Consider the following 57,671-nt stretch of genomic DNA (forward strand, 5'->3'; position numbering starts at 1 on the left):
TTATCATAAGCGCCAAAACCATTTTCCACGATAAATAATGGTTTTTCATAGCGCTCATAAACCGCGTTCAGCACATAACGTAAGCCGACAGGGTCAATCTGCCAGCCCCAGTCACTTGCTTTGATGTAAGGATTTTTAGTCATTTTTGCCGCTGGAAAATCAGGAATCATTTGTCCATCAAGCTCCACAATCGTCGTCTCAGCATTTGACATATAGTAAGAAAAGCCGATATAGTCCACCGTTCCATCCTGTAAAGCCTGCAATTCATCAGCTGAATAATCAATTTGATAACCTTGCTTTTCCCAGTATTTTAAAGTATAGCGCGGAATGTGCCCACGCGCATGAATATCACTGTAAAAATAGCGTCGTTCCATGACCTTGACAGCAGCCATTGCATCTAGCGGACTGCAAGAATAAGCATAAACCGGCACATAAGCCATCATGCAGCCGATTTGAAAATCAGGATTAATCTCATGACCCAACTTCACGACCTTTGCTGAGGCAATTAATTCATTCAAAGCCGCTTGAAAGACAACCTCTTCTTTATTTTCATCATCAGCAATCTTCACCGCTGAATTTGTCCAAACATGAAGCTCCGACTGTCCATCAGCTTGGTTATTGATTTCGTTGAAGGTCATCCAATACTTGACTTTGTGCTGATAACGGCGCATCACCACATCCGCATATTTGACAAAAAAATCAATCAATTTTTTATTGCGAAAACCACCATATTCAGTATAAAGATGATAGGGAATCTCAAAATGCGACAGTGTAATCACAGGCTCAATCCCATTTGCCAACAATTCATCAAACAAATCATCATAAAACTGCAAGCCAGCTTCATTTGGAAATTCATCATCGCCATTTGGAAAAATTCGACTCCATGAAATTGACGTCCGAAACACCTTTAACCCAGCTCCTGAAAGAGTTTGATGTCCTCTTTATAATGATGATAAAAATCAATCGCCTTATGATTAGGATAATATTTGCCACTGACAACACCGTCAGTAATTTCACGCGCAACGCCATTGCTACCGGCCGTCATGACGTCCGCACAAGATAACCCGCGCCCATCCTCATCATAAGCACCCTCAATCTGGTGCGCTGCCACGGCTCCGCCCAGAGAAAATTCTTTGGAAATTCTTTTTTCATTTTACCACCTCAATCTCGCCAATAACGGCGATCAAATCATTGATATAAAACCGCACTTCCCCGTTTTCAAGCCGTTTTTCACCCTGATGCTCCACGTATGATAAGCTGTCAGTGCTGACAGAAAATTCAACCCGTTTCGCTTCGCCTTTTTTAAGTGGAATTCGCTTGAAATCAAGCAATTCGCGCACGGGGCGCACGAGGTTTGACACAGGATCTTCCATGAAAAGCAAAAGACTTTCTGCCGTGTCATACTCACTCAGATTTGTAAGCGTTAAACTCAAGGAAATCGGCTGCTCGTCAGTGATGACAGGTGACGAGACTACGATATTTTCGTACGACACCTGACCATAACGCAGCCCGTGCCCAAAACTAAACAACGGCCCAATCGGTAAATCTTGATAACGACTGCTGTAAGTGCTGTCATTGGCAGGCCTACCAGAGCGCAGCTCGTTATAGCGCAGCGGCACTTGGCTGCTAACCCGTGGAAAACTCATCGGCAAGCGACCTGTTGGACTGTCAAGACCAAGGACCAGCTCTGCAATCGCTGAGCCTGCTTCATTGCCCAAATACCAAGTCCACAAAAGCGCATCTAAATCATCAATCACAGCACCAAGTGCAAGCGGACGACCCGCAAAGCCCAGTCCAATCACTTTCTTACCCAAAGCTTTTAGGTCAAAAATCAAAGATTGCTGCGCGCTTGATAGCTCCAGATTCGCTGACGAATGTCCCTCACCAGACTGATCCCAAGCCTCACCAAGCGTGACCAACACGCTGTCAGCACTGACAAGCACATCCTCTGGCACCTCATCAAGAAATTCATACGCAAAAACCCGGTCAGCATGCTGACGGAAACCATTTTCCACAGAAATCGTCTCTGAGCGCTTGCCCTTGCAGTTCCAGTTTCCCAGCAGCGCCTGCGTTTTGGCAAAAGGTCCGATGATCAGCACTGGATCAGCCGCTGACAAAGGCAAGATTTCATTATCATTTTTTAGCAAAACACAGCTTTTCTTTGCAGCGGTTTTGGCAGCGCTGACAAGCTCGTCAGAGCGTACCACATCAGCTTCTACACTACTGTCAGCATAGGGCTGCTCAAACAAGCCTAATTCATTTTTAAGTTCAAGAATTTTCCAAACTGCATGGTCAATTTTCTCCAACAATTCAGGCGATTTCTCCGCGAGATTCGCACCATGTTTCAAAAAAGTATTTGAAACCATTTCAATCTCAATCCCAGCTTCAAGTGCCAAAAGTCCAGCTGCCGCGTCATCAGCTGCCACACCATGATTCGTCAGCTCTGACACCGCACCCCAGTCCGAAATCAGCAAATCATCAAAAGCAAAATGCCCACGTAAAATCTCTTCCAGTAGCCATTTAGATGCCGTTGCAGGCTCGCCATTGAGCGAATTAAACGATGCCATGACCATCCGCGGATTGGCTTTCAAAGCCAGCTCATAAGACTTCGCATAAAAGCCGAAAAACTCCTTCATACTCATATCCACGCTCGCATAATCTCGCCCAGCATCTGGCGCACCATAAGCCGCAAAATGCTTCAAACAAGCCACCACACCGTCAGGTGCGATTGTTCCGTTGCCAGAGCCTTGATATCCCTCAATCATCGCAGCGCCCATCAGCCCTGACAGCAGCGCATCCTCGCCAAAACTCTCCATGACACGCCCCATCTGCTATCTCGCACCACGTCTGTCATCGGCGAGAAATCCACCTGAATCCCAGAAGCACGCAGTTCTTGAGCGGTCAATCTCCCCACATCACGCAGCAAATCACGGTCAAACGAACTCGCAAGTCCCAGCGGAATCGGAAAAATCGTTCGATAACCATGAATCGCATCGTGCATAAACATCAAAGGAATCTTCAACCGACTCTTTGCCAAATAAGCGGACTGTACAGCATTAATCGCAGCAGTCCCAGAAACACCAAGCACAGAGCCAATCTGATAAATATTCTCCTGATTAAATCCCAAATCTTCCATCGAAGGTCCTGTAACTACCAATTCAGCAGCAAATTCAGCGCCCACAAAATGCTCCCCAGTCGTCTGTGTCATCTGACCCAACTTTTCAACCAAAGTCATTGACTGGAACAACTGTCGTAATCTCTTTTCATCCATCTTTACACCTCAAAACAATAAACGCTAGAACAATAACAGGAGGAAACCATTCATTCTAGCGCTTATCTTACACTTTTTTACTTTTTATCACCAGTCAGCTGAGCAGGGAGTTCTTTTCCTTGCCTCATCTCATCATAAAGAATACATCCAACCAGATGACTCGCGTCATCTCCCGAGACATCCGTTGATTTCAAATCAACCTCATACTCCCGACAACCCTCATGAACAAAAGCACAGCGATCAGCAAAAGGACAACCAGCACCCAAAGTCGCCATATCAGGTGGCGTGCCAGGAATCCCACCCAGTTCTCGTCTTGGTCCATGCAAAGGTGGAAATGAATTAATCAAACCACGCGTATAAGGATGTCTTGCGTGTGCATACAAATCCAGCGCAGGTCCATCTTCAATAATCTGACCCGCATACATAATCGCAATTCGATCCGCAATCTCAATCAGCAAAGACATATCATGCGTGATAAAAATAACCGCAAATCCTAGTTTCTTACGCAACTCCGTAATCTGCTCCACAATCTGCCTTTGCATGACCACATCAAGCGCTGTCGTCGGCTCATCCATGATCAAAACTTTAGGTTCTAGCGCCAAAGCCATCGCAATCATGACCCGTTGGCGCATCCCACCTGAAAGTTGATGAGGAAAAGATTCCAAACGGTCAGGAGAAATACCCACCATTTCCATGAGTTCGACCGCACGCTTTTGCAGTTGCGCTTTGTCCCAATCTGGACGGTGTGCCTGTATGGCATCCTTAATTTGCCGTCCCACCTTATACACAGGGTTGAGCGAATTCATTGCCCCTTGAAAAACGACCGCTTCATCAACCCAGCGTTGTTCGCGTAGCTCTTTATCCGTCATTTTCAGCAAATCGCGCCGTTCACCATTGACCCCTTTTATCCAAACTTCGCCAGTCGTAATCAATCCAGGCGGAGGTAACAAACGCGTCGCACCGTAAACCAAAGTTGATTTCCCACAGCCTGATTCACCAGCCAAGCCTAAGACTTCACCCTCATGCAAGGTCAAGCTGACCCCACGCAAAACGTGTGCCGCATCATCTGTATAACCATAATCCACACTCAAATTCTTAATTTCAAGTACAGGCTCTGCCTTTGAAAAATCTGTCATGATTTTACCTCCTGTTCTTTGATGACACGTCCTCTATCATCATGATTATGATTAGCAATTGGTGTAAAACCAACACGTGGACGAATACCACGTTTCTTCAAAATTTTCGCATTCATACCCGTATTACGCAAGCGTGGATTGACAAATTCATCAATACCAAAATTAATCAAAGCAAGACTCATACCAAGAAATGCCACACAAAGCCCAGCAGGCGCATACCACCACCATTGTCCAGAAGTAAAGGCACCATTATTTTGCGCATAATAAAGCACTGTTCCCCAAGACCAATCTGAAGGTGGTATAATCCCAATATAAGATAAAGTCACAAGTGACATAATCGCAGCCGTTACCGTTCCAATAAAAGTTGAAGCCAAAATCGCGGTCAAATTTGGCAAAATCTCAAAGATAATAATACGCCAACGTGACTCGCCAGAAGCACGCGCCGCCTCAACAAAATCTCTTGTCCGCAAAGACATCGTTTGTGAGCGCAATACCCGCGCACCCCATGCCCAACCAGTAAAGGAAATGACCAGTACAATCGCACCAAGACCCGCATTTTGCATCGTCCCCATGATAATAATAATCAAAGGTAAGCCAGGAATGACAAGAAAAATATTCGTCAGCATTGACAAACCTTCATCTCCCCAACCAGATAGAAAACCAGCTGACACACCAATAACTGCAGCCAATACCGTTGCAATCACACCCGTAGATAAACTTACAACCATGACCCCACGTGTTCCGATAACTAATTGTGAGAAAATATCTTGTCCCACATTGGTTGTTCCCAAAAAATGTTGCATCGACGGTGCAGCATTTGACAAAGGAGATGTTTTATTTGGGTCAAATGGTGCAAGTATTGGTCCAAAAATTGCGACCAAGATAAAGAAAGCAAAGATACTTAAACCGATGATTGACTTAGTGTTGCGTAAGAAAACCATATGCTGTTTTTTTGCCACTTTTGGCTCTGATGTTTGTTTTACTTCAGACATTTTACCCCTCCTTTCGCGTCCGTGGGTCAAGAAACGCATAAACCACATCTGCCACAATATTTGCCAATAAAACCGACATTGTAATCACAAGAAAAATTCCTTGCATCAACGGATAGTCGTGATTATTTGTTGCTTGAAGCAAGCGATAGCCAATCCCTTGATAATTAAAAACTTGTTCCATAACCAAAGTCCCAGAAACCACAAAACCAAGTGATAAAGCAAACCCAGAAATTTGTGGCAAAATCGCATTTCTTGAAGCATAGCGAAACATCACCACTGATTCTCTCAATCCTTTAGCATGAGCTACTGTTACGTAGTCTTCTGAAGAAACCGTGACCATCATATTACGCATTCCAAGAATCCATCCGGCCATTGAACTTAAAACAATTGTCAAAGCTGGTAAGAATCCATAATACGCTACTGAAGAAATGAATGCCCCATTCAGACCTGGAACAGCATCAATTGAGTACGAACCTCCTTGAGGGAACCATTGTAATGCTGTCGCAAAAATCGCAATCGCCATTAATCCAATCCAAAAATAAGGAACAGATGAAAAGAAAGTTGTAATAGGAATCAAAGCATCCCATTTTGTTCCACGACGCCAACCAAGAATAATACCAATTGTTGTCCCAATCACAAAAGCAATAATCGTTGCCAATCCAACCAAACCAATCGTCCAAGGTAGCGATTGAGCAATAATTGTAGAAACTTTTGTCGGGTAAGCTTGTAGTGATACACCGAGATTACCGTGAAAAAGTTTGACCCAATAATCAATATATTGTTGCCAAAGCGTTTCATGAGAATCCATTCCAAAAAGTTTACGCAATGAATTAACCGCGTCAACTGAAATTTGTCCCTGATAACGTGCGATTAATGCTTGTACAGGGTCTCCAGGCATAAGTCTAGGAATAAAGAAATTCAACGTTACTGCTGCCCATGCCGTTACGATATAAAAAACCGCACGACGAATGAAAAATTTCATGAGTTAGTCTCCTTATTTTGAGCAATTTTTTCTTTGACTTCATCAGGTAACTCCATATCATGGATTGTTTTAAGTTCACCCTTATCTCCGATATTGACCATCGCTTCAGGATTGTCCGTATAAAGCCAACACGCCACTTCTTGACCTGTGGCGGCTCTGACAGTTGGTGGTACCTCACGCGCACAAAGTTCCGTAGCAAACGGACAACGCGTCCGAAATCTGCAACCTGATGGTGGGTCAATCAAACTTGGCGCTTCACCATGTGCCTCGCCCCGCAGGGCATTTAGCGCATCAGGGTCAGGTGCCGAGTTGACCAACAAATCCGTATAAGGATGCGCTGGATGTTGTGTGACCATCTCAGATGGGCCACGCTCTATGACGCGCCCTGCGTACATGACCAAAGTCTCATCAGCAAAATATCGAGCTGAAGCCACGTCATGCGTAATATACAAAATTGCAATGCCTTCATTGTCACGCAAATCTTTAAGTAAATTAAGAATCCCTAGGCGAATCGACACATCTAGCATAGAGATTGGTTCATCAGCAAGTAACACTTTAGGGTCCGCAGCCAAAGCACGTGCAATAGAAACCCGTTGACGTTGCCCTCCTGAAAGTTCATGAGGAAATTTATCAATATATCGCTCCGCTGGTGTTAATTTTACTCTCTGGAGTAATTCAATCACGGCTTCTTCTAACTTTTTACCACGTAATCCCTTTTTGTGAATCTGTAAAGCACGTCCAAGAATATAGCGAATCGTATGTACGGCATTCAATGAACCAAAAGGGTCTTGAAAAATCATTTGTACTTGATTGGTATATTCACGAAACCCCTTTCCTGATTTTGCCTTAACTGGCTGTCCATTAAGCTCAATCGTACCACTCGTAATCGGCACAAGTTGGCTTAATAATTTTGCGATAGTAGATTTACCAGAGCCAGACTCTCCCACAAGAGCAACCACCTGACCTGCGTACAAATCAAGGCTGACATCATCTGTTGCGTGTACAACCTTATCACGTTTAATTCCACCAACTGGAAAGTGCTTGACAATATGTTTAGCACTCAAAACTGGAATTTCATTTTTATTATTTTCAGTATTTGACAATGTTTCACTCCTTTCACAAGCTAGTAAAGAAAGGGCTCAAAAGAACCCTTTTCTCTACTCCTTTTAGCCTTTAATTTGACGCTGGTTTTAGCTTAGTTAAAACTAAGGTTTCAGCAGGCGTTGTCATATTGATATCTGTATATGGATTTTCTTTCGTTGGCCATCCTGTGTAGTATCTTTCTGTATAATTTCCCCAAACTGGAACTTCAAGTACAGGAATAACTGGAACTTGTTCTACATATACCTTTTGAATCGTGGCAAGGTCTTTCGTTCTTTGTGCGTCAGAAGTTGCATTAGCATAATCTTTCAGAGCAGCCGAGGCTTCTGGATTTTGGAAACGACCAAAATTATAGGTTGCAACTTGTCCAAGTGGTTTGTAGAAAGATTGATCCATTGAATCAAGGTAGATGTTGTATGGAGTAAAGCCAGAATCTGTCCAGTGAAGCGCACCATCAAAGTTTCCCTTAGAAATTTGATCATTCCATGTATCATAAGATGGATTTTGAACTGTAACTTTTGCACCCAAAGATTCAATTTCAGAACCAATAAGTTGAAGTTCTGCATCATAGTCTGACCAACCTGCTGGGTCTGTCAACATGACTGTTACTGCATTACCTTTTGCATCCTTCAAACCATTCTTAGTCCCTACTCCTGTATAGCCAGCTTTTGTAAGAATTGTTTTTGCATCAGAAAGACTCGTCTTGAAAGTTTGTCCTGTATAATCTGACGAGATAAAATCTTTACCTGATTCTGGAAGCCCTGTAACGCTCGTAATTGGACTTGATGCACCTGTGGTTCCTTGTTGAGAAAGTTGTGCGCGGTCAATCACTGTTGATACTGCTTGACGGAAGCTAAGATTTGAGAAAGCTCCCTTAGCATCATTGGTAAATAACGTTGTGTTACCCAGTGTTGATGGATACCATGCTTTATTCGCTTTATTTTTTGCCAACCATGCTGTCTTGTAATTTGCGATATAAACAAAGCCGTGGTCAACTTGACCTGAAGTCATTGCATTTGTCAAAGATGTATTATCATTGTATTCAATATAGCGAATCGTTGGAACTTTAAGTTTTCCACCCCAATAATTTGGATTTGCAGTCAAAGTTACACCTTGAGTAGACCAAGATTTAAGGATATAAGGCCCTGTACCTACTGGCTTTTGGTCAGTCCACTTTGTTGCGTCTTGATTTTTCCAAATATGTTCTGGAATAATAAATTGTCCATAAATTGCACTTTGGTGAACATATTGATTTGAAGTAAAGTTAATCGTTACTGTATCACCAGATGTGGTAATATCTCCAAATGGGATAGATTGGCTATTCAAAGCTGGTGTTTTTTTCATAAGATTGAAAGTATAAGCGACATCTTCTGCAGTCAGTGGCTTTCCATCTGACCATTTCACACCTTTACGAATAGTAAATTTAACTTGGGTATAATCTGAGTTCCATTCCCATTTTGTGGCTAACCAACCTTGAGGTTTTTGAGTGGGGTCAACATCATTATATTGAACCAATGTTTCATAAATCGCATAACGGTAACCTTGCACTGAAGCTGCTGAGGTTCCTAAGAAGGGATTTGAGTTATTCGTTTGGGGACCATCTGGTTTACCAAATGTAAGCACATGTGAGGGTGCTGCAGTTTTGTTGCCACTAGCACTTGATGAGCCACAGGCAGCAAGTGTTGCAACGGCAAGGACAGATGCACTACCAAGTGCAACTTTTTTCCAAAGTTTCATTTTGTTTCCTCCTAATGAAAACAATTTTATTTTACAAATTAAAATACAAAGTCTAACTTCCATTTAGTATTCTCTTATCTATGATAAGAGAAAGGGCTAGCCCTTTGAATTTTGATTACGCTTACATTATATCTGTTTTTATTGTAGAGTCAATAGCTATATTACCTTTTGGGAGCGGTACCAAAAATACGGTACAATTTTATCTTAATACATACAAAAATAATAAAGATGTAAAAAATCGAGATTCATCAATCGCATTAACTAGCGATTCTGAACCTCGATTATTACAAAATCAAAATTTATTACTTACATTGTTCCGAAGGATAAATTGCTGTACCAGCTATTTTTCTTCCAAAATCATCTCAGATAATACTTCTATTATAAATATTGCTGGAATTTGGCTTGTTAAATCTCCATAAAGATTAATACGCCGTTCTTCTACTTTGTAGTTTATAGATATGTCGCTTATTCTCGCTAAAGTACTTTCATCATGTGGTGTAACGGATGCAATCAAAACCTTATCTTTATTTTTTACATGCTGCAATACCTCAAGTAGTTCCCCTGTCTCTCCCGAAATTGAAAAAACAATAATTAAACTATCTTGTGACTCTATGAGACGGGAATCTAAGGGATAGGTCATATCTGTCAATGCTGAAGCATTGAGGTTTAGTGTCGCAAACCTACGAGTTGCGTATCGGCAAATATTCCCGAAGCACCCAGACCAAAAAAAATAATACTATCAGCTTTTATCATCATTTCTGACAACTGACGACATTTTCCTATCAGCTCTGCAGGATAGTGACTTGCTGACAATAGGCGAAACATATCACTGTCAGCAGTTGATTTCATTTGCTGATTCTCAACAAACTCTTGAAAATTATAATACGAATCGTAACCTAATTTATGAATCAATCTCATGACACTAGATGAGCCAGCATGAGCCTCCAACGCGATATCTCTGACATGCATATAGGGAATTTTCTCAAAATTATCACGTAAATAATTATAGATTGATTTCTCAGTCTCCGTTAATTTTTTAAAATCTACTTTCCCTAAAAATGCCATTTTTTTATTGCTCCTTTGAAGTAATTATTTCAATTTCTAAGGGTGTTCTAAATCCATGCTAGTTTATCCATCCCACTTCACCGTTCAGCTATGCAATATAGTCGCTTAGTCAGGGCAAAACATTATTTTTGAAAGCCCTTCAATTTTTAAGGTTTAATACGATTAATCATTCGTGGGAATGGAATAGCTTCACGAATATGTTCTGTACCTGCCGCAAAAGTGACCATTCTCTCAAGACCGAGTCCAAAACCTGCGTGTGGTACTGAACCAAATTTACGAAGCTCCAAGTACCATTCGTAGTCTGCTGGATCTAGACCAAAGTCAGCAATTTTCTGAAGCAACAAATCATAATCTGTCTCACGCTCAGAACCACCGATAATCTCTCCATAACCTTCTGGTGCAAGCAAATCGGCACAGAGGACACGTTCAGGATTACCAGGTACTGGACGCATATAAAAGGCCTTGAAGCTTGCTGGATAATTAATCACAAAGGTTGGGACACCATAAAAGTTTGACAACCAAGTTTCGTGTGGAGAACCAAAATCATCACCATGCTCTACGTGCTCATAGTCTGTGTCTTCATCGTGTTCGTGTGCTTGCAGTAAATCTATCGCATCATCGTAAGATACTCTCATAAATGGCGTATCAATATATTTTTGTAAAAGACTGGTATCACGTTCTAGTGTTTCTAACGCATAAGCTGCATTATCCAAAACACCTTGTAACAAGGCTTTGACATAGGCTTCTTGAATATCCAAAGATTCATCATGTGTCACAAAAGGATACTCAGCATCCATCATCCAAAACTCTGTTAAGTGACGACGAGTCTTAGATTTTTCTGCACGGAAAACAGGACCAAAGTCAAAAACGCGACCAAGTGCCATGGCACCAGCTTCGAGATAAAGTTGTCCAGATTGGCTTAAAAATGCAGGATTGCCAAAGTAGTCTGTTTCAAAAAGTTCTGTCGTATTTTCAGCCGCATTACCTGAAAGAATCGGAGAATCAAACTTGATAAAACCATTTTTAGCAAAGAAATCATAGCTCGCATAGATGATGGCATTGCGGATTTGCATAATCGCCATTTGACGTTTTGAACGCAACCAAAGATGACGATTATCTAATAAAAACTCAACTCCATGCTCTTTTGGCGTGATTGGATAATCTTGTGAAGTTCCTATGACTTCAAGGTCAGTCACATCCAGTTCATAGCCAAATTTTGAGCGAACATCTTCTTTAACTACGCCTGTCACGTAAACAGAAGTTTCTTGGGACAAGTGTTTGATTGCATCAAACTTGGCAACTCCAATTTCTTCGCCATATTTTTCTATCATGTTTGGCTTAAATACTACTGCTTGGAAAAAAGCAGTCCCATCACGCAGCTGGAGAAATTGAAGTTTTCCTTTACCGGATTTGTCAGCAACCCAAGCACCGATTTTTACTGTTTCACCGATGTGTTTTTTCACATCAATGATTGAAATTAAGTCTTTCATAAATAAGTCCTTCTATAATTTTTGATTGATTCTAGTGTGTGATAAAAATAGTGTACTAATGCGCCCAAAGATAAAATTATCAGAATAAGCTTTGTGATAAATTGGGGAACAATCAAGGCAAATATTCCGACAATAATCGCAAATCCAAGCACAATAAGTGTTCGAAAAATACCTTGAATCCAAAATCTTTTCTTGCTTTTTCCTTGTTTTGTCGCTCCAAACAAAGTTTGAATGATAATGTCTCCAAATAAATCAGCGAACAATTCAGTCATTAGTACAATTCCTCTTCTGAGAATTTTTCTAACCAAATTTCTTTTAGGATTTTTAAATCCTCTTTAAATGCTTGAGTGCTTTGAAGTTCATCTTTTTTGAGTTCTTCTAAAACTTCGAATTCAAAAGCTGCAGTTTTTGCATCTTTTTCGATGGCATAAGGTAAGCCATTCCCCGTTTTTCTTGCAAACTCAAAACGATTTTTTGCCCCTCCTAAATCAGGTGCAATATCAATATATTTTTTACCTGTGCTTAGGTTTTTGTAGACTACAATGCCGCCAATTTTTTCTGCAAGCTTGTAGGATTTTTTTGCTTCATTTTTATCAAGCATCCATCCACTCCTTAATCCGCCTTACTGCTTCTTCTAGAGTTTCTAAATCTGTTGAATAGCTCAAACGAACATTTTCTTTGGCACCAAAACCAGCGCCTGTTACAAGTGCTACACCTGCTTCTTCAAGAATTGCTGTAGTAAACGCGGTCACATCATCATAGCCTTTAATTTTCATCGCTTCTAGCACTTTAGGAAAGAGATAGAATGCACCACTAGGTTTAACGACTTCAAAACCAGAAATTTCTGCAAGTTTTGGATAAATCACATTTAGTCGTTCTTCAAAAGCGGCGTGCATTTTCTTAAAGTCCTCATCTGCTCCAGAAAAAGCTTCGATAGCTGCATATTGCGCAACGGCTGTAGGATTAGACGTCGTTTGACTTGCGATTTTAGTCATTGCACTAATAATTTCTGAATCTCCAACAGCAACACCGATTCGCCAGCCCGTCATCGCATAGGTTTTTGATGCTCCGTTGATAACCATTGTACGCTCCCGAATTTTATCTGAAAGACTAGATATCGCTGTAAATTCCGCACCATTATAAACTAATTGATGGTAGATATCATCTGCTAAAATCAATAAATCATTTGCAACTGCCCATTCTCCAATATGTTTTAACTCTTCTTTGGAATAAACCATTCCTGTCGGATTGGACGGAGAGTTGAGTAGCAAAATTTTAGTTTTATTCGTTTTGGCAGCTTCTAGTTGCTCAACTGTGACTTTAAAATGATTCTCTTGTTGAGCCTTTACAATGACAGGCTTACCTCCCGCCATTTTAACTTGGTCTACATAGGAAACCCAATAAGGTGCAGGAATAATCACTTCATCATCAGGGTCTAGCGTTGCCATAAAGTAGGTATAGAGTGCAAATTTTGCTCCAGTAGTAATCAAAATTTCTTTTTTGTCAATCTCATAACCATAAAATCTCTGCCAATAACCTTGCACTGCAGTTTTAAGTTCAGGTAATCCTCCTGCTTGTGTATAAAAACTCGCCTTACCATTTTCTATTGCAGCAATTGCTGCTTCTCCAATTTTTTTAGGTGTTGGAAAGTCAGGCTGACCTAGTGTAAGGTCTATAATATCTCTACCTTGAGCTTTTAATTCCTTTGCACGATTTGCTGCCGCTAAGGTTACAGATTCATCCATTTTTAATACAAAATCAGAACATTTTTTCATAATTCCTCCGATAATTTAACTTTCATCTCAAAAATAAAGCACAAATAATCTAGTCTATAAGAACTTTTCCTGATTTAAAATCATACACTTTGAAGCCATTACTATTATTTACTTCCCAAGCTGGTTTATTTTTATAAAGTGCAAGCACGACAGACTTTGTATTCTTTGTTGCTAATGTTGATGGAGAAACGCCTTCGTTGAGATTTACAACGGTTATTGTACCCGCTTTCTTTGGTATTAGAACACCAATCTCTTTGTTATCTTTATCAATTCCGACAATAGAATAAGTCGTTGTATCTGTCGTTGCGATGTCAAATGCTTCGGGAGTCTTTAAATCGGTTTTTTTCTTGGCAATTGTAATAGCCTGTGCTCGCATTGAATGGTAAGGATTCATACTTTTCCAAAAGAAAAGAGCGGTGGCAAGATAAATCGCTAAGATTACTGTCAATATCCCTATAATAATCTGCGAATGACGAGTCATTTTTCGCTTTTTCATGTATTTTTTCCCTCAAAATCCAATCTGTCAGTGCTGACAGACGAATTTATCAAAGCAAGTGCCATGCTATCTCCGCCTTGCGGCTACGCTGTCGCTGCACCACGGGTATCCATTCGCTCTAAACTGCTAAAGAGCAGCAAGGCAAATGGTTCGCTAAGGCGCTACGTGCTTCGCACGCCGTTCTACGAACGGTCTCCGCAACTTCGTTGCTCCGCTGTCCATTTGCTTAACTGCTAAAGCAGCAAGAGCAAAAGGCAAAGCGCCTAGTCGCAATCGGAATCCCTCTTAACTACCTAGGTGTAACAACTAGCATATCCGTAAGTTGCTAAAGCAACAACGGCTATCCTATCTTAGATCGGAGATAAAGCAGCACTATGCTTCGAAGTTCGTCCGACTGCCCTAGGGCGTTAGTGCTTTAGCACTTAGGCTTCTGGGACAGGGTGACCTCATATCAAAGATGTGAGGTTGTACCCTAAATTCAGTGGTGAGTTGCCCTTTTATCAGTCGCTTTGCCTTTTGCTTAGCAGCGAAGATAGCGACTAGAGAAAATGGACAAATGTTTTATGAAAATCCCACTGAATAAGTCTTGACTTCATTTTTGTTCAACTATTTTTTATTATATCAAAAATTTTCTGATTTCGCTGATAGCATCGTGTAAGCCAAATTTTTTGACTGGTAGCGCTCCTGCCAAATTTTTACGCATTTTTTTTGCATAAGATTTTCCTGACAAACGCTTATCAAGAACTATAATACTCGAATATTGATTTTTTCTGCGATTGACTCTTCCCAATGCTTGTCGTAGCTTGAGTGTTGCCATCGGAACATTAAAATCATAAAAAGGATTCTCAAATTTTGCAGCATATTTTTTTGTCAAAATATCATCTGGTGTTGCGAAAGGAAGCCTTGGAATGACTAACAGCAAGCGGTTTTGTTTGTCAAAATCTACTCCCTCCCAAAATGAACCCAAGCCAAGTAAAATTTTACTTTCACCTTTATCAAATTTTTTCTTGAGTTGTGCAGGTGTACCATTGATTTCTTGAGCCAAAATATTGAAACCATCTGCAGACAGTTTTTCCGCGACAAAAGTCAATGAAATTTTGGAAGTAAAGAGTACAATAATTGGCAAATTAAGCGTTGCAAGTTCTTCAATAGTGGCTGCCGTGTAATTTGAGTAATCAACGACACTAGTATTCTTGACATTGGGACCATCAGTAAGTGCAAATAATTCTTGATTTTTCGCTTGTTCTCCCTCAATTTTGAAGAAACGATAGTCATCAAATCCTAATAAATCAGGAAAAGACGGCTTATCTTTTGACAGCGACAAGGTTGCGCCGAGCATAAATAGCTTTGTCTCTTTTGGGATAAGCTTACTGAAGTTATAAAAATCTTGTTTGCTTGCAAAAATTTTGTCATTTTCGCGCCAAATAATGCTATTTGGTACTGACAGAATTTCTGTCAGTGCTGACAGCTTTAATTCTTCCGAATCTATTTTTATTTTTTCTAAATTTAGCTCTTTTTTATTGAGTTGAAAGACTAGACTTTCTTCTAGGCGCTTAATCAACTGTGGATTTTCTGAATTTTCAATGTCTATCTTGATGAGCTCGTCAGTAATTTTGACAGACTGTTGACCTGCATTTTCCATAATCGGAAAAAGTTGCTGCGCTTCATCGACAACTAGAATGCGATCTTCAAGAAAGTTTTCCGGATAATCAGCAAGACGCTCAACAAGATAGGCATGATTGACGACTTCTACTTGGGAAACTTTTGCTTTTTCTTGCGCTCGTAGCCAGAAATCTTGCTCATAATGAAATTGCTTGGTATTAATAGATCCATCATGACTGATTGCAGCAAAATATTCAGCGTTTGTCATGACTTTTGATAGCTCGTCAAGCTCTCCTGTGGTCGTTTCAGTAAGCCAGACCAACACTTTCATTTTGAAAATCTCAAAATTTTTCCCATCTGTATTATTGAGCAAGAGTTTTGAGAATTTATGAAGTGAAATATAATTTCTTGTCCCTATAATTTTGGACATTTTTATGCCAAATGTGTGTTCCAACTTTGGTCCGACGTCTCGGAGCAACTGACTTTGTAAAACTTTTGTCGCTGTGGAAATGACCACTTTTTTATCTGCCATGAGCAGCGGAAGCAGGTAACCATAGGTTTTTCCCATTCCTGTAGGCGCTTCAATGAAAGTCGCTTGTGGAAATGCCAATTCGGCTTCCATTATTTCTGACAATTTTACTTGTTTTTCACGTACTGACAGCTCTAGTTTACTGATATTTTCTGAAAAACTTGCTGACAGATTGTTGTCAGTGCTGACAGAAATTTTGTCAGTAAATTTTTTCGTTGCAATATTGTGAACAAGTGTTATTCCATCGGGATGTAGCGCTGTCTTGGTTAATTGTTCTTGCAAGAAGAGTTTACTTTCATAAAGCAAGTTGTCTGAATGTCGAAGTAATTCTTCCAAGCTTGCTCTTGGCAATTTTTGAATTTTGTTTTCTATTTTTAATAAAAGTTCGGCTGTTGCATACGCATCAGAGAGTGCTGCATGAGGATGCTCATGAGAAAGATTTAATTTTTCGCTTAGACTTTCCAGACCATATTTTTCAAAAGTAGGATAGAAAACACGAGCTAAATCAACGGTATCAATCCGTGGCATTGGAGGAAATTCTAAACCAATGTTTAGAAAACTCTTTTCCAAAAGTCCATAATCAAACTTTGCATTGTGGGCAACAAAGATACAATCTTCTAAAACTTTTCTCACTTTTGATGCAACTTTTGAAAAATCCGGTGCCAAACTCAAACGTTCATCTGACAGCCCTGTCAGCTCACTAATCCTTGGCATAAGCAACTCATGAGGATTAACATCCGTTGCATAAGTTCCAATAATCGCACCATCTTCAACCAGCGCAATCCCAACCTGTATAATCTTATTTTCACTACTATGAGCATCGGTCGCTTCCAGATCCACCACAGCATATCGAGTCATATTTCTCACCCATTTCTTATCTTTTCTTAAAAGTCACTTTTGTCAGTACTGACAGAAGCACTTTTAGAAAATTCACTTTATCAATTATACCACAAACCGATTTTGGAACAGTTTTCTTTTTACAAATTGACAAAATTAGAGTAAAATTAAAATATAAAGAAGAAACAATTAGATTGAGTTTATCTTTCCGCCTTAAGTCCTGTTAATCCAAGATTATTTCTCTAGATTAGCTTCCTAGCTGTTATAGCTTGAGTTTTCAATACAACATTTAGTAAGAATCTAGTGACGGCGGAGATGATAAGACAGCCTGATTCAAGAATTTTGGTTCGTCCTGTCAAAGATAGCTCACATTTTGAAAAGGAGTCGCTTATGTTAGATAACTACAAAAAAATTCTCGTCGGACTTGATGGTTCAGTAGAAGCTACCAAAGCTTTTGACAAAGCTGTAGCAACTGCTCTTCGCAATGATGCCGAACTCGTCATCGCCAACATCATTGACCTTCGCGCCTTCCAATCCATCTCAGCCTATGACTCCGTAGTCGCTGATGACACGCATAAAGGGGCTGAAAACCTGATTCGTGACTTTGCTGATGATGCCCAAAAAGCAGGTGTTAAGAGTGTAAAAACTCGCGTTGAATTTGGTTCACCAAAAGTAATGCTTGGTCAAACACTTCCAAAAGAGGAAAATATTGACCTTATCGTCCTTGGTGCTACAGGTCTTTCTTACATCGAAAGAATTTTCATTGGTTCTGTTGCCGATTATATTATCAAAAATGCACCTTGCGATGTCCTTGTTGTTCGTCAATAATCTAATAAAATTTTACTCACTTACAAAAACTCTGTCAGCATACTGACAGAGTTTTTTTATTAATATCATCACTATTGAAGTGATTATTTCATTTATCCTCTTTGCTCACTGTTTTTATCCGTAATTTTTCTAGCAAAAGTTTATTAATTCCCTTAGGATTCTGAGCTTTGATAATAGCATAAGCATAGCTAAAACCGAATGGTTTAGGAGCATAAGCAATAAAACGTTCCTGCCAATCCGTCGGGGCAAATTTCTTCTTCGCCTGATAAAGTCCTTTAAAACCATATACACCATTCATATTTTCATAAATAAACTGCAAAAGTTGATTGGTCACAGAGTTGTCCTCAGAACCAATATTTGCAAGCGGACATAATCCCAAATTTCCCCATATAACACCCTCTGCACGCATTTTAGAAAAAGCTTCAAACATAATAATTTCCATTGTCCCATTTGGCGCATCAGAGAGTCTACGGGTTACATCAGCCATATAAGCTTTTCCACCTTCATAAGGGACAAAAACAACCATGGCAATCAGATTCCCCTTTGCATCTTTTGCATAAAAATATCGTCTTCTATGAGGACTATCAAGAGATAAATCTCCTAACATAAATCCAAGTTCAGCACCTTTTACTTTAAACCACTCTTTTGAAATGTGATTAAGTCCTTGCTCAATCTCCATCTCTCGTTTTACTAACGGCTGATATTCTTCCACAGTAATTCCCAACCGTCTCGCATGATTAATATTTGCTCGCGCCTTAGCTGCCTTCTTCCCCTTCATATCATAATTTGCTAGGCGAATACAAGCATCTTCTCCAATCTTAATCAATCCAAAACCAAAATCTTCGTAAGCGTGCCTCAGTTTCTCAGTAATATCAAGAAAAAGTAATTTCCAGCCATTCTTGTGTGCAAAACGAGTAATCTCGCCATAAACACAACAGCTTCTTCCTCTTTACAAATCATATCTCCACAAACAACCATCACATTATTAACAACCATGTAGGCAACCACACCGTTAATCATCTCACCAAAAAAATAATCCTTATCCTTCTCTAAAGCAAGATAAGCCATTGGATTTTGCCCATACTCATGAACTAAGTTTAAAACATGAGCGCGCTCACGCCCATTAACAATCGGATTGTAAACCAGAGGCTTCAAAATCAAAATAAAAGCAATAATTAAAGAAATCCAACTCATCGCAATCAGACTAACAGTATATAAAAAATTTTCATGCTGTATAAAATCAGCCCCATGAGTGTCCATTAAAAGTAAGAAACGCACAGAGTGTTTTAAAGCCAATAAAAAATCATCTGTCCCAGCATAATCTCTTCGCAAAAAAGTCAAACTCAAAATTGCATTGAACAAAGCCAGTCCAAAAGGAATCAAACTCAAACCAATCGCTCGCCAAGTTTCTCTCCGCTTAGGCACTCTTCTAAAGTCCTTAGCAGTAAACCCTAAAACAAAAAGTATAAATAAAGAAATTAAGGAAGATACGGAAAATAAGGTTCCAGTATAATAAAGATGCAAAGCAAACAGCATGGATTGACCAATCATCCCTAAAATCCAAGCAGAACGAACTCTACGATAAAGATTAACAGAAACTAATAACCCCAAAACTCCTACCGTAAAAGCAAGGAGACGGTGTGCCATAATCCCATAAGGAGCAATATAATTATAAAAACTTTGTGTCCTAGCTACTCCCAAAGGATGTAGATGCCAGATATAAAGTCCAGCCACACTCGTAAAACTCATTAAAACCGACAAAAAAATGGCTACATTTTGTAAAGTATTTCTCAAACGAAACATGATATTCTCTCTATTACTTAATTTATCGAAGGAAGTGCGTGCTATCTCCACCCTTCGGGCTACGCTGTCGATGCTCGCTAAGGCGCTACGTGCTTCGCACGCCGTTCTGAGAACGGTCTACGCAACTTCGTTGCGCCGCTGTCCGTTTGCTTAGCTGCTAAAGCAGCAAGAGCAAAAGGCAAAGCGCCTGGTCGCAACATCACTACCTCTTAGGTAGGAGATAAAGCAGCACTATCTTCGCTGCGTTACGCTGTCCATCCTCGCTAAGGTGCTACGTGCTTCGCACGCCGTTCTACGGACAGCGGAGCAACGAAGATAGCGACTAGAGAAAATGGACAAATGTTCTACGAAACTCCCGCTGAATAGTCTTGACTTCATTATAACTAAACCATTGTAAAAAGTACCAATGGTTTACGGTACTTCGTACCTATTCTAGCGCAAAAAGCACTTTAGCCCCTACTAATTCACTGCAAAACGACTACTAAAATGAACAAGTCTATTTTAATCTTATCAAAGCAAGCGTAAGCACCCTTTTAGCCTTGCACCAATGTATCTTTACCGAAAGTTGCAAGAGTAGCAAACGGGTTTAAAGATAAGCTTGCCTAATATAGTTTATCACGAAATAAGAAATATATAAAAACAAAAGAAGCTCGGGCCACATTACCCAAGCTTCTTCGACTTTAGCTCTCGCTAAAGTGAGGGAATTTTTACAATAAACTTGTAAACATTAGTTAAGCTACTTCACCACTATAACCCAACCGCTAGTCGCCAAGAAGTTACGACTGCATTATGGGGATGTAGATAATGGAGAAGCATTATATTTAAGTTTTATCCATTTCATAAAGGATAACTTAAATATTACTAAATTATAATACTTTTTTCTGACTATTTCAACAATTTAGTATATTCAAATAAACAAAAAAACATCCGTTAGCATTCTAACGGGTGTTTATAAGCAAATTATTTTGCAAGTGCAGCTTTAGCAGCATCAGCGAGTGCAGTAAATGCAGCGCTATCTGCGATTGCTAAGTCAGCAAGCATTTTACGGTTCACTTCAATATCAGCCAATTTCAAACCATGCATCAATTTGCTGTATGAAAGACCATTCATACGTGCAGCCGCATTGATACGTGCAATCCAAAGTTTACGGAAGTCGCGTTTCTTTTGACGGCGATCGCGGAATGCATAGTAGTAAGAGTTCATGACTTGCTCTTTAGCAGTCTTGAAGAGTTTATGTTTAGCTCCGTAATAACCTTTAGCGAGCTTCAAAATACGTTTACGGCGTTTGCGAGTTGCAACGCTACCTTTAACACGTGCCATGTGTGTTCTCCTTTAATTCTTAGTAGATTTTATATTCTGTCAGAAACGACAAATTTATTTCAAATTTTATGCTCTATGTAGTTATAGCAGATAGACCTACCTCACATAGAGTCTTTGATGAAAAGCTATGCCTTTCTTAATTTGCTTCTTATGTAGCAAATAATGCTTGCTTAACGCATAGTCGCAATCATACGTTTGATACGTTTGAAGTCTCCTTTAGAAACCATACGTGCTTTACGAAGTTGGCGACGTTGTTTTACAGTCTTACCGTGGAAACGGTGTGATGTGTAAGCACGGAAGCGTTTGAGACCGCCTGAACCTGTACGTTTGAAACGTTTAGCAGATGCACGGTGAGTTTTTTGTTTTGGCATTGTAATTCTCCTTAATTAAATATTGAAAGGCTAACCCTTCTTGATTGGTGCCAATGATATCCTTAACCCTTGTTTGAACAAGTGTTAGGAATCAGCAAATTTACTATTCTAGCAATACGAGCTATCCTATTTTTTAATAGGAGCAAGTTGTAAGAACATTTGGCGACCATCCATTTTGGCTCTTTGTTCAACTGTTGCAACTTCTTTCGTTGCTTCAGCAAACTTGTCCATAACTTGACGACCCACATCTTGGTGAGTAATCATCCGACCTTTAAATCGGATTGAAACCTTAACTTTATCCCTTTTTCAAGGAACTTAATCGCTTGGCGAAGTTTAGTATCAAAGTCGTTTTGGTCAATTACTGGCGATAAACGCACTTCTTTGACATTAACAACGGCTTGCTTTTTCTTTGCTTCTTTTTGCTTTTTCTTTTGCTCAAACATGAATTTTGTATAATCCATAATTTTTGCAACTGGCGGTTCTTGATTTGAAATCAAAACCAAGTCCATGTTAAGATTTTCGGCTTGCATAAGCGCTTCCGCAGTTGGTGTTACACCAAGCTGTTCACCCTCAGCGCCAATGAGACGAACCTCACGAGCACGGATTGCACCGTTCATCATAGGTTTTCTGTTGTCTTGTTTAGCTATGTTCGTTCTCCTTCTAAATAGTATCATTTAAGAAAAACAAAAGCGGAACGATAATCTCGCCCCGCTCATGAAAACATTCGTTTTTGAATAATTCCATTTGTTTGCCCAGTGCGATTTGCTCCTTAGGCGAGAAGCGGGTGCTTCTGCTTTTCAACTTTACTATTCTATCATATTCGTTTGGCTAGTGTCAAGTTACATTAACTTTTTTCTTGCTTTTTTGTGATATATTTCTTTTCCTTTTGGAAAATGTTATCTTCAACAAGAGATTTTTTCCCATATTTTGTATTTTTAATATCAAGTTCCATCATATAAATCGCCTCTTCGAGAAAACTTGCGTGTCGTTTTTGTAAATAACCAATTAACTGAGTGACACTATCAATTGAAAGATACTTATCAGCAATCCGTAAAGAAATAAGTGGAGGATGATTGAGTAAGTTCATTGATTTTTCATCAATTCTTGATAGCTCTTGTCTATATTCTTTTTGTCCCAAGGCAATCACTTGTGCTTCTCCAAACTTCTTCCACCAAATCATTCCTAAAATATAAACTAAGCTTTCAATTAAAAGGAGGATTATCAGTAAAATAGTCGGCACACTCCACATCCTACTAAATAGTATTGTAAATACCATAATAAGAGGAATCAAAAGCAAACTTGATAACTTACCAAAATTTGCTTTATACTTTGTTCTTTTTTGAATCATTTGATTAAGATTTTCTCTTTTTGTATGATTTTCTTCAAGCGCTTTGAGAGCATCTAATACACTATAACAGTAATTTAAATCGTCATACTTTGTGTCTTCCACTAGAATTGGCATTGCTTCCTCCTTTCTTTACAATTTTATGTTTTTTCAAACTTTAGGATTTTGGGTCTTCTTGACGAATGAGTTGAGCTAATGTTTTAATCATTCCATTTGGATTTTTGTAACCGTGTTTAAAGTAAAAATCGCTAAATTCAACATCTTCAATTGCTAGATTTTGTTGAATTGCTAATGAGATAAGATCAGCATAAATTGCGATTCCTTCAGCAGTTCCTTCAACTTGAACTCCTAAAATTTTATGTGTCTTTCTTTCATAAACTAGCCAAATATTAGTATATTCATCCGAGTTAAGAAAATCATTTCGATAATGAACCATACCACATTCAAAACCTTCTGCTTCGGCATTCTTTTTATTTAAACCTGTTGCACATAATGTTCGACCATCCAGATTCATACTATAGGTTCCTTCCGAAGGAATAATTTTTTGTTTTGGGCCTGCCAGATTAATTGCTGCAATTCCACCTTGCCGAATTGCTTCACTTGCGTGAGGGAGATAACGGCGACCCTTGACACGATTGACTTTTGAGGTGGCACAATCTCCAACAGCAAATACATCCTGATGACTTGTCTGCATATAATCGTCAACTTCTATTGCTCCCATATCGCCAAGTTCAACTTGATTGGCAAGAAGAAATGAATTGGGGCGAAAACCAACGGAATAAATGATTGCGTCTGCTTCAAATTTTTCGTAATGGTCTGTATAAAGGTTTAGAGCTGTTCCAGTTTCTTTGTTTTCTTCTTCACGAATGTCCACTGGAAATGTCGAGAGTTGGATATCAATTCCTTCTGACTGCATCAAAGCTTCAATGTTTCTAGCCGCAGGCTCATCCAAATATTTATCAAGTAAATAACTATGCGCTTGAATGAGAGTAATCTTTATCCCATGTGAAGCTAAAATACGTGAAAGCTCAACACCAATGAAACCTCCACCAACTACAATAATTCGTTTAGCTGTTTCAAATAAATATCTAATTCGCTTGGCATCTTCAATATTTTTCACAACAATCAAGCGCTCTTTAAATTCTCCACTAAACATTGGCAACAACGGATAAGAGCCTGTTGCTAAAACAAGCTTATCATAAGTCGCAGTTTCTACGTTATTGCTTTCCTCTTGTGTAAAAAATATTTGTTTAGTAAGTGTATCAATATTTCGTACAACAGACTGTGCTTTAACTTGAATTCCTTGTGCTTCTAGTTCCTTTATAGTGGTGTAGCCACCATTTTTTAGAATATCATTGTGCCCCATCAGGTAGAGTGGGATACTTTGTGAGATAAAGCTTATTTCTTTTTGTTTTTCATAAATTGTAATTTGTGCATCAGGAAATTCTTCTTTCGCCCTTCTAGCACAAGCAATCCCTGCGTGAGAACCCCAATAATAATCACTTTCATTTTTCTCATTCCTTTCTTTTGGTTCTCTGCGATAAAAGCTTAAACATCTTCTAACTAAGTTACTAACTTCAAGGGCTATTCAGCCCCTTTGCATTTATTCGCCATCGTGCTGTTGTGCTTCACTTCTTTCTTTTTTATCTTTTTCTTCTTTTTTACGCCGTGCCGCTAATAAAAACGCTGACGCAGTGAGAAGACCGCCCATTCCCACAAGATTTCCTGATTTATCTCCTGTTTGAGGGAGTTGATTTGCTTCTTCATTAGAGGTTGATATTATTTTTGTGGGTGCTTTTGTGGTGGTTTCTGCCTGTTCCGCCTGCAATTTTGTTTTTGCCCCCTTGACTGTCGGTACTATCATTCCTGTGGGTGGGACGGTTGTATTTACCTGTGGTACCACAACTTTAGGAATTGATGGCGTCGTATTTGTAGAGTTAGGGGTTTCTGATGGGATTGTTGTGGATTTATCATCCGATGAAGGTGCTGTGTCCGTGGGAGGAGTATCTACAGGAGATGAGGGCATTTCTGGAGTTGTTGGAGTATCTCCATCACTGCCATCTGGTAAAGTTGTTAGGGGTTGATTTGGCTCACTAGATGTTGAATTTGGTGATGCGGGAGGTGTTGTTGTTTCTGAAGAATTAGTTGGAGTGGAGGTATCAGGACTATTATTTGGTGCTGTGTTTGTTATTGATGGATTGATATAAGCAAAGTCTGCTCCGAGATTGTAATCTGCAAAACCATCTGTGGTTTTTACGACAATCATAAAATCAGCTGCTGTTGTTCCATCTGAATTTGTCAGATACCCTGCATATTGCACACCATTTACTGTGATTGGTGATGCGACATAGTTAGTATAAGGTGTTCCATCAACAGAGATATTAGCTTCTTGAAGCACTGCTTGAAAATTGTTATCCGTGACATTTCCATCAGAAGTCGTAACAGCTGAGTTTCCTGTAATTTTATGACCATCATAAGTATCTGACCAAATCGAATTCCAACTTGCCAATCCTGCATTTACTGAGGTCAAAGAATTATTTGATCCACCGCCACCTACTCCTACACCACGCTGAGTACCACTATAATTATTTGGAATATTTGTCTTACTGACAGCGGGAATATTACTGACAGAATCCTCCGTTGTTACTGACAAAGGCATCACAGTGCTGACAGCTTGTTGTGAGTTTTTCGTGTCTTCAATTGATACAGTGGCGGTTTCATCTTTAACGTAATCAATCTTGTATTGCTGGATAGCTTGGTCAACAATTCCAAAATTCATCGTGCTGTCAAAACGATCAGAAATACTTGTTCCTGTCAGTGAAATTTCTGTTCCATCTGCTGAAGTTAATACGGCATGATAAGTGTTTCCATTGTTATCTGTTACTTTCGGCTTTAAATTGCTGAATATGAATACTCCACCTGTATTTCCTGTCGCAAACTGATAAGTTTGACTGCCATCCAGATGATTAATCGTCAAATGCGCTTCTTGATAACTTGCTGACAGCGTAATCACAAAGTTATTATCTCCGCTGACAAAGCTGGGATGAGCTGTCAGTGCTGTTTTTAATGCTGTATTTCCAGTGAAGACCTCTCCTTCAGGTGTTGTGACAGATGATACAAAGTAACCTGATGGAAGGTTGAATGTTGGCATTTGAATCATTGCCTGTGATGTTCCATCTTGAACAACTGTAGCTAGCTGTGGAAGTTCATCAGCCACCGTGGAATCATAACTAAAATCAAAAGATGCTTTCTGAGGTGCCAAGTCATAAGTGACAGTGTGTTCTTGATTTTCGTCAGCATGTTCAGATTTGATTACTGTTGAGGAGACACCATCTACCTTGCTCATATAACCGTCAAGCTGAGGAATAGTAACTTCTGGAAAATCAAGACCTGTAAAGCTATGATGTGTAGCTTGATATACTTCACCATTGGGTAATTGATAAATGGTTTCTTGCTGTCTTGGATTGCCTTCATAGAAAATATTGACCTCATTTTGAGCAATATTACTGGTTACTTTTCGAACTTCTTCTTGATGGCTAACTTCATGGTAACCTGTGATTTTCGGAGTAGTGTAGTGATTAGTTTCATGAGTATTTTTTTCCGCTCCGATATAGAAAACTTGCTCAAGTTTGCCGTTAATTATCGTTGGTTCAGCAAGTGAAAAACCTGTTGCTTGATCAAGATAATGAACTAGAATCGGTGCTGCTTTTTTACTTGCAATAAAACTACTTTGTGAAAAATCAAGACTTAATGGCTGATGTTGACCGCTTATTGCCCCTACAAATCCAAAATAGGTTTGTGCAGGAACTTTCAAATTCGCATGAGTGACAGTCTTACCACCAACTGTTACAGTCAGAGAACCTGTGATAATATCATCGTTAAATTGCATCATTGGGTTCCAACCCACGGTCATTGCACTTACACCATCAGCACTTACAGGAAGCTCCACCTTAGGATTGATGCCAACATCTGACTGTCCTGTTTCTAGCAAAGTTCCTTTTGAATCCGTGGTTAATACTTCCAAAACATGATGATATTCATCCGAGGACCATCCAGCAAAAATAGAATAAGGCACCCCCTCAATACCAAGCCTTCTCGAAGTTTGCTCCATTTTATCTTTTAATGATTGAGTTGGTGTAAAAGTCACCCCTAGATAGTTATTTCGAGAGGAAGTTGTTGTTCCTATCCCATTTAAACGCGCACCAAACTTAAAAGGACGACTCATGTCAAGTGGGGAATGATACTGAGCAAATGACTGTTGCTCTCCTTGCTCTCCTGTCATCACTAACTTATCACCACTAAGTTGCGGTGTAGCCGTTTCTCCTGATGGCTTTGTTTCTGAAGCTTCTGTAGTTTGATTCAAATTAGTTTCAGATTGAGTGTTATCTGTTTGAGAGGAGGCATTTTCTGTTGATGCTTCATTGGTTAGCTCATCAGAGTTACTTACAGAATGATTATCTACTGACGACACATTTGATGTTGCTGACAGCTGTTCAGGTGTTGTATTGTCAGAAGTCGTAGCTACTGATGGCAATGCTTGCGAACTTCCTGCCAGTGATAAATTGATATATGCAAAATTAGCACCAAGATTATAGTTCGTAAATCCATCTGTTGCTTTGACAACGATGACAAAATCATCACCAACCGTTCCAGTTGCTGTTGTCAAATATCCAGCATATTGCACACCATTGACCATAATCGGTGAAGCAATATAATTTGTATAAGCTACTCTATCAACAGAAATATTAGCTTGCACAAGTACAGACTGAAAATTATCACTCGTCACATTGCTGTCAGAAGTTGTCACTGCTGAATTTCCACTCATTACATGACCATCATAAGTGTCTGACCAAGTTGAATTCCAACTTGCCAATCCTGCATCAGTAGATTTTAAATCAGCATTTGCACCTCCACCACCAATCCCTATGCCACGTTGAGCACCATTATAAGCACTTGGAAGTACAACAGCACTGACAGCACTTGTACTTACTGACGAAAATTCTGAATCAGTCGTTGAACTCGTTGATAAATCTGTAATCGGAGCCTGTCCTTTAACACTCCCGCTTTCGGTGCTAACCTCTGCCATATTTCCTGCATTCACGGCGCTGTCAATACTGACAGAAAAATCTTCAACCTTGTCAGCAGAATTTGCCACCGCTTGTTCTTGAGCTGTACCATGAAGTGTCGAGTTTTGGTTAGAATGAGCCATTCCTTGACTAGAAGTATAAGCCTGAGCATTTGTTTTACCTTTAGAGGCAGGGGCTGTAATTTCTTGCTGCCCTGCTATTCCTGATGTAGTCGAATAACTCCATTGACTCTCATCCGTCAAATCTGCTGATGATGTATCAGAAACTAAATTTGAGCTATTACCTACTTGCTGACCAGCATACAATTGATTAGAAATCATGTCCGCTGAAGCTACAATCGGACGTAGCGCTGTTGGCGCAATATTTTGAACCACTGCACCAGCTCCTAAAACAGTTGCACTCAAAAGCAATCCATTCCCTACTTTTACTGCAGCATGATTTTTGACTTGATTAATTATCTCCTGTTGCTTTTGCTCTTTTTCACTCATCATTAGCGCTACCCCTTTCTCTCAACCGCTTTCTTATCTTTATTCTACACTAACTCTATAAGTATTCCAAAAGTTACAACTTTGCATCTTATAAAATCCATATTCATCCTTTATTACATCAAGCACTCATCAAAAACAAAAAGGATATCATTATAATTTATGAGAAAAAAATTATAAAATTAAACTAAATAAGTATTTAAAGAAAGGAATATTATGATGTCTAAAAATACAATTACTCTCAATTATTACTTCAATGTAAATCCGCAAATGAAACAAAATCTTCAAAAGGCAAAGCTTTCATATGAAGTTGATTTTGAAGCTACAAGTGACCTCACACCTATCATAGAAAACTCTGTTACCATTGGACTAAGCCGTAAAATTATTGAAAGCGACGAAAAATATTTTCTAGGAGATTTTGACCTAAGCTTGCCTGGTTACAAATTTGAAGGTTGGAAAATCGTTCGCGATAGTCATTATGTCCTTCCACATAAGCATGCTTTCACTCAAGTTGCGCTTTATGCAGGAGAAAAATCTATTATCCACACAACAGGTGTCGCCGACTCTGAATTTCTCTGGCAAACTGGGGAAAATTTCGAACCAAATAGTGATAATTATTCTTTTTATGCACAATGGACACCCCTTTCATACAAGATTAATTTCATCGCCCGAACAATTCATGGCTTATCTTTAGATTGGACTGCAGATTCTGCACAGAGAACAATAGAAACTGGCTTTCAAATAAAAATTATGCCCGAACTTCACGGCTATGATTTTGTAGGTTGGAACATCAATGGAAAAACCATAACCTATAACAACGCGCATCAGCAACCCAGCGTTCCAGCAGGAATAGGAGACATAACTGTCATCGCATTATTTGATGATTACCTATAAAAACGCTTAGTATATAAACTTTATTTGAGTTCCTTAATCAAATCATTTATATAAATGATAAAAAAATGATAATATTATTATAATAAAATTAGATTAAGGAATAACGATGAAAGAAGAACAATTAATCACCATTTCAAATACAACAATAAAAAGCGAAAAAAGTATCAACAAAACTTATAAAATCATGGAAGATAACACTCTTCTCTCCATTATCACATCAGAAAATTCAAAAACAGCATCCTGCCCAGATGCTGTTTAATCCGCAGTTCTACTCTTGACTATATCATTAGAAACGAGAATTCACCTTTACTATCGTCACAATTAAGGCACACTCTCTCATAAAATCAACTCATTTTCTTTTGAAAATATATTTTGAGTTGCCACACAAAACTCTCCATGAAAGGAAAATTTAGCATGGCCCCACATGACCTAGAACATTTTACACAAGAAATAGACAAAACTAAAAACTGGTCTAATCATCGCAAAAGTATGTATGGCATGACAATAATGGACAAGCTCTCCATTACTGACGGTTCTGTCAGTACCGACAGTACACAAAATCCAATCATTCCAGCAAGTGATCGAGCACTGACAACACAACTTGTTACAGAAATTCTTGATAAGCTTGTCAAATACGATGAAATCACCCTTATTGACTGTCCTATTTTACCAATTTCTGTTTCACACCAAACAGCTCCTTTCTCTCATACGCTCTTTCTCAGCCAACAACCCGGTATTCAATATATTTTAAATACTCATTTTTGGATAAAAGTGATGGATGACATTCAAAACACTTTAGCATTAGTCGTAACTGGAGGTCTAACAGGAACCTTCACTTTCTACTGTGAAAAGTCAGATGGAAAATTTGAAGAATTCACTATTCCTTTTAACAAAAATGGAATTTATCAACTCACCAATCTTACAGTTGATACCCTCTATCTCAAAGATTCAGCACTAAAACTAAAAGAATAAGCGGACAATCATCCGCTTATTCTTTTACAAAAAAATTAAAAAAATCTTGTATCGTTTCAAACTCAAAATCAGCAATAGTTTCCTTTTGCGCACCAATATAAGCCGTCTTCATCCCCAGTTTCTTTGCAGGTTCAATATCATGTTCAATCAAATCGCCAACCATTAAAGTTTCAACCGCTTTAAAATGTTCCTGATTCAAAAGATTCATAAAAGCACGCGCATCAGGTTTCAAGAAGCCCGTTTCTCCTGAAATATAAATAGGATATCTTCCCTCAATATCAGAACGACGTAATTTTTCACGTTGTTCCCAATGCCCACCATTACTCAAAATAGCGATACGATAACTGTCCGAGAGACGCTCCAATTGATTAATAAGCCACTGATTAGGTTGAATATCATCAAGCAAAGTCTTCAAAAATTGCTCAAAAAAACCTTGGATATAGTTTTCTTCAAAAGCAATATCAAAATAGCGTAAAGTCAGACGTAAACGCTCATTACGCAATTCATCAATCGTCATTTCTCTACGATGAACACGTGGCCAAAGCAATTCATCAAAATCATGGTATTTATCCATAAATAAATCTAGTTCATACACGTCATTAAAATTTAATTGTTCAGCAAAAAGTTTTCTATGAGCGCTTTCCCAGTATTTTTCTTTAAATGGAAAAAGTGTATTATCCCAGTCAAAAATAATATTTTTGATTTTATCCATGATTACTTCTCTCTTCTCATGCCATTCTCGTTTTTTATCAAAACAAGAGCTGCTTCACCTCTGTAGGTAAGAGATGAAGCAGCTCTATCTCCGCTTTGCTCCGCTGTCCATCCTCGCTACGGTGCTGAAGCACCTAGTCGGAATGGCAAGCTTTGAATTTAGTCTTTGGTTCATTTTAGCAATCTTCGCCTTATTTCACAAGAAATAACTCTGAGGACAAGGACTATTCCATAATGATAGCCTTTACCATAATCTACATCAAAAATACTATGACTTCCGAAGCAGCTTATTTTCCTTCAAGATAAACCATAAGAATACTAATATCCGCTGGGTTAACACCTGAAATACGACTTGCTTGTCCTAAAGTTTCTGGATTAATTTTCTTAAACTTTTGTCGCGCTTCTGTTGCAATTGAATCAAGTTTATCCCAATCCATATTTTTAGGAATTCTTTTTGCTTCCAGACGGTGCATTTTTTCAACTTGATCCATTGCTTTTTTGATATAACCTTCATAAGTAATTTCAGTTTCAATCAATTCAATAACAGTACGGTCAATCGAATCAGTACTTTCTCCAATGAATTTTACTACTTCCCCATAGTGAACTTCAGGGCGCTTCAAAAATTCTGCCCCTGTGAGTGCATCTTTTATCGGTCCAAATCCTAACATTCCCAGCTTTTCTTGAACTTCTGGCAAAGGTTTTAGTTTTTCTGTATTCAATCGCTTCATTTCACGATTAAATTGCTCCATCTTAGCAGTATAAGTCGCCCACTGTTTATCCGAAACCAATCCTACTTCATGACCAATTTCAGTTAGGCGCATATCTGCATTATCATGCCGCAAAATCAAGCGATATTCAGCTCTCGAAGTTAATAAACGATAAGGTTCAAGTGTTCCTTTGGTTACCAAATCATCAATCATCACTCCAATATAAGCCTCACTACGTTTCAAAATAAACTCAGGTTTACCTTGTACTTTAAGCGCTGCATTAATCCCTGCTACTAATCCTTGACCTGCTGCTTCCTCATAACCCGACGTTCCATTGGTTTGTCCCGCAGTAAATAGCCCTGAAATCAACTTCGTTTCAAGTGTTGGGCGGAGTTGGTGGGCATTACCACATCATATTCAATCGCATACCCTGTCCGCATCATTTGTGCATTTTCAAGTCCTGGGATTGATTTTAAAAGCTTAAATTGGACATCTTCTGGCATAGAAGTTGAAAGTCCTCCAACGTACACTTCTTCCGTATTCCGACCTTCTGGTTCAAGGAAAAGTTGATGTCGTGGCTTATCTGCAAAACGTGTAATTTTGTCCTCAATAGATGGACAATAGCGTGGACCTACACCTTTAACAATTCCAGAAAATAAAGGAGCGCGATGAATGTTCTTTCGCAGTAAATCATGACTACTTTCTGTCGTATAAGTCAGCCAACAAGGGATTTGCTCCTTTAAATAATCCTCATCACGACTCATGAAACTAAAATGATTTGGTTTTTCATCTCCTGGCTGAATCTCCGTCTTAGAATAATCAATTGAACTTGCCAATACACGTGGAGGTGTTCCAGTTTTAAAACGTCCAATCTCAAATCCAAGATTTCGGAGATTATCGGCAAGGCCAATAGATGACAAAGAGTTATTAGGCCCTGACGAATATTTGAGTTCCCCAATGATAATCTCCCCACGTAACGCTGTCCCCGTCGTGATTATGACCGTTTTCGCACCATAGTTTGTTCCCGTTGCAGTGCGTACACCAATTACCTCTGTTTTATCATCATTAACTAAAAGTTCTTCAACCATTCCTTGACGAAGCGTTAAATTCTCTTGGTCAGAAACTGTATTTTTCATCTCAATAGCATACTCATCTTTATCAGCCTGTGCTCGAAGAGCGCGGACAGCTGGACCTTTTCCTGTGTTGAGCATTTTCATTTGGATGTAAGTTTTATCAATATTTCGGCCCATTTCGCCACCCAAGGCATCAATTTCTCGGACAACAATTCCTTTAGCCGAACCACCAATTGAAGGATTACAGGGCATAAATGCTACCATATTCAGATTAATCGTGAGGAGCAGTGTCTTGCACCCCATACGTGCTGCAGCCAGTGAGGCCTCTACTCCTGCATGACCCGCACCAACCACAATGACATCATAATTATTTTGAAATTCCATTTTTTATATCTCCATTTAGAAAGAAACAAAAAAGCCAAAGCTGCGAAAAATATGCAACAAAATTTCTGTCATCTTGTCCTATATGTTGATGCCCTAGCACCAAGATAAAGTACAACTTGACAAATCTTTTTTTCACATATTTTCCCGAGCTTTGACCATCGAGTTTCTAATCTTAGATATTGGTATTTTAACTCATTTTTCAATATTTTTCAAGAGATACTTTCCAATGAAGTCAAGACTTATTCAGTGGGAGTTTCAACTCACCGCTGAATTTAGTCGGACGAAATTCGAAGTATAGTGCTGCTTTATCCTCTACCTAAGAGGTAGGGGTATTAGCACGCACTTGCTTTGATAAATAAGCAAAAAACTTTTAATCTCCCTCTTCAAGAAGATGAAGTTGTAAAGGTAATAGTTCTTCATCATTTTGCTTTTGCGGTTGCCCATGATTATGAATCATGAGAAATTCAAGCGCACCATGTGGATGTGGATAGTACATATTTGTATGTGGCTTGATTAACATAGGAAGTTGTTTCATATTTCTCTCCTCCTTTCTATCTGTATTTTATACTACGAGTGTCTGTACATTAATTCTTCCGTTGATTTGACTAACCTAAAAGGTAAAAGGGTGAGTGGTGACATTGGACATTTACTGTACTGTTTTACACCGTAAAGTTTCAAACAACATCAATTCGTTGTTACCTTATGCAACAGATAATCATTGGTATTTTTGAAGTGATTACTTCATCAGTGGGAGTCCCACTGATGTTAGTAGAACGAAAGCAAAGCTTAGTGTTGCTTATCCCTCCCCCTAAAAGAGGCGGAGGAGTTGCCACTCCGACTAGGTGCTTTAGCACCATAACGAGGATGGACAGCGTAGCCCAAAGGGCGAAGATAGCAGACACTTGCTTGGTTAAATGTCATTTTTTGTTAATTCCAAAAAGAAACATCATCTTATGCCACTTCCTCCATCTCTCTATAAAGCACCTGATGTTTGGTATCTTCAACTAATAACGCTCCTCTACCTACAATTATTCTATCTCTCCCATTATTTGTCGGATCATGTTCTCCTGATTGCTCAATTGTTCCATCAGCGAGCAACACAGGAATATAGGTTCCTCGAGGATAGATTCCCAAGCTCAAATTGGATAGTACATCTGATTTCTTTAATTCAAGGTAAGGTAGATTATTATAACGTTCCATCCCACCTAGAACTAACTCATATTGGATATTATCCATTGTTGCTGAAAATCCTGAAATTAAAAGTTCTATTGGTTCATTTGATTCTGGGAGGTTTTTCCATAGGCCAGAGAGTGTGGAAAACTCTCCATTCTTCACTTGGTTAACATCAATAGACAGTCCTTCAAGCTCTGTATTTCTCAAATCAGTCACGGAGTCTTCATGGGGGTTTACTTGCTGCTGATAACTTGACATTGAAACTTCATTACGCTGATTTTGAACACTTCTAAACAAAGCAAAACCAAGAACGAGCACAAGCGCTATTAATAAACTATCCAATATAATCAAAGTTCTCTTCATAATCACCTCCCAAAATAAGATTTTAATTATAAAATAATTATAATATAATTATAAACTATTTTCGTCAAAATTCCTAAAGAAATAGTATTTTTTTATTTACATACCAAAAAGAGAAACGTTCGTAATAAACGTTTCTCTTTTTATTTTTTAATTTTCAATTTAATAAACATCAACACTACACAAGAAACACCTTACTTTACTTCAAGGTGCATGAACAGTCTGGTTTACTCCCTGCTTGTTTTTCATAGCCTGACCGACTCTTTTCAAACGGAAGTGCATGCCAGTCTTCAAGAAGCGCTATGCTGTGATAACGTTGTAAATAACCTACACAGTCTTCACACCATTCTTCATCACCTATCTGCCAAAATGCAGTTTGCAATCCCTCTTTACTCGTATACTCTTTAAAAGTTTTTGCTAATTTGAACCATTCTTTTTTATACCATTTCAGTGCCTTATAAAAATCATCAAATTCATTCACTGAAATAATATCATCTTTCCAGCCCTCAAAGAACCACCATGGCTCATCGGTGCCGTACATCGTAACTACTCTATACATTATTCTTCTTTCCGCTGTTTATGTTGCTTTTATTATTCTAGCGGATTTTTCTACTTTTTTAAAATAATTTGTTTGATACTTTTTCTTATGTTTGCAAAAACATTGAAATTTTTATTACTTTTTTGTACTATGGCTAATTCGTTATAAAAAGCAACAACAAATTGATGTTGCTGAACTTTAATGATTAATACTATAACTAAACTATTTAAAAAACACCAATAGTTTATGGTGCTACACACCTATTCCAACACAAAAAGCACACTGGAATACGCACCGTTATCATACTCTATCGACACTCGCTTCACAAATTTACAGTCACACACTGTCCATTTTCTAGCAACTGATGAAGTCAAGACTTATTCAGTGAGAGTTTCGTAAAACATTTGTCCATTCTCTCTAGTCGCTATCTTCGCTGCGCTACGCTGTCCGTTTGATTGCCACTTGGCGTTGCCTCTATTCTTGTCACTTTAGTGACTTAGAGATAGAGGACAAATGGTCATCGGCACTTTAGTGCCTTACAGCTAATGCCTTCTGCTCTTGCTACTTTAGCAGCTAAGCACCTGTAGTCATGCGAGGCTAGCTGCTAAAGCTTGCATCTCCACTTCGCTCCGCTATCCATTCGTTCTATCTCCACTTTGCTCCGCTGTCGATTTCACTAACCGACTAAAGTCGGAAGTTCAAATCGCAATCCAGCAAAGCTGGCAAGACGAAATGGTGCAATGCGATTGATAAAAGGGCAACTGCAACTCCCTACTTAATTTAGCACGCACTTACTTCGATAAAAAGACACGCTAATTGTGAAGAACGACTAATAAAATGAACAAGCTCATTTTAAAGTGATTACTTCATTGGCGGGGATTCTTTTTCCCCCACCAATGTTATGGCACGACCTCACATCAAAGATATGAGGTCACCCTGTCCCTGAAGTCTATCTCCGCTTCGCTTTGCTGTCCATTCGCTCTAAATCGCTAAAGCGATAAGGCGAAATGGCAATCTTTGCTTTCATTCTACTGCCCTAGGGTCTTGGTGCTTTAGCGAAATTGACAGCGAAGCGAAGCGGAGATAGTGCTGCTTAATCCCGACACCTTTAAGAGGTGGGGGAATTGCGATTGCGACTAGGTGCTCCAGCACCGTAGCGAGCATCGACAGCGTAGCCCAAAGGGCGGAGATAGCACGCACTTGCTAAGTTAAAGTAGTTCTAGTATCATTCGTTCCAGAGTTAGATTCTATTTTTGCTACACAAAAATCCCAAATTTCTTGGAGTCGATTTTCTTCTCCAGTTAAATGCAGGATTCCTATTACTGCTTCAAAACCTGTTGAAATACGATAAGTTACAACATCTGTATTTTTGGCTGTCGTTTTTGAGTGAGCATTACGCCCTCTTTTGAAGTAAGTCAATTCATACTCACTCAAAAACTGATCTTCTTCCATCGCAGTAATGATACTGGCTTGTGATTTTGCCGAAACAAACTTTGTCGCTTGCCTCTGGAGTTCCGCTGGTTTTGTAATCCCTTTTCCTAGTAAGTAATCTCGAACAAAAACCTCATAAACCGCATCTCCAATATATGCAAGTGCAATCCCATTAAGTAGTTCTGCTTGCTTTTTATTCACGATGCCACCTGATTCCTGAAGCACTATCTTCCAAGATAATTCCTTTAGATTTTAATTCATCTCTGATTTCATCTGCTTTGGCAAAATCTCTTACTTCACGCGCCAATTGACGAGCTTCAATCAATGTTTCAATCTCACTATCCAGACTCTCATCAATTTCAAATTTAATTCCAAGTATATTCAGCACTTCGTCAAAAAATTCTTTAACTTCTATACCACCATTTCCTCTATTGACCCAGCTGATAAAGTCATAAAAGACTGTCATGCCGTTCGCGATGTTAAAATCTTCGTCCATTTTACTGACAAAATCATTTTTGAATGCTGTCAGTACTGACAAATCGCTGTCAGTGTTCAAATCCATATTGCGATAAGCATTTTCAATCTTTTTCAGATTATTTTCACTTGCAATCAGGGCATCATCTGTGAAATCTACCGGTCTGCGATAGTGAGTTGTTGCAAGGAAGAATCTTAAAATCTGTGGATTCACAACTTTTAGCATTTCGTGAACTGTCTTAAAATTTCCTAATGATTTTGACATTTTTTCACCATCTACATTAACAAAACCATTGTGCATCCAATAATTAACAAATTTTTTGCCCGTTTTCGCTTCAGATTGAGCGATTTCATTAGTATGATGAGGAAATTCAAGGTCTGCTCCTCCGCCATGAATATCAAGTGTATCTCCTAAAAGGCTAGTTGCCATTACGGAACATTCAATGTGCCAACCAGGACGCCCTGCTCCCCAAGGTGCTTGCCATGAAACCTCATCTGATTTAGCTGATTTCCATAGGGCAAAATCAGCCGATGATTCTTTTCTCAAGCTTTCTTCATCTGTACGACCAGATGCCCCAGCTAATAATTCTTCTAGATTTTTATTAGCTAACTTGGCATAGTCTTTTGCCTTAGATACGCGAAAATAAACATCGCCTTCAGACACATACGCAAAATCTTTATCCAATAAATCTTGAATAAAATCAATCATAGGATAAATATATTCACTTGCCTTTGGGTTGTGATTGGCTCGTTTGACATTTAAAGCATCAATATCTTCGTAAAATGCCGCAATATAACGCTCTGAAAAAGATTTTGTTGTTGTATGTTCAAGCTGAGCTCCATGAATGATTTTGTCATCAACATCGGTAAAGTTTGAGACGTAATCTACTTCGAAACCACGAAATTCCAAATATTTTCTGATGAGGTCAAAAGCTACAACTGAACGTGCATTACCGATATGAATATAATTATAAACAGTCGGTCCACAGACGTACATCTTAACTTTACCTGACTCAATAGGATGAAATTCTTCACTCTTTCGAGTCATCGTATTATAAATTTTCAACATTTTTATTTCTCCTCATTTTCATCATAAACAATACTTGAAATTAAGCTGCGTACGGGCAGATATAGCATAACATATCCTGATGCTTGCCTGATTCCAGTGAAAGATAGTCCGATTGACAAAGCAGTCATAATCATTAAATCCCAAGGTACTCGTTTCATCATCTGGATTCGTTTCACCATCTGAATTCGTTTAATGCCATTCAGCCGATAGGCACAACCAATAATCCAACTTGCCAATCGAGAAATTCCGACGATATAAAGAATATAAATAATCATAAAATAGCCAGGATGACTGGAATTATCAACTTGGGTCATCAGTGGGAAAAGACTGACTAGCATGAGAAATATGGTATATGCAAAGATTTGCCAGCCTGATAATTTATGAACCTTAGAAAAAAATTTTGTAAACTGAAAGTAAAAACTCACAACGACAAGAAAACTCACGAAAAAAATAATCAGCGAACTTATCGTTTTGGAAAAATCATAATGTCCACCTCGAAGTACCATTGGCAACGGAATTTCCAGTACCATAATCGTCGCAATAATTGACATCACAGCGTCTGTAAAGCTTTTTAGTGAGGAAACCATATGCCCCTCATAAACTGCAACTTTTCGTTTTTTATTCATATTCCTACAAATGCGACGAATGATAACTCGCTTCGCGTCTTTCTTCAATTGTCATGATTTTCTCAACATCTTTTTTGCCGTTAATTCGAACAACTTTTGCTGGTATACCAACGACTGTTACGTTGGCTGGAACATCGGTTACAACCACTGCGCTAGCGCCAACTTTTGCGTTTTCACCAATTTCAATTGGTCCTAATAACTGCGAATGGGCAGAGATAAGTGCACCTTGACGTACTGTAGGGTGTCTTTTCCCTTTATCTTTTCCTGTCCCGCCAAGTGTCACCCCATGATACAATTTGACATTAGACTCAACGATTGCAGTCTCACCAATCACAAGGCCTGATCCGTGGTCAATGAACACACCTGTTGAAATCTCTGCTCCCGGATGAATCTCAATCTGTGTCCAAAAACGCCAAAATTGTGAGTGCATCCGAGCAAGTAACTTTAGATTATGTCGCCAAAGCCAATGAGAAAGCCGATGTGCCGCTAAAGCTTTAACTCCTGGGTAAGTCAAAAGAACCTCCAGAGCCGTTCTCGCTGCAGGGTCATTTTCTTTCGTTACTCGAATTGCTTCTCGCCAAAAACCTTTCTTATTTTTTGCCATTTTTTCCTACTTTTTTAAAAAATACTTATAGTAGATTATACCATAAGCATTGACTGTATTGTTAATATCCAAAATTTCTAAAATTTTTTAGGATTTTTCTTATCATGACACTCTTTAATCAGACAACTCGCCCCATGTACTCATTGTATCTTGGTAATGTTCTAAATCATCCAATGGATTGATTGTAATTCCTGAAGCATTTTCAAACCTGTTTGTCACATCTTCTGGATGCAATAACTCATGGATTGTTAAAAACAAAACTTGCCCATTATTTTCTTTGAAAGGTTGACTAAAATATGGTTCATCATACCATTTTGACAAACTATCCAGATTATCAAACAAAGGCAAATACTCTTGCTCATCCTGAGCAACTAGATTTGGAAAAATTCGTTCACTTTCTGAAACAAAAGCTGGGATGAGATAATATTTTTCCATCTTAGAAGCAGATTGATTCTCTGGGCTAAAAAGTGTGTTCAAAATATCAGTATAATGTGTCAAAAATTTCGTCAGCTCAGTCGTTCCAAAGTAAGCTGTATTGCCTGTGTCTTCATCTTGGGGCAATTTTGGATTGACTGCAATAATATCAATATCAGTTTCTTTCAGAAGTTCGATAACTTCAATAATCGAATGGAGTTCCCACTCTGTTTCAAAGTCTGTCAGTTCTGACAGAAAAATATTCAAATCATTTTCTGTTGTAAACACAGGTATCGCTTTTCGCTCTGCCATTGGCACGTAAAAAACCTTTTTAGGAGCTAAGACCGGAAATTGATGAAAGGCATAAGCCAATGACAAATCCTCCATAAAAGCCCCAGGATTCGCTAAGGACAGACGCAAACGTTCATCTAACTCCGAATTAATATTGTAAGTTGCCATCATCATTGCTGACAGGCTGTCAACGTACTGACAAAAAAGATTATTTCCCTTCTTGACACTATTTAACTTCTTGCGCCATCTTCACTACGTTACGCTATCCGTTTGCTTAGCAAGCAAGCTTGCAAGAGAAAAAGGAGGACCTTGCAGTTCATCTACTAAATCCATTACGTAGATTTAGAGGTGAACTAAGTATGAGCAAGAAGGCTTCTTTGAGCTACTTATCTAGCTGTTACGACTAGAAATTATACTTTGACAAACTGCTTTTACAGCTTTTCCATTATTTTTTGTCTATGTTTAGAGTCCGTCAGCATACTGATAGACTGCTATTATCAATTTCTTTATATCAAATGTATTGATTTAACCCTGTCAGTACTGACAGAAAATCTACACATACTTTTACCAACTCACACTTCACCACGCAATTGTGCCCAACTCACCAATGTTTTTTCAAACTCAGAAATATCATAATCTAAAGGATTAATCGTCACTCCTGCCGCAAACGAAAATTCATTTCGACCTGTCTTTGGATTCATCAAATCATCAATTGTCATCACCAAGATTTCGCCCGAATTATCATTCAAAATATGCTGAAAATAAGGTTCTGAATACCACGTCAACAACGATTCAAAATTATCAAACAAAGGAATATACGAACGCTCATCTGGTGCAGTCAGGGCAGCAAATCGTCGCTCCGAGCCTGCTAAAGCATTGTTGTTATCCACAAAAGCGGGAACAAAATATCTTCTCTCAAGCTTGCCAACCCTTGCATTCAAAGCAAACTCTGCCAGAAGCTTTTCGTATTTTTCCTGCATATTACGAAATGAATCTAGGCTCCAATACTGCTGATTCCCTCGATTTTCCACATGTAAAGGGCGAACATTGAAACCAATCGTGTCTGCATCATTAGTGTTTTGTAGCAGATTGTCAATCATGCATAAATCAAAATCCACTTTTTGCTCAAAATTTGCCTGAAAAAGTGCTGCCGATTTCTTTGACGTAAAAACAGGCAAGACTTTATTTTCCCGAATGTTTAAACACAACTTTTCTTTCAAAGCAAAAACAGGCGTCTTTTTAAGTTCTACCATGAAGTCCAATTCATCAATTAAGCGCTTATTAGCAATTGCTGCACGTAATTTTGGTTCTAATTCTTCATTCATTATTCTGGCTTTTTAGTTGAAAGCTCAGGAAATTCATTATCTAGACGAGGTTTACGGTCACGGCGTTCAAAGTTATGTCCACTGTTTCCATTACGGTCATTATTGCGACGTTCAAAACCGTTATTACCACGTCCATTTCCATTGCGACGGTCTCCGTTTTCACGGCGTTCACGTGGCTTACGCTCTGGCTCTACATAGCCTTCAGGTTTCTCAACCAAAGCACGCATTGAAGCATCAACACGCCCTTTTTCATCAATTTTCATGATTTTAACCTTGACAATATCACCAAGTTTCACAACATCTTCAACATTAGCTGTACGTGCCCAAGCCATTTCAGAAATGTGAACCATTGCATCTGTTTTACCAAAAAGATTCACAAATGCACCAAATTTTTCGATACGAACAACTTTTGCTTCATAAATATCGCCAACTTTTGCTTCACGCACCAACTCGGTAATAATTTCCTTAGCACGATTAATTGCAGCTTGATCTGGCGAGAAGATTGAACAAAGTCCATCTTCATCAATGTCAATTTTAACACCTGTTTCAGCGATAATTTTGTCAATTTGTTCGCCACCTTTACCAATAACCACTTTGATTTTATCCACTGGAATCGTAATCGTGTCAATTTTTGGAGCAGATGGTGCCAATTCTTTGCGTGGTTCTGCTATCGTTGCTTCAATCAAATCCAAAATTTGGAAACGGGCTTTCTTCGCTTGTGCCAACGCTTCGGCAAGAATTTCAGGCGTAATACCAGAAATTTTGATGTCCATTTGAAGCGCTGTAATCCCTTCACGTGTCCCTGCTACTTTAAAGTCCATATCACCAAAGTGATCTTCAAGCCCTTGAATATCAGTCAAAATTGTATAATTTGCACCATCAGAAATCAAGCCCATCGCAATTCCAGCTACAGGTGCTTTGATAGGGACACCACCAGCCATAAGCGCAAGCGTTCCCGCACAAATCGAAGCCTGTGAAGATGAACCATTAGATTCTAAGACTTCGGCAACTAAACGAATGGCATAAGGGAATTCTTCAAGCGTAGGTAGAACTTGTGCTAAAGCCCGTTCACCGAGCGCACCATGACCAATTTCACGACGCCCTGGCGCACCATATCGACCCGTTTCTCCAACAGAGTATTGTGGGAAATTATAATGGTGCATAAAGCGTTTTTTATATTCGTCATCAAGTCCATCAATTGTTTGTGCTTCACCCATTGGTGCCAAAGTCAAAGTTGACAAAGCTTGTGTTTGCCCACGAGTAAACAAACCTGTCCCATGTGTAATTGTGCGTGGTGTAAAGTCAATTTCAGCATCAAGTGGACGGATTTCATCAATTTTACGACCATCAGGACGTACTTTATCTTCCGTAATCAATCGACGAACTTCTGCGTGTTCCATTCCTTCAAGAATTTCAGCAACATCACGAATAATAGTTGCAAAATTTTCATCAGATTCGTATTTTTCACTATAAGCTGCAATGACTACATCTTTAACTGCTTGAGTTGCCGCTTCACGCGCCAATTTTTCCTCAACTTGTACTGCTTTTTGCAAATCAGAATTGTACTGTGCGATAATCTCTGCTTTGAGTTCTTGGTCAACGTGCAAAAGTTCAACATCCGCTTTCTCTTTACCAACTTTTGCTACAATTTCATTTTGAAACTCAATCAATTCTTTCACAGCAGCATGACCTGCTAGTAATGCGCCAAGCATAACGTCTTCAGAGAGTTCTTTCGCTCCAGATTCGACCATATTAATGGCATTAATATTACCAGCAACAGAAAGCTCCAAACTTGAAGCTTCCACTTGGGTAACAGATGGGTTGATGACATACGCACCATCAACATAAGCCACTTCAACACCAGCAATTGGTCCATCAAACGGAATATCGGAAATTGCAAGTGCAAGAGATGAACCAAACATTGCAGCCATACGAGCAGAGGCATTTTCATCATAAGAAAGCACAGTATTAATGACTTGCACTTCATTGCGGAAGCCTTCTGCAAACATTGGACGAATAGGACGGTCAATCAGACGAGCAGTCAATGTTGCATCAGTTGAAGGACGTGCTTCACGTTTATTGAATCCTCCTGGAAACTTCCCAGCAGCGTACATTTTTTCTTCATAGTTCACTTGAAGTGGGAAAAAATCTCCTGTAGCCATTTTTTTAGACATTGTTGCTGCAGTCAATACCGTTGTATCTCCATAACGAACAACAACCGCACCATTTGCTTGTTTTGCTACTTGTCCCGTTTCAACAGTCAAAGTTCGTCCTGCGAACTCCATAGAAAATGTTTCTTTTGCCAATTTTTCTCCTTAACATAGCTTGCCAAAAGGATTCGATATGTTTTTATTAAGCGCGGACTTGCACCAGCTTATCCTATGCCTTGCGTATAAATGGAAAAGCATCGCTTTTCTTATTCACAATCTTATCACTTTTACAATCTAGTTCATCGTCTTTTGCGATGTTCTTTTTTAATTTCTACGTGTTTCTAAACAAAAATCAATCTATCATATAAATTTCAATTTACTATATCACCCGCAACTTCACGGTACCACCAGTTACAGTTTAATAGCTGGTTTTGACTCATCACCTTAAAGCAAATGAAGTCAAGACTTATTCAGTGGGAGTTTCGTAAAACATTTGTCCATTTTCTCTAGTCACTGAAGCGACTGATAAAAGGGCAACTCACCACTGAACTTAGTCGGACGAAATTCGAAGCTTAGCACGCACTTGCTTTGATGAACATTTCATAAAGTAAAGTAAAGTAAAGTAACGAATATAATGACAAACTCATTTTTGCATAGAACAACACGTATGTCCCATTATACTATATTTTAGCAAAGAAAAAAAGGCTCACAGGGAGCCTTTCTATTGATAAAATTGACTAATACTATTTAACACCTAACTGCGTTAATAACAGATCTAGAGATGAGCTAGTATAAATTAGCTAGCAGTTTTTACACCAACAGTACCAGTTACTTTGAATTGGTTAGCAGCTGGAAGTGCTTTATAAGCATCAAGTTGGTCTTGAGTTGCGAAGTAGAGATTACCAGTAATCGTAGAAACTGACAAGGCACCTGATGCATCTTTCATACCACGTGATTGAAGAGAAGCATTTTCTCCCACGTATACGTCACCTTTAACATTACCGCCTTCAAAGTCAGTTGCTGGAGAGTTTACAATCAAACGTCCAACAGTCAAAGTGAAGGTTTTTGTAATTTGGTGTGAGTCATTTGTTGTTGCCAAAGCGAGTGTACGTTGAACTACACCGGCTTCATTGAGGAATGTACCATCAACAGTAATATCTTTACCTGAAGCATCAACATCACCACTAGCAGCGACAAGGAATGAACCATTTTTACCAAGACCTGAAGCAAATACGCTTGCATCTGTTGTACCAGTTGTTGCACCTGTTTGTACATCTGAACCGTTACCTTTGAATAAATAAGTTACATTTCCGTGAGGTCCTGCTGTGATTGCACCACCTTCAACTTTAACCACATCTCCTGCAACAACTGAAGTCGTACCTGTTACTTTAACTTTTTGTGCTTCTGGAAGTTGGTTGTAAGCATCAAGAAGATCTTGGCTTGCAAATGTCAAATTACCATCAATTGTTGCTTGTCCAGCGACACCTTGACCTGTTTGCCCATGGAAGCCTGCTGCAAATACATCTACGTTACCTTTTACTGTACCGTTTGAGATGTAGAAACCTGGAGATTTAACTTCGATTTTATCTACTGTCAATGTGTAACGATCAGTGATTTTATGGTTAGCATCTTGGTTATAAATTGCCAATTTACGAGCAACTACACTATCACCAAGGAAAAGTCCTTCAACTGTCAAAGTCTTACCAGAAGCGTCCATATCACCTTTTGTTGCGTTCAACCAAGCACCATTTTTAGCGAAACCTTTTTGAAGGTCTGCAAAACTGTCTGTACCAGCTGTTGCTCCAGCGAACACTTCAGCTTTTGATGATTGTTCTGTTTTTGTGTCTTTAGAACTTGAGTTGTTATTATTTCCACAAGCAGCAAGCAAAGATACTGAGAGTACTGAAACTGCAAGAAGCGAAATTACTTTTGTTTTCTTCATTTTCTTTTCTCCTAAAAAGATAAATATTTTAATCGTGACAGATACCTTTCACGAAACTTACACGGATATTATAGCATTTCAGACCGTTAAATGCAAGAGTTTGCCGAAAACTTCACAAAGTTCACATTTATTTTTATGTAAATGTTTCCAAAACTTATTATATCAGCGTTTATGAACGTTTTTGTTATTTTTAAAAACCATAAGTTTGTGAAGTTTAATACTTTTTACATAACTAACAAAAAGTTGCTTATTTTACATTTCATTGACTTGTTGCCACCTCATTTTGTTTTTTCTATAAAACTTCCGTTCAGTATAGACTATGAAAATTATTATAATTTTGATAAAATAGACCTATATCATTTCACAATAGAAAATGGAGAAAAATTGTGGTTTACTCTGATTCACACCTAAAGCTTTTTGCCTTGAATTCAAACCCAGGCCTTGCCGAGAAAATTAGCCAGTTTACTGGAATTCCTTTGGGGAAACTCTCTTCAAAACAATTTTCCGATGGCGAAATCATGATTAATATGGAAGAAAGCGTCCGTAGTCAGGATGTTTTTATCATTCAATCTACGAGCTGTCCTGTTAATGACCATCTTTGGGAGCTTTTGATTATGATTGATGCTTGTAAACGTGCATCTGCTCATACAATCAATGTTGTTATTCCTTACTTTGGTTATGCTAGACAAGACCGCACTGCAACTTCGCGCGAACCGATTACTGCGAAACTCGTTGCCGATATGATTGTTAAAGCTGGTGCAGACCGTGTTTTGACACTTGATATTCATGCCGTACAGGTTCAAGGTTTCTTTGATATCCCCGTAGATAACCTTTTTACCGTACCGCTTTTCGCCGATTATTACCGTAGAAATGGTTTATTTGGTGATGATGTTATCGTTGTAGCTCCTAAAAATTCGGGAATCAAACGCGCTCGCTCCCTTGCTGAATATCTTGAATCTCCTATCGCTATTGTTGACTACGAAGATGATGACAAGAACCGTGAAAACGGCTACGTAATCGGTAACGTCGAAGGTAAACGTGTTATTCTTATTGATGATATTTTGAACACTGGTGTTACCTTTGCAAATGCTGCCAAAGTTGTCCGTAACGCTGGTGCCAGCGAAATCTATGCAGTCGCAAGTCATGGTTTGTTTACAACAAATGCTGCTGAAATCCTTGAACAAGCAGATATCAAAGAAATTCTTGTCACAGATTCTGTAGTGACAGAGCATCGTAAACCTTTAAATGTCAAATATTTAAGTGCAGCTGAGTACTTGGCTAATGCTATTTTACGTATCCACGAAGGTCGACCTGTTTCACCACTTTTTGAACATGAAAAACCACAAGATTAACTTACTGACACTGTTTAATTTCTAAAAGTATTTTAGAAATTACTGCGCTCTGTTGTCGCTACTCGCTATTTTGACATAAATGTTTAATGCTAGGTAGTCTGACCATCGTTCAGCTATCAATTAGAACTGGTCAGCGTACTGACGGGACAATGACAACCTGTCAGTATGCTAACCATTGCGACTTAGTGAGTATGGATACCGTGCTACAGCACAGTGTTGGAACAGAAAGAAAAAGATAATCATGATATATTTAGACAATGCGGCAACCACCCCTGTCATTCCCGACGTTGTATCGGCAATGACAGAAAGTCTGTCAGCAACTTTTGGAAATCCATCTAGCATCCATAGTTTTGGTAGGCAGGCTAATCAACTGGTCAGACAAGCCCGTGATACTGTAGCCAAAGCACTTGATGTCTCTAATCGAAATATTATTTTCACTTCTGGCGCAAGTGAGGCCAACAACCAAGCGTTAATTGGCTATGCTCTCGCCAATCGAGATAAAGGAAATCATATCTTAACAACTGCGATTGAACATCCCTCTGTTTTAAATACTGTTCAGTATCTCCATGATAGGCATGGATTTGATGTTACTTTCGTAAAGCCAAATTTTGATGGACAATTTCCAGCAAAATTAATTGAGCAAAATTTACAATCAGATACTATTTTGGTCAGCATGATGTGGGCAAATAATGAAACTGGACAGCTTCTCCCAGTCGCAGAAGTAGGACGGTTACTAGCCTCTCATCCAGCTGTATTCCATGTTGATGCTACGCAAGTCATGGGAAAAATCCCTGTCCATCCGCGAGAAATTGGTGCTGATTTTCTGACTGCTTCTGCTCATAAGTTCCACGGACCAAAAGGTGTTGGCTTTCTCTATTATCATGAAAATTTGAAGTTTGATGCACTGATTCACGGCGGAGAACAAGAAGAAAAACGACGAGCTGGAACAGAAAATCTTCATTCACTTGTCGGTATGACCAAAGCTTTAGAAATCGCCATGCAAAATATGGAAGAAAATTACCAACACGTTCAAAAGCTTAATGATAGCCTTCTGTCGCTGCTTTCAGAGGTTGACTTTTACAAAAATGATTTTGGTGCTACAATGCCATACGTCATTAATATTGCATTTCCTCACCAAAATCATGATTTGTTGCTGACAAAGCTAGATTTAGCAGGTTTTGCAATTTCTACTGGCTCTGCTTGCACAGCTGGAACCGTTGAACCTTCGCACGTTTTAGAAGCTGTTTATGGTGAAAGTTCTCCCAAATTAAAAGAAAATTTGCGTATCTCTTTTTCAGAGCTAAACACAATAGATGAAATTCATGCTTTCGCTGAAAAGCTGAAAAGTTTATTGAAGTGATTACTTCATTGATGGGGGATTATTTTTTCCCTCACCAATGTTAGGGGGTATAACCTCTAGGTGTAACAACTAAGCGACCTGTACGCAGCTAAAGCTGCAACAGTCTGCTTAACATCAAAGATATGAGGTCACACCTCCGTTTCACTTCGCTATCCATTCGCTCTATCTCCACTTTGCTCCGCTGTCGATTTCACTAACCGACTAAAGTCGCAAGGCGAAGTGATTTTGTCCCTGAAGTCTAAGTGCTATCTTCGCTTCGATACGCTGTCCACACCACGGGTATCCATGCTCGCTACGGTGCTGAATCACCGAGCCGCAATGGTTCTCGCTAAGTGACTAAAACCACAAGTCGGGCACAAGTCGGGTCAAAACGCTAGTAAAACGAAAGCAGAGCTTGCCATTTCGCCTTATCTTCGACTAGGAGAATGGACAGCGTATCGAAGCAGAGATAGTGCTGCTCTAAGTTAAAATAATTCTGTCAGCATACTGACAGAAAATCAGAGGAAAAAATATGGCTTTTATTACTGAAAAACATCTTGGTGACAGTAACTATACTTACAGTCTGGCTCCAACCGTAAAAAAATTCACACTCAAAGATACCACTTTCATCCAAACAAAAATTGGAAACTTTGAGTTCAAAAGAATGCTTGAGGAAGTTCCTAATTCCAATGAAGGATTTCTTTTAAAGATTATTGTCAATCCAGATTTGACCGGTTTCAAATTATCTATTACAGACAAATCCGGACTACGTAATGTCAATATCTTTAAAAATGCCAGTCCAATTATCCAAGAAAAATTTTACTTTCAAATGGATGCACTTATTGACCGAGGCGTCTTTACAAAAACACAAGCATAATAAAAAAGCTCTTCTAATCAGGAGCTTTTTTATTATATATTTCCAACTTAAAACAAAAAGCTGTCAGCATACTGACAGCTTTTAGAAGTAATATTTTCACATTACTAGTTTCGTTATTGCTTATAATTAAGCTTTGATTTCAGCAACGATACCTGAACCAACAGTACGTCCACCTTCACGGATAGAGAATGTTGTTCCTTGTTCGATAGCAACTGGGTGAATCAATTCAACATCGATGTGAACATTATCACCAGGCATTACCATTTCAGTACCTTCTGGAAGTTTAACTGAACCAGTAACGTCAGTTGTGTGGAAGTAGAATTGAGGACGGTAGTTATCGAAGAATGGAGTGTGACGTCCGCCTTCTTCTTTGCTCAATACGTAAACTTCACCTTCGAATGTTGTATGAGGAGTGATTGAACCTGGTTTAGCAATAACTTGACCACGTTCGATTTCGTCACGTTGAACACCGCGGAGAAGTACACCAACGTTATCGCCAGCAAGACCTTCTGTAAGTGTTTTACGGAACATTTCAATACCAGTAACAACAGCTTTTTTAGTTTCGTCTTTGATACCAACGATTTCGATTTCGTCACCAACTTTAACAGTACCACGTTCGATACGTCCTGAAGCAACAGTACCACGACCAGTGATTGAGAACACATCTTCGACTGGGAGAAGGAGTGGTTTGTCAGTGTCACGTTCTGGAGTTGGGATATATTCGTCAACGATATCCATCAATTCTTCAACTTTAGCAACCCATTGAGGTTCACCGTTCAAAGCACCAAGTGCAGAACCAGCGATTACAGGAATATCGTCACCTGGGAAATCGTATTCTGTAAGAAGGTCACGAACTTCCATTTCAACAAGTTCCATCAATTCTTCATCATCAACAAGGTCAGCTTTGTTAAGGAAGACGATAAGATATTTAACACCAACTTGACGTGAAAGCAAGATGTGTTCACGAGTTTGTGGCATAGGTCCATCAGTAGCAGCAACAACAAGGATTGCTCCGTCCATTTGAGCGGCACCAGTAATCATGTTTTTAACGTAGTCCGCGTGACCTGGAGCATCGATGTGGGCATAGTGACGTTTTTCAGTTGAGTATTCGATATGGGCAGTGTTGATTGTGATCCCACGTTCGCGTTCTTCTGGTGCAGCATCGATAGAAGCGAAGTCAGTTTGGTCAGCCAAACCTTTATCTGCAAGAACTTTAGAGATAGCAGCTGACAATGTTGTTTTACCATGGTCAACGTGTCCGATAGTACCAATATTTACGTGTGGTTTGCTACGGTCGTAAACTTGTTTAGCCATTTTAAAAATGTCTCCTTTGAGAAAATTGTTTTATAATAGGCAGGCTGCTTAATCACAATCTACCGTTCCTTATCATTATACTTAAAATCGTTTAGAAAAGCAAGTTTTACCAGTCTTTTATCTGTCTTAATTTTAGTTATAACACAAGTTTCTTTAATATAGCAATAAAAAAGAGAATAGTCAAGCCAAAAACAGGTACTATCACCCTCTTCTGCTTAATTCCCTCAAGATTTTTAACCACATTTATAGTTCAAAAAGTAAATCAAACTGACTTATCTCTCATAATCAAAAAAGGGTTTTACAACCCTTAGTTATTATCATCTATCATATCTTAACAACCAATCTAAAGTGACTTTTCCTAAATCAGCAATTTGGATGAGATGCTCCAATGTTGGAATAATTTGATTTGCCTCTATTTCTTGTATCATTTCAGGTGGTAAAGCAGGTGAAAGTCTTGCTCCAAATTCAAACTTTGAAAGTTGAAGTCTAGCTCTTATCGTTTTAACTTTCTCCCAAGTTCTTCTACTACTTCCGACTTACCTTTATCATATTGAGTAGGATATTTTAACCTCTTTAGCTCATAACTTGAAGCTTGCCTATTACTTTTATTCTGAGCTACCACTATGTCCTTAATCGAATTATTTAAAGCAATTTCTATCTTTCTCAACATTCTCATATCAGGCTTTTTTCTCAAAAATATAATATCCGATACCAGTGCCGCTGGATACCCTATATCTTCTGAAAGTTTCAGAATAGGAATTCTATAGCGGCGTATTTCTGCTTTCAATTTCTTTAACTGTTCATTGACATCTAACTGTTCTTTTTGAAGAGTATCCATATCTTTCTCTTTTCAATAATTCTTTAATTTATCCATAACTTCAAAATAGTAACTTACGAATTCCTAATTTGATACATAAAACTCTCTCAGACACTATTCCTAATAAGCTGATAAAATAACTAAACTCAAACTAATCACTAACCAAAATACAATCATGACCGAAGTAAAACATCGAATCATAAATTCAGCCCCTCTTGATTTATGACTGTCAATTAATTCTTCTGTTCCTCCCGAAAAAGCATTTATTGCTCCATCCTGTTTCGACGGTTGCATAAAAATCGCTATAACAATCCCAATTGATATTATCAACATCATACTGAACAAAATATTGTAAATCACTTCTGCCGTTTCCTACTCCCTACTGAATTCTTTATCAACAGCTTTTAAAGCTGCATTAAAAACCTGATCCATGTCATAGTATTGGTAATTTCCCAATCGTCCTCCAAAAATAACTTGATTATATTTATCAGCTTCTCTTCTATATTTTTTAAATATCTCTGAATTTTTTTATCATTTATAGGATAATATGCTTCTTTGGTCTTATCCCACTTTTGAGGGTATTCTTTAGTCAAAACAGTATAACCACCCTCTGCCCTCTTATCAAAATGTCGCCATTCCATCACGCGAGTAAACGGAGTTTCAGAATCAGTATAGTTAATCACAGCATTTCCCTGCATATTATCTGATTCGAAAACTTGTGACTCAAAACAGATTGAGCGATACTCAAGTTCACCAAACTTATAATCAAAAAATTGGTCAATCATCCCAGTATAAACAATACGTGGAAACTCCTCTAAATATTCTTCTCTAGCATGAAAAAAATCTACGCCCATCTGAACATCAATTAATTCAGACTGTAGCATTTTATTAAAAATCTGTGTATAGCCATCTATAGGTATTCCTTGATACCGATCATCAAAATAGTTATTATCAAATGTGTAACGTACTGGTAGCCTCCGAATGATGAATGCGGGCAATTCTGTCGCTTTTCGCCCCCATTGTTTTTCTGTATAACCCTTTATAAGTTTTTTATAAATATCTGTACCAATTAGGGCAATCGCTTGCTCTTCTAAGTTTTTTGGATTCTTAGATATTTCAGCTACACTTTTCTGTTCAAAAATTTTATCCTTTGCTTCCCTAGGAGTCTTTACTCCCCACATTTGATAAAAAGTATTCATATTAAACGGAAGGTTATAAAGTTCACCTTTATAATTAGCCAACACCTGATTTGTGTAACTCATGAATTCTGTAAACTGATTCACATAGTTCCAAATTCGTTCATCATTTGTATGAAATATATGAGCACCATAGTCATGGATATTAATACCATGTTCTTTATGTGTAAACATATTCCCTCCAATATGTAATCGTTTATCTATAACTAGTGAACGTTTACCACGTTTGGCAGCCTCATAAGCAAATACCGAGCCAAAAGGACCAGCTCCAACTATAAGATAGTCATAATTTTTAGTATTATATTTCACTTTATCCTCACCTCCCTATTACACTTCTAAATATAATGAATCTTTAATTACTCAATTATTGATGATACTAAATCTCAAGAACTCTTACATTCTCATTTAGGTTGAATATAAGTTGCCAATGCCGCCACTCCAGCAGAAATATGACGCTCACTCACAATATTATTCCCCTTAACATTCATCTCAGAAACTAATATTGAATTATCTGGATACACCTTCTCTACAAAAGCCACATGACCATAAACAGAACTCGAACCCGCAACTCCTGGAGGGAAACTTACCGCATAACCCTCTGTTGGAACAGTCGTCGTATAATAACCTTGTGCCTGAGCATTAATCCCCCATTCACCACCATTACCCATATGAGTTCCAATCTGACCCCCAAGTTGAATGATTCGGTTATACACATACTGCGTACAATTTCCAAACGCATAACTCTCTGAACCTGGATATTCCACCCCATTATAAGCAGGAAAATTCGATGTATCCAATTTTGAACTTAACACAGGACTTGCTGGTGTATCTGACGCCCATACTTGAGTACTACTATCTACATTGTCATAGAAATTCAGATTATATTCTTGGATAATATCAATCAGTTTTTGAGCATAGTCAGGATCTGTCGCAAAAACACCCTGCAATGATTCCGCTGCTTCTTGATAAGTTTTCGACTGAGACTTCCAAGAACCTGCATAAATATCTGGATTCCAAGTCGTCCCTTTCAACATTAAGTTAATATAATCATCTAAAGATTGATCATAGTTACTATAAACTCGAAAACTCTGTTGAGTAAAATAAGGATTAGTTCCAGCAAACTCTTGCGTTTGGAATGTCACTGATTTCCCTAAATAAGCCCCTGTAATATTGAAAATATTAAAGTACTTCTGAGCCATATTACTTTGACCATAACCCGACTCTAAAATCGCTTGCGCCAAGATAATCGAAGCAAAAAGATTATTTTTACCCGCCAAAACCTGTACTCGAGGTGCAATACTCTTGATGAAAGCTTCTGGGCTAGACGTATCAATTTTCTTAATGGGTTGAGCCGCCTCTATTTTCTTCAATACAGGACCTGTATAAATGGAAGTGGCGTTACTCAGCTTTGAGCTTCCCACTGTCGAAGACTGATAATAAGCAGAATTCGCATAACTAGAAACAACTGTTTCAGAATGTGAAAAAACATGACTTGTTACAGTTTTTGTAGATGAGCTAATCGTTTTACTCGGAGTACTTGGCTTAGGTGATGCTGGCTTCGGCTTACTTGGTGATGCTGGTGTGCTTGGTTTTGGAGGCGTCGGTTTCGGTTTATCCGGCGTACTCGGTGGAGTAGGCGGCGTGCTAGGCTCCGTAGGTTTAGTTTCATCTGGAGGCGTGACTGACGAATCATCTCCTGAATTTCCCGTTCCTTCCGAACTCTCCCCATTGCTTCCCGTCTCATCTGGCGTATTGTCTGGCGTCTCATTATTATTATCTGTTGTTACTTGACCCGTATCACCTGTATTCGTTTGACCCGAATCATCACTCGTTACTAATTCATTACCATTATTCACAACCTGTGACGTACACGTCACCTCATTCGAAACTGGTAACTCATCTGCATGAGCCGTAGCACCAAACGTACTTATCCCCAAGGCTAGTGCTGTACCTGCTACTAGCTTGTAGGTCATGTAAGTATCTGTTTTATTTTTATTTTTTTTCAACTTTTTCCTCATTCATCTTCCTCAATATAAATATCTTTTAAAGGTCACAAAAGTAAACTATCAAGAACATCCTAAAAGAAAGCCTGCAAATGCAAAGCCTTCTTTTATTTAGTTCTTTTAGGGTTATAAATTTAAGATGTTAAACACCCTATCGTTTATTCCCCATCTCTTTCTTCTTTTCTACGTCTTCTTCCCAAAAGTGTTGCACCAATAGCTCCTAGAAGAGTCGCCCAACCAGTTCCAGTGGCTAAAGCATCATTGGTTTCTCCAGTTTTCGGTAAAGAATTTGCCATACCATTTGATGTTCCAGATAAACCACCGTTCGATGAATTTAGATTACCTGATGCACCAGTATTTCCACTTCCATTACTTAAAGAGGTACTTAAACTCATTGAATCTGAGCTACTTGTTGACATTGATAAACTCATAGAATCTGAAAGGCTCAATGAATTTGAAGCACTTAAAGATGCACTCGCTGAGCTTGAGTTGCTCAAAGAGGTGCTTGTACTCAAAGAGTTCGAAGTACTTAAAGATGTAGACAAACTTGACGAGTCAGACGTACTCAGTGAGTTTGAAGCACTCAAGGACGTTGATAAGCTTGCCGAATCCGATGTACTTAGTGAATTCGAAAGACTCAATGATGTAGATAAACTCGTTGAATCTGAGAGACTCAGCGAACCTGAATCGCTTAACGAAGTAGACAGACTTGATGAAGCCAATGTACTCATTGAGCTTGAAGCACTGAGTGAGGCACTCGTGGAACTCGAATCACTCAATGAGGTACTTGTGCTCAAGGAGTTAGAATCACTGACTGAAGTTGATGTGCTCGTAGAATCTGACATACTCATTGAAGTTGAAGCACTAAGTGAAGTACTCGTTGAACTTGAATCACTCAAAGAGCTACTTGTGCTCAAAGAGTTAGAATCACTGAGCGAAGTTGAGGCGCTCGTAGAATCTGACATACTCATTGAAGTCGAAGTACTCAAAGATGTTGATAAGCTTGAAGAACTTGAGGTACTGAGTGAATTTGAAGCACTGAGTGAGGCACTCATCGAACTTGAATCACTCAGAGAGGTACTTGTGCTCAAGGAGTTAGAATCGCTGAGCGAAGTTGATGTGCTCGTAGATTCTAATGTGCTCGATGAAGTTGAGGCACTGAGTGAAGTGCTCAGTGAACTTGAAGCACTCAATGAGGTGCTTGTACTCAAAGAGTTAGAGTCACTAAGTGAGGTACTCGTTGAGCTTGAATCGCTCAGAGACGTGCTTGTACTCAAAGAGTTAGAATCACTAACTGAAGTTGATACGCTCGTAGAATCTGACGTGCTCAATGAAGTTGAGGCACTGAGTGAAGTACTCATCGAACTCGAATCGCTCAGAGAGGTACTTGTACTCAAAGAGTTAGAGTCACTAAGTGAGGTACTCATCGAACTTGAATCACTCAGAGAGGTACTTGTGCTCAAAGAGTTAGAATCGCTAAGCGAAGTTGAGGCGCTCGTAGAATCTGACGTGCTCAATGAAGTTGAGGCACTAAGTGAAGTACTCAGTGAACTTGAATCGCTCAATGAGGTACTTGTGCTCAAAGAGTTAGAATCACTGACTGAAGTTGACACGCTCGTAGAATCTGACGTGCTCATCGAACTTGAGGCACTGACTGAAGTACTCATCGAACTTGAATCACTCAGAGAGGTACTTGTACTCAAAGAGTTAGAATCACTGACTGAAGTTGATGTGCTCGTAGAATCTGACATACTCATTGAAGTCGAAGTACTCAAAGATGTTGATAAGCTTGAAGAACTTGAGGTACTTAGTGAATTTGAAGCACTAAGTGAAGTGCTCATCGAACTTGAATCACTCAGAGAGGTGCTTGTGCTCAAAGAGTTAGAATCACTGAGTGACGTACTCGTTGAGCTTGAATCGCTCAGAGACGTGCTTGTACTCAAAGAGTTAGAATCACTAACTGAAGTTGAGACACTCGTAGAATCTGACGTACTCAATGAAGTTGAGGCACTGAGTGAAGTACTCATCGAACTTGAAGCACTCAATGAGGTACTCGTACTCAAGGAGTTAGAATCACTAACTGAAGTTGAGACACTCGTAGAATCTGACGTACTCAATGAAGTTGAGGCACTGAGTGAAGTACTCATCGAACTTGAATTACTCAATGAGGTACTTGTGCTCAAAGAGTTAGAGTCACTAAGTGAGGTACTCGTTGAGCTTGAATCGCTCAATGAGGTACTCGTACTCAAGGAGTTAGAATCACTGACTGAAGTTGAGGCGCTCGTAGAATCTGACGTACTCAATGAAGTTGAAGCACTAAGTGAAGTGCTCAGTGAACTTGAATCGCTCAATGAGGTGCTTGTACTCAAAGAGTTAGAGTCACTAAGTGAGGTACTCAACGAACTTGAATCACTTAGAGAGCTACTTGTGCTCAAAGAGTTAGAATCACTAACTGAAGTTGAGGCGCTCGTAGAGTCTGACGTGCTCAATGAAGTTGAAGCACTAAGTGAAGTGCTCAGTGAACTTGAATCGCTCAGAGAGGTACTTGTACTCAAAGAGTTAGAGTCACTAAGTGAGGTACTCAACGAACTTGAATCACTTAGAGAGCTACTTGTGCTCAAAGAGTTAGAATCACTGACTGAAGTTGAGGCGCTCGTAGAGTCTGACGTGCTCAATGAAGTTGAAGCACTAAGTGAAGTGCTCAGTGAACTTGAATCACTCAAAGAACTACTTGTGCTTAAAGAGTTAGAATCACTGAGCGAAGTTGAGGTGCTTGTAGAATCTGACGTGCTCAATGAAGTTGAGGCACTGACTGAAGTACTCATCGAACTTGAATCACTCAGAGAGGTACTTGTACTCAAAGAGTTAGAATCGCTGAGCGAAGTTGAGGCGCTCATAGAATCTGACATACTCATTGAAGTCGAAGTACTCAAAGATGTTGATAAGCTTGAAGAACTTGAGGTACTGAGTGAATTTGAAGCACTAAGTGAAGTGCTCAGTGAACTTGAAGCACTCAATGAGCTACTTGTACTCAAAGAGTTAGAGTCACTAAGCGATGTGCTCATCGAACTTGAATCGCTTAGAGAGCTACTCGTGCTCAAAGAGTTAGAATCACTGACTGAAGTTGATACGCTCGTAGAATCTGACGTGCTCATCGAAGTTGAGCCACTGAGTGAAGTGCTCAGTGAACTTGAAGCACTCAATGAGGTGCTTGTACTCAAAGAGTTAGAGTCACTAAGTGAGGTACTCAACGAACTTGAAGCACTCAAAGAGCTACTTGTGCTCAAAGAGTTAGAATCACTGACTGAAGTTGAGGCGCTCGTAGATTCTGACGTGCTCATCGAAGTTGAGGCACTAAGTGAGGTACTCGTTGAACTTGAATC

The 57,671-nt window shown here is 39.0% G+C and carries 50 protein-coding genes, 4 pseudogenes and 1 other annotated feature (2 of these 55 cut by a window edge); of the genes and pseudogenes, 8 read left to right on the forward strand and 46 right to left on the reverse strand.

Features of this window, described 5'->3' with window-relative positions:
* The 16 genes and pseudogenes from FLP15_RS12215 to FLP15_RS12280 form a co-directional block, all read right to left on the reverse strand.
* Positions 1 to 1,152: pseudogene (locus FLP15_RS12215) on the reverse strand (6-phospho-beta-glucosidase); it reaches 322 nt to the left of the window's first position.
* Positions 1,149 to 1,373 (reverse strand): fibronectin type III-like domain-contianing protein, encoded by a 225-nt coding sequence (locus FLP15_RS13895; RefSeq protein WP_223804774.1) that lies wholly within the window; start codon positions 1,371 to 1,373, stop codon positions 1,149 to 1,151. Before FLP15_RS13895 ends, FLP15_RS12215 begins: the two are co-directional and overlap by 4 nt.
* Before the next feature lie 186 nt (positions 1,374 to 1,559).
* Positions 1,560 to 3,271, reverse strand: a pseudogene (locus FLP15_RS13900) (glycoside hydrolase family 3 N-terminal domain-containing protein); the annotation flags it as partial.
* A 77-nt stretch (positions 3,272 to 3,348) separates the two neighbouring features.
* Complete coding sequence (locus tag FLP15_RS12225) at positions 3,349 to 4,407, reverse strand: ABC transporter ATP-binding protein (RefSeq protein ID WP_142767328.1); 1,059 nt, start codon at positions 4,405 to 4,407, stop codon at positions 3,349 to 3,351.
* Positions 4,404 to 5,399 (reverse strand): ABC transporter permease, encoded by a 996-nt coding sequence (locus tag FLP15_RS12230; protein ID WP_142767329.1) that lies wholly within the window; start codon positions 5,397 to 5,399, stop codon positions 4,404 to 4,406. The genes FLP15_RS12225 and FLP15_RS12230 overlap by 4 nt, the downstream gene beginning before the upstream one ends.
* Position 5,400: 1 nt before the next feature.
* Positions 5,401 to 6,381: an ABC transporter permease gene (locus FLP15_RS12235; protein ID WP_142767330.1), complete on the reverse strand. Its 981-nt coding sequence runs from the start codon at positions 6,379 to 6,381 to the stop codon at positions 5,401 to 5,403.
* Entirely contained in the window at positions 6,378 to 7,484 is a 1,107-nt protein-coding gene (locus tag FLP15_RS12240) for an ABC transporter ATP-binding protein (protein ID WP_142767331.1), read from the reverse strand. The genes FLP15_RS12235 and FLP15_RS12240 overlap by 4 nt, the downstream gene beginning before the upstream one ends.
* Positions 7,485 to 7,554: 70 nt before the next feature.
* Positions 7,555 to 9,219: an ABC transporter substrate-binding protein gene (locus FLP15_RS12245; protein ID WP_142767332.1), complete on the reverse strand. Its 1,665-nt coding sequence runs from the start codon at positions 9,217 to 9,219 to the stop codon at positions 7,555 to 7,557.
* 340 nt (positions 9,220 to 9,559) lie between these two features.
* On the reverse strand, positions 9,560 to 9,868 hold the full coding sequence (locus tag FLP15_RS13375) for an SIS domain-containing protein (protein ID WP_245392058.1): 309 nt from the start codon (positions 9,866 to 9,868) through the stop codon (positions 9,560 to 9,562).
* 17 nt (positions 9,869 to 9,885) lie between these two features.
* On the reverse strand, positions 9,886 to 10,284 hold the full coding sequence (locus tag FLP15_RS13380; RefSeq protein WP_223804652.1) for a MurR/RpiR family transcriptional regulator: 399 nt from the start codon (positions 10,282 to 10,284) through the stop codon (positions 9,886 to 9,888).
* 146 nt (positions 10,285 to 10,430) lie between these two features.
* A complete protein-coding gene (gene asnS / locus FLP15_RS12255; protein ID WP_142767333.1) occupies positions 10,431 to 11,774 on the reverse strand; it encodes an asparagine--tRNA ligase in 1,344 nt (447 codons plus the stop codon).
* Positions 11,771 to 12,046, reverse strand: coding sequence for a hypothetical protein (locus tag FLP15_RS12260; protein ID WP_142767334.1), 276 nt, complete (start codon positions 12,044 to 12,046; stop codon positions 11,771 to 11,773). Before FLP15_RS12260 ends, asnS begins: the two co-directional genes overlap by 4 nt.
* Positions 12,046 to 12,375, reverse strand: coding sequence for a GIY-YIG nuclease family protein (locus tag FLP15_RS12265; protein ID WP_142767335.1), 330 nt, complete (start codon positions 12,373 to 12,375; stop codon positions 12,046 to 12,048). Before FLP15_RS12265 ends, FLP15_RS12260 begins: the two co-directional genes overlap by 1 nt.
* Positions 12,368 to 13,549, reverse strand: a complete 1,182-nt coding sequence (locus FLP15_RS12270) for a pyridoxal phosphate-dependent aminotransferase (protein ID WP_142767336.1) — start codon at positions 13,547 to 13,549, stop codon at positions 12,368 to 12,370. The genes FLP15_RS12265 and FLP15_RS12270 overlap by 8 nt, the downstream gene beginning before the upstream one ends.
* A gap of 49 nt (positions 13,550 to 13,598) precedes the next feature.
* Complete coding sequence (locus FLP15_RS12275) at positions 13,599 to 14,045, reverse strand: cell wall elongation regulator TseB-like domain-containing protein (RefSeq protein WP_142767337.1); 447 nt, start codon at positions 14,043 to 14,045, stop codon at positions 13,599 to 13,601.
* 616 nt (positions 14,046 to 14,661) lie between these two features.
* The gene (locus FLP15_RS12280) at positions 14,662 to 17,034 is read right to left on the reverse strand and encodes a helicase C-terminal domain-containing protein (RefSeq protein ID WP_190288308.1); all 2,373 of its coding nucleotides are present in this window, start codon (positions 17,032 to 17,034) and stop codon (positions 14,662 to 14,664) included.
* A gap of 369 nt (positions 17,035 to 17,403) precedes the next feature.
* Between FLP15_RS12280 and FLP15_RS12285 the strand changes: the two genes are divergently transcribed.
* Complete coding sequence (locus FLP15_RS12285) at positions 17,404 to 17,841, forward strand: universal stress protein (RefSeq protein ID WP_120772272.1); 438 nt, start codon at positions 17,404 to 17,406, stop codon at positions 17,839 to 17,841.
* An 88-nt stretch (positions 17,842 to 17,929) separates the two neighbouring features.
* On the opposite strand, the gene FLP15_RS13385 is transcribed toward FLP15_RS12285, so the two are convergent.
* The 8 genes and pseudogenes from FLP15_RS13385 to FLP15_RS12320 all read right to left on the reverse strand — a co-directional run bounded on the left by FLP15_RS13385 (position 17,930) and on the right by FLP15_RS12320 (position 28,258).
* Complete coding sequence (locus FLP15_RS13385; RefSeq protein WP_342588756.1) at positions 17,930 to 18,760, reverse strand: phosphatidylglycerol lysyltransferase domain-containing protein; 831 nt, start codon at positions 18,758 to 18,760, stop codon at positions 17,930 to 17,932.
* A complete protein-coding gene (locus tag FLP15_RS13510) occupies positions 18,697 to 19,644 on the reverse strand; it encodes a phosphatidylglycerol lysyltransferase domain-containing protein (protein ID WP_245392059.1) in 948 nt (315 codons plus the stop codon). The genes FLP15_RS13385 and FLP15_RS13510 overlap by 64 nt, the downstream gene beginning before the upstream one ends.
* A gap of 960 nt (positions 19,645 to 20,604) precedes the next feature.
* Positions 20,605 to 20,964, reverse strand: coding sequence for a 50S ribosomal protein L20 (rplT, locus tag FLP15_RS12295; protein ID WP_120772274.1), 360 nt, complete (start codon positions 20,962 to 20,964; stop codon positions 20,605 to 20,607).
* 170 nt (positions 20,965 to 21,134) lie between these two features.
* Positions 21,135 to 21,335: a 50S ribosomal protein L35 gene (gene rpmI / locus FLP15_RS12300; RefSeq protein ID WP_120772275.1), complete on the reverse strand. Its 201-nt coding sequence runs from the start codon at positions 21,333 to 21,335 to the stop codon at positions 21,135 to 21,137.
* Between the two features lie 126 nt (positions 21,336 to 21,461).
* A pseudogene (gene infC / locus FLP15_RS12305) lies at positions 21,462 to 22,009 on the reverse strand (translation initiation factor IF-3).
* 1 nt (position 22,010) lies between these two features.
* Positions 22,011 to 22,137: a sequence feature (ribosomal protein L20 leader region), on the reverse strand.
* Positions 22,138 to 22,179: 42 nt separating this feature from the next.
* Positions 22,180 to 22,797, reverse strand: coding sequence for a hypothetical protein (locus FLP15_RS12310; RefSeq protein ID WP_142767339.1), 618 nt, complete (start codon positions 22,795 to 22,797; stop codon positions 22,180 to 22,182).
* Between the two features lie 40 nt (positions 22,798 to 22,837).
* A complete protein-coding gene (locus tag FLP15_RS12315; protein ID WP_223804776.1) occupies positions 22,838 to 24,109 on the reverse strand; it encodes an FAD-dependent oxidoreductase in 1,272 nt (423 codons plus the stop codon).
* Positions 24,110 to 24,283: 174 nt separating this feature from the next.
* Entirely contained in the window at positions 24,284 to 28,258 is a 3,975-nt protein-coding gene (locus FLP15_RS12320) for an LPXTG cell wall anchor domain-containing protein (RefSeq protein WP_142767341.1), read from the reverse strand.
* A 210-nt stretch (positions 28,259 to 28,468) separates the two neighbouring features.
* Between FLP15_RS12320 and FLP15_RS12325 the strand changes: the two genes are divergently transcribed.
* The 3 genes from FLP15_RS12325 (at position 28,469) to FLP15_RS12330 (ending at position 30,118) form a co-directional block, all read left to right on the forward strand.
* Positions 28,469 to 29,146: a hypothetical protein gene (locus FLP15_RS12325; RefSeq protein ID WP_142767342.1), complete on the forward strand. Its 678-nt coding sequence runs from the start codon at positions 28,469 to 28,471 to the stop codon at positions 29,144 to 29,146.
* A gap of 106 nt (positions 29,147 to 29,252) precedes the next feature.
* The gene (locus FLP15_RS12845; protein WP_190288309.1) at positions 29,253 to 29,405 is read left to right on the forward strand and encodes a hypothetical protein; all 153 of its coding nucleotides are present in this window, start codon (positions 29,253 to 29,255) and stop codon (positions 29,403 to 29,405) included.
* A 155-nt stretch (positions 29,406 to 29,560) separates the two neighbouring features.
* On the forward strand, positions 29,561 to 30,118 hold the full coding sequence (locus FLP15_RS12330; RefSeq protein WP_142767343.1) for a hypothetical protein: 558 nt from the start codon (positions 29,561 to 29,563) through the stop codon (positions 30,116 to 30,118).
* Positions 30,119 to 30,134: 16 nt separating this feature from the next.
* Here the strand turns inward: FLP15_RS12330 and FLP15_RS12335 are convergent, their stop codons facing one another.
* The 15 genes and pseudogenes from FLP15_RS12335 to FLP15_RS12390 form a co-directional block, all read right to left on the reverse strand.
* Positions 30,135 to 30,830, reverse strand: a complete 696-nt coding sequence (locus FLP15_RS12335) for an HAD family hydrolase (protein WP_142767344.1) — start codon at positions 30,828 to 30,830, stop codon at positions 30,135 to 30,137.
* A gap of 286 nt (positions 30,831 to 31,116) precedes the next feature.
* Positions 31,117 to 31,749, reverse strand: coding sequence for an MnmG/GidA family protein (locus FLP15_RS13905; protein WP_425351497.1), 633 nt, complete (start codon positions 31,747 to 31,749; stop codon positions 31,117 to 31,119).
* A 102-nt stretch (positions 31,750 to 31,851) separates the two neighbouring features.
* Positions 31,852 to 32,993 (reverse strand): annotated as a pseudogene (gene mnmG, locus FLP15_RS13910) (tRNA uridine-5-carboxymethylaminomethyl(34) synthesis enzyme MnmG); the annotation flags it as partial.
* Positions 32,994 to 33,363: 370 nt separating this feature from the next.
* Positions 33,364 to 33,528 (reverse strand): hypothetical protein, encoded by a 165-nt coding sequence (locus FLP15_RS12850; protein WP_190288310.1) that lies wholly within the window; start codon positions 33,526 to 33,528, stop codon positions 33,364 to 33,366.
* 251 nt (positions 33,529 to 33,779) lie between these two features.
* Positions 33,780 to 33,914, reverse strand: coding sequence for a hypothetical protein (locus FLP15_RS13670; protein ID WP_280954077.1), 135 nt, complete (start codon positions 33,912 to 33,914; stop codon positions 33,780 to 33,782).
* A 30-nt stretch (positions 33,915 to 33,944) separates the two neighbouring features.
* Complete coding sequence (locus FLP15_RS12345) at positions 33,945 to 34,529, reverse strand: hypothetical protein (protein WP_142767345.1); 585 nt, start codon at positions 34,527 to 34,529, stop codon at positions 33,945 to 33,947.
* A gap of 196 nt (positions 34,530 to 34,725) precedes the next feature.
* Entirely contained in the window at positions 34,726 to 35,085 is a 360-nt protein-coding gene (locus FLP15_RS12350; protein ID WP_120772283.1) for a DUF1033 family protein, read from the reverse strand.
* A gap of 1,182 nt (positions 35,086 to 36,267) precedes the next feature.
* Positions 36,268 to 36,696 carry a Mini-ribonuclease 3 gene (locus FLP15_RS12355; protein WP_142767346.1) on the reverse strand — a complete coding sequence of 143 codons (429 nt, stop codon included), beginning with the start codon at positions 36,694 to 36,696 and terminating at the stop codon, positions 36,268 to 36,270.
* A complete protein-coding gene (gene cysS, locus FLP15_RS12360; protein ID WP_190288311.1) occupies positions 36,689 to 38,038 on the reverse strand; it encodes a cysteine--tRNA ligase in 1,350 nt (449 codons plus the stop codon). Before cysS ends, FLP15_RS12355 begins: the two co-directional genes overlap by 8 nt.
* A 2-nt stretch (positions 38,039 to 38,040) precedes the next feature.
* Positions 38,041 to 38,664, reverse strand: coding sequence for a TMEM175 family protein (locus FLP15_RS12365; RefSeq protein WP_142767347.1), 624 nt, complete (start codon positions 38,662 to 38,664; stop codon positions 38,041 to 38,043).
* Positions 38,665 to 38,668: 4 nt separating this feature from the next.
* Positions 38,669 to 39,268, reverse strand: a complete 600-nt coding sequence (gene cysE, locus FLP15_RS12370) for a serine O-acetyltransferase (protein WP_142767348.1) — start codon at positions 39,266 to 39,268, stop codon at positions 38,669 to 38,671.
* A 114-nt stretch (positions 39,269 to 39,382) separates the two neighbouring features.
* Positions 39,383 to 40,147: a hypothetical protein gene (locus tag FLP15_RS12375; protein ID WP_223804653.1), complete on the reverse strand. Its 765-nt coding sequence runs from the start codon at positions 40,145 to 40,147 to the stop codon at positions 39,383 to 39,385.
* 398 nt (positions 40,148 to 40,545) lie between these two features.
* A complete protein-coding gene (locus FLP15_RS12380) occupies positions 40,546 to 41,298 on the reverse strand; it encodes an SseB family protein (RefSeq protein ID WP_142767349.1) in 753 nt (250 codons plus the stop codon).
* Entirely contained in the window at positions 41,298 to 43,604 is a 2,307-nt protein-coding gene (gene pnp, locus FLP15_RS12385) for a polyribonucleotide nucleotidyltransferase (protein ID WP_142767350.1), read from the reverse strand. The genes FLP15_RS12380 and pnp overlap by 1 nt, the downstream gene beginning before the upstream one ends.
* Positions 43,605 to 44,244: 640 nt before the next feature.
* The gene (locus tag FLP15_RS12390) at positions 44,245 to 45,390 is read right to left on the reverse strand and encodes a hypothetical protein (RefSeq protein ID WP_142767351.1); all 1,146 of its coding nucleotides are present in this window, start codon (positions 45,388 to 45,390) and stop codon (positions 44,245 to 44,247) included.
* A 386-nt stretch (positions 45,391 to 45,776) separates the two neighbouring features.
* On the opposite strand from FLP15_RS12390, the gene FLP15_RS12395 reads away from it, so the two are divergent.
* The 3 genes from FLP15_RS12395 to FLP15_RS12405 all read left to right on the forward strand — a co-directional run bounded on the left by FLP15_RS12395 (position 45,777) and on the right by FLP15_RS12405 (position 48,958).
* Positions 45,777 to 46,742: a ribose-phosphate diphosphokinase gene (locus FLP15_RS12395; RefSeq protein WP_120772290.1), complete on the forward strand. Its 966-nt coding sequence runs from the start codon at positions 45,777 to 45,779 to the stop codon at positions 46,740 to 46,742.
* A gap of 241 nt (positions 46,743 to 46,983) precedes the next feature.
* On the forward strand, positions 46,984 to 48,102 hold the full coding sequence (locus FLP15_RS12400) for a cysteine desulfurase family protein (RefSeq protein ID WP_142767352.1): 1,119 nt from the start codon (positions 46,984 to 46,986) through the stop codon (positions 48,100 to 48,102).
* A 511-nt stretch (positions 48,103 to 48,613) separates the two neighbouring features.
* A complete protein-coding gene (locus tag FLP15_RS12405) occupies positions 48,614 to 48,958 on the forward strand; it encodes a DUF1831 domain-containing protein (protein ID WP_142767353.1) in 345 nt (114 codons plus the stop codon).
* Positions 48,959 to 49,084: 126 nt separating this feature from the next.
* Here FLP15_RS12405 and tuf read toward each other — a convergent pair whose 3' ends face one another.
* The 7 genes from tuf to FLP15_RS13920 all read right to left on the reverse strand — a co-directional run bounded on the left by tuf (position 49,085) and on the right by FLP15_RS13920 (position 54,584).
* Complete coding sequence (gene tuf / locus FLP15_RS12410) at positions 49,085 to 50,272, reverse strand: elongation factor Tu (RefSeq protein ID WP_142767354.1); 1,188 nt, start codon at positions 50,270 to 50,272, stop codon at positions 49,085 to 49,087.
* Between the two features lie 317 nt (positions 50,273 to 50,589).
* The gene (locus tag FLP15_RS13915) at positions 50,590 to 50,769 is read right to left on the reverse strand and encodes a helix-turn-helix domain-containing protein (RefSeq protein ID WP_142767355.1); all 180 of its coding nucleotides are present in this window, start codon (positions 50,767 to 50,769) and stop codon (positions 50,590 to 50,592) included.
* Positions 50,766 to 51,110 (reverse strand): hypothetical protein, encoded by a 345-nt coding sequence (locus FLP15_RS12420; RefSeq protein ID WP_142767356.1) that lies wholly within the window; start codon positions 51,108 to 51,110, stop codon positions 50,766 to 50,768. The genes FLP15_RS13915 and FLP15_RS12420 overlap by 4 nt, the downstream gene beginning before the upstream one ends.
* A 99-nt stretch (positions 51,111 to 51,209) precedes the next feature.
* Positions 51,210 to 51,449, reverse strand: a complete 240-nt coding sequence (secG, locus tag FLP15_RS12425; RefSeq protein WP_223804654.1) for a preprotein translocase subunit SecG — start codon at positions 51,447 to 51,449, stop codon at positions 51,210 to 51,212.
* Between the two features lie 44 nt (positions 51,450 to 51,493).
* A complete protein-coding gene (gene glf, locus FLP15_RS12430) occupies positions 51,494 to 52,594 on the reverse strand; it encodes a UDP-galactopyranose mutase (protein ID WP_425351481.1) in 1,101 nt (366 codons plus the stop codon).
* A 92-nt stretch (positions 52,595 to 52,686) separates the two neighbouring features.
* Positions 52,687 to 54,258 (reverse strand): amidase domain-containing protein, encoded by a 1,572-nt coding sequence (locus FLP15_RS12435; protein WP_142767519.1) that lies wholly within the window; start codon positions 54,256 to 54,258, stop codon positions 52,687 to 52,689.
* A 188-nt stretch (positions 54,259 to 54,446) separates the two neighbouring features.
* Entirely contained in the window at positions 54,447 to 54,584 is a 138-nt protein-coding gene (locus tag FLP15_RS13920) for an LPXTG cell wall anchor domain-containing protein (protein WP_223804777.1), read from the reverse strand.
* On the opposite strand from FLP15_RS13920, the gene FLP15_RS12440 reads away from it, so the two are divergent.
* Positions 54,535 to 57,671: the 5' portion of a hypothetical protein gene (locus tag FLP15_RS12440; protein WP_142767357.1), read on the forward strand. Its footprint extends 2,251 nt past the window's final position; 3,137 of the gene's 5,388 nt are visible here — the first part of the coding sequence; its start codon is at positions 54,535 to 54,537; its stop codon lies off the right edge, out of view. The genes FLP15_RS13920 and FLP15_RS12440 overlap by 50 nt on opposite strands.

Origin of the sequence: Lactococcus protaetiae, from assembly GCF_006965445.1 — a bacterium.
GTDB lineage: Bacteria > Bacillota > Bacilli > Lactobacillales > Streptococcaceae > Lactococcus > Lactococcus protaetiae.

Excerpts from the sequence above, each read along its gene's own strand:
- FLP15_RS13510 (WP_245392059.1), bottom strand. The coding sequence starts at position 19,644 with ATGTTTCGTTTGAGAAATACTTTACAAAATGTAGCCATTTTTTTGTCG.
- FLP15_RS12345 (WP_142767345.1), bottom strand. The coding sequence starts at position 34,529 with ATGAAGAGAACTTTGATTATATTGGATAGTTTATTAATAGCGCTTGTG.
- rplT (WP_120772274.1), bottom strand. The coding sequence starts at position 20,964 with ATGGCACGTGTTAAAGGTAGCGTTGCAACTCGCAAACGCCGTAAACGT.
- FLP15_RS12845 (WP_190288309.1), top strand. The coding sequence starts at position 29,253 with ATGAAAGAAGAACAATTAATCACCATTTCAAATACAACAATAAAAAGC.
- FLP15_RS12275 (WP_142767337.1), bottom strand. The coding sequence starts at position 14,045 with ATGAAAAAGCGAAAAATGACTCGTCATTCGCAGATTATTATAGGGATA.
- tuf (WP_142767354.1), bottom strand. The coding sequence starts at position 50,272 with ATGGCTAAACAAGTTTACGACCGTAGCAAACCACACGTAAATATTGGT.
- asnS (WP_142767333.1), bottom strand. The coding sequence starts at position 11,774 with ATGAAAGACTTAATTTCAATCATTGATGTGAAAAAACACATCGGTGAA.
- FLP15_RS12330 (WP_142767343.1), top strand. The coding sequence starts at position 29,561 with ATGGCCCCACATGACCTAGAACATTTTACACAAGAAATAGACAAAACT.
- FLP15_RS12260 (WP_142767334.1), bottom strand. The coding sequence starts at position 12,046 with ATGACTGAATTGTTCGCTGATTTATTTGGAGACATTATCATTCAAACT.
- FLP15_RS13920 (WP_223804777.1), bottom strand. The coding sequence starts at position 54,584 with ATGGCAAATTCTTTACCGAAAACTGGAGAAACCAATGATGCTTTAGCC.
- FLP15_RS12420 (WP_142767356.1), bottom strand. The coding sequence starts at position 51,110 with ATGGATACTCTTCAAAAAGAACAGTTAGATGTCAATGAACAGTTAAAG.
- FLP15_RS13905 (WP_425351497.1), bottom strand. The coding sequence starts at position 31,749 with ATGATTGATGATTTGGTAACCAAAGGAACACTTGAACCTTATCGTTTA.
- FLP15_RS12285 (WP_120772272.1), top strand. The coding sequence starts at position 17,404 with ATGTTAGATAACTACAAAAAAATTCTCGTCGGACTTGATGGTTCAGTA.
- cysE (WP_142767348.1), bottom strand. The coding sequence starts at position 39,268 with ATGGCAAAAAATAAGAAAGGTTTTTGGCGAGAAGCAATTCGAGTAACG.
- rpmI (WP_120772275.1), bottom strand. The coding sequence starts at position 21,335 with ATGCCAAAACAAAAAACTCACCGTGCATCTGCTAAACGTTTCAAACGT.
- FLP15_RS12400 (WP_142767352.1), top strand. The coding sequence starts at position 46,984 with ATGATATATTTAGACAATGCGGCAACCACCCCTGTCATTCCCGACGTT.
- FLP15_RS12245 (WP_142767332.1), bottom strand. The coding sequence starts at position 9,219 with ATGAAACTTTGGAAAAAAGTTGCACTTGGTAGTGCATCTGTCCTTGCC.
- FLP15_RS12265 (WP_142767335.1), bottom strand. The coding sequence starts at position 12,375 with ATGCTTGATAAAAATGAAGCAAAAAAATCCTACAAGCTTGCAGAAAAA.
- FLP15_RS12310 (WP_142767339.1), bottom strand. The coding sequence starts at position 22,797 with ATGCCAATTCTAGTGGAAGACACAAAGTATGACGATTTAAATTACTGT.
- FLP15_RS12335 (WP_142767344.1), bottom strand. The coding sequence starts at position 30,830 with ATGGATAAAATCAAAAATATTATTTTTGACTGGGATAATACACTTTTT.
- FLP15_RS12850 (WP_190288310.1), bottom strand. The coding sequence starts at position 33,528 with ATGAAACAACTTCCTATGTTAATCAAGCCACATACAAATATGTACTAT.
- FLP15_RS12435 (WP_142767519.1), bottom strand. The coding sequence starts at position 54,258 with ATGACCTACAAGCTAGTAGCAGGTACAGCACTAGCCTTGGGGATAAGT.
- cysS (WP_190288311.1), bottom strand. The coding sequence starts at position 38,038 with ATGTTGAAAATTTATAATACGATGACTCGAAAGAGTGAAGAATTTCAT.
- FLP15_RS12230 (WP_142767329.1), bottom strand. The coding sequence starts at position 5,399 with ATGTCTGAAGTAAAACAAACATCAGAGCCAAAAGTGGCAAAAAAACAG.
- FLP15_RS12225 (WP_142767328.1), bottom strand. The coding sequence starts at position 4,407 with ATGACAGATTTTTCAAAGGCAGAGCCTGTACTTGAAATTAAGAATTTG.
- FLP15_RS12380 (WP_142767349.1), bottom strand. The coding sequence starts at position 41,298 with ATGAATGAAGAATTAGAACCAAAATTACGTGCAGCAATTGCTAATAAG.
- FLP15_RS12350 (WP_120772283.1), bottom strand. The coding sequence starts at position 35,085 with ATGTATAGAGTAGTTACGATGTACGGCACCGATGAGCCATGGTGGTTC.
- FLP15_RS12365 (WP_142767347.1), bottom strand. The coding sequence starts at position 38,664 with ATGAATAAAAAACGAAAAGTTGCAGTTTATGAGGGGCATATGGTTTCC.
- FLP15_RS13895 (WP_223804774.1), bottom strand. The coding sequence starts at position 1,373 with ATGGAAGATCCTGTGTCAAACCTCGTGCGCCCCGTGCGCGAATTGCTT.
- FLP15_RS12325 (WP_142767342.1), top strand. The coding sequence starts at position 28,469 with ATGATGTCTAAAAATACAATTACTCTCAATTATTACTTCAATGTAAAT.
- FLP15_RS13670 (WP_280954077.1), bottom strand. The coding sequence starts at position 33,914 with ATGACATTTAACCAAGCAAGTGTCTGCTATCTTCGCCCTTTGGGCTAC.
- FLP15_RS12375 (WP_223804653.1), bottom strand. The coding sequence starts at position 40,147 with ATGATGATGGCAACTTACAATATTAATTCGGAGTTAGATGAACGTTTG.
- FLP15_RS12390 (WP_142767351.1), bottom strand. The coding sequence starts at position 45,390 with ATGAAGAAAACAAAAGTAATTTCGCTTCTTGCAGTTTCAGTACTCTCA.
- FLP15_RS12270 (WP_142767336.1), bottom strand. The coding sequence starts at position 13,549 with ATGAAAAAATGTTCTGATTTTGTATTAAAAATGGATGAATCTGTAACC.
- FLP15_RS12235 (WP_142767330.1), bottom strand. The coding sequence starts at position 6,381 with ATGAAATTTTTCATTCGTCGTGCGGTTTTTTATATCGTAACGGCATGG.
- FLP15_RS12320 (WP_142767341.1), bottom strand. The coding sequence starts at position 28,258 with ATGATGAGTGAAAAAGAGCAAAAGCAACAGGAGATAATTAATCAAGTC.
- FLP15_RS12405 (WP_142767353.1), top strand. The coding sequence starts at position 48,614 with ATGGCTTTTATTACTGAAAAACATCTTGGTGACAGTAACTATACTTAC.
- FLP15_RS12280 (WP_190288308.1), bottom strand. The coding sequence starts at position 17,034 with ATGACTCGATATGCTGTGGTGGATCTGGAAGCGACCGATGCTCATAGT.
- FLP15_RS13380 (WP_223804652.1), bottom strand. The coding sequence starts at position 10,284 with ATGGCATTTTTAGGGAAAGTAGATTTTAAAAAATTAACGGAGACTGAG.